The organism is Virgisporangium aliadipatigenens (assembly GCF_016863615.1).
Lineage (GTDB): Bacteria > Actinomycetota > Actinomycetes > Mycobacteriales > Micromonosporaceae > Virgisporangium > Virgisporangium aliadipatigenens.
The window spans coordinates 1-56507 of record NZ_BOPF01000005.1; the positions used below are offsets into that span (position 1 = coordinate 1).

General features: G+C 72.3%; 52 protein-coding genes and 2 pseudogenes (1 of these 54 running past the window's edge). 29 read left to right on the top strand and 25 right to left on the bottom strand.

Going from position 1 to position 56507, the window contains the following annotated elements:
* Positions 1-290 precede the first annotated feature (290 nt).
* The gene (locus Val02_RS08735) at positions 291-677 is read left to right on the top strand and encodes a hypothetical protein (protein ID WP_203898436.1); all 387 of its coding nucleotides are present in this window, start codon (positions 291-293) and stop codon (positions 675-677) included.
* A 10-nt stretch (positions 678-687) separates the two neighbouring features.
* On the opposite strand, the gene Val02_RS08740 is transcribed toward Val02_RS08735, so the two are convergent.
* A complete protein-coding gene (locus tag Val02_RS08740; RefSeq protein ID WP_203898437.1) occupies positions 688-1050 on the bottom strand; it encodes a nuclear transport factor 2 family protein in 363 nt (120 codons plus the stop codon).
* Positions 1051-1074: 24 nt separating this feature from the next.
* Here Val02_RS08740 and Val02_RS08745 point away from each other — a divergent pair, with 24 nt between their 5' ends.
* From Val02_RS08745 to Val02_RS08760, 4 genes are all read left to right on the top strand, one after another.
* Complete coding sequence (locus tag Val02_RS08745; protein WP_203898438.1) at positions 1075-1527, top strand: MarR family winged helix-turn-helix transcriptional regulator; 453 nt, start codon at positions 1075-1077, stop codon at positions 1525-1527.
* A 477-nt stretch (positions 1528-2004) separates the two neighbouring features.
* Positions 2005-2592, top strand: a complete 588-nt coding sequence (locus Val02_RS08750; protein ID WP_203898439.1) for a DUF3455 domain-containing protein — start codon at positions 2005-2007, stop codon at positions 2590-2592.
* Positions 2593-2790: 198 nt separating this feature from the next.
* Positions 2791-4809, top strand: coding sequence for an Hsp70 family protein (locus Val02_RS08755; RefSeq protein WP_203898440.1), 2019 nt, complete (start codon positions 2791-2793; stop codon positions 4807-4809).
* Between the two features lie 28 nt (positions 4810-4837).
* The gene (locus Val02_RS08760) at positions 4838-5749 is read left to right on the top strand and encodes a PfkB family carbohydrate kinase (RefSeq protein ID WP_239152600.1); all 912 of its coding nucleotides are present in this window, start codon (positions 4838-4840) and stop codon (positions 5747-5749) included.
* Positions 5750-5757: 8 nt separating this feature from the next.
* On the opposite strand, the gene Val02_RS08765 is transcribed toward Val02_RS08760, so the two are convergent.
* The 3 genes from Val02_RS08765 to Val02_RS08775 are packed head-to-tail and all read right to left on the bottom strand — an operon-like array spanning position 5758 to position 7895.
* On the bottom strand, positions 5758-6216 hold the full coding sequence (locus tag Val02_RS08765) for a nuclear transport factor 2 family protein (protein WP_203898441.1): 459 nt from the start codon (positions 6214-6216) through the stop codon (positions 5758-5760).
* Positions 6200-6817, bottom strand: coding sequence for a DedA family protein (locus Val02_RS08770; RefSeq protein ID WP_203898442.1), 618 nt, complete (start codon positions 6815-6817; stop codon positions 6200-6202). Before Val02_RS08770 ends, Val02_RS08765 begins: the two co-directional genes overlap by 17 nt.
* Positions 6810-7895 carry an FAD-dependent oxidoreductase gene (locus Val02_RS08775; protein WP_203898443.1) on the bottom strand — a complete coding sequence of 362 codons (1086 nt, stop codon included), beginning with the start codon at positions 7893-7895 and terminating at the stop codon, positions 6810-6812. The genes Val02_RS08770 and Val02_RS08775 overlap by 8 nt, the downstream gene beginning before the upstream one ends.
* A gap of 63 nt (positions 7896-7958) precedes the next feature.
* Here Val02_RS08775 and Val02_RS08780 point away from each other — a divergent pair, with 63 nt between their 5' ends.
* The gene (locus Val02_RS08780) at positions 7959-8867 is read left to right on the top strand and encodes a LysR family transcriptional regulator (RefSeq protein WP_203898444.1); all 909 of its coding nucleotides are present in this window, start codon (positions 7959-7961) and stop codon (positions 8865-8867) included.
* A gap of 47 nt (positions 8868-8914) precedes the next feature.
* On the opposite strand, the gene Val02_RS08785 is transcribed toward Val02_RS08780, so the two are convergent.
* Complete coding sequence (locus Val02_RS08785; protein ID WP_203898445.1) at positions 8915-9559, bottom strand: HAD family hydrolase; 645 nt, start codon at positions 9557-9559, stop codon at positions 8915-8917.
* A 137-nt stretch (positions 9560-9696) separates the two neighbouring features.
* Here Val02_RS08785 and chvE point away from each other — a divergent pair, with 137 nt between their 5' ends.
* Positions 9697-10818 (top strand): multiple monosaccharide ABC transporter substrate-binding protein, encoded by a 1122-nt coding sequence (gene chvE / locus Val02_RS08790; RefSeq protein WP_239152602.1) that lies wholly within the window; start codon positions 9697-9699, stop codon positions 10816-10818.
* 11 nt (positions 10819-10829) lie between these two features.
* Here the strand turns inward: chvE and Val02_RS08795 are convergent, their stop codons facing one another.
* On the bottom strand, positions 10830-11918 hold the full coding sequence (locus tag Val02_RS08795) for a hypothetical protein (RefSeq protein ID WP_203898446.1): 1089 nt from the start codon (positions 11916-11918) through the stop codon (positions 10830-10832).
* On the bottom strand, positions 11918-12490 hold the full coding sequence (locus tag Val02_RS08800) for a SigE family RNA polymerase sigma factor (RefSeq protein WP_203898447.1): 573 nt from the start codon (positions 12488-12490) through the stop codon (positions 11918-11920). The genes Val02_RS08795 and Val02_RS08800 overlap by 1 nt, the downstream gene beginning before the upstream one ends.
* Positions 12491-12514: 24 nt before the next feature.
* Here Val02_RS08800 and Val02_RS08805 point away from each other — a divergent pair, with 24 nt between their 5' ends.
* Positions 12515-12910, top strand: coding sequence for an HPF/RaiA family ribosome-associated protein (locus Val02_RS08805; protein WP_203898448.1), 396 nt, complete (start codon positions 12515-12517; stop codon positions 12908-12910).
* A 14-nt stretch (positions 12911-12924) separates the two neighbouring features.
* Here the strand turns inward: Val02_RS08805 and Val02_RS08810 are convergent, their stop codons facing one another.
* Positions 12925-13731 (bottom strand): endonuclease/exonuclease/phosphatase family protein, encoded by an 807-nt coding sequence (locus tag Val02_RS08810; RefSeq protein WP_203898449.1) that lies wholly within the window; start codon positions 13729-13731, stop codon positions 12925-12927.
* Between the two features lie 221 nt (positions 13732-13952).
* Here Val02_RS08810 and Val02_RS08815 point away from each other — a divergent pair, with 221 nt between their 5' ends.
* Together Val02_RS08815 and Val02_RS08820 are read left to right on the top strand one after the other, a co-directional pair.
* Positions 13953-16469, top strand: a complete 2517-nt coding sequence (locus tag Val02_RS08815) for an alpha-L-arabinofuranosidase family protein (protein WP_239152604.1) — start codon at positions 13953-13955, stop codon at positions 16467-16469.
* Positions 16470-16475: 6 nt separating this feature from the next.
* On the top strand, positions 16476-17930 hold the full coding sequence (locus tag Val02_RS08820; protein ID WP_203898450.1) for a glycoside hydrolase family 43 protein: 1455 nt from the start codon (positions 16476-16478) through the stop codon (positions 17928-17930).
* 75 nt (positions 17931-18005) lie between these two features.
* Here Val02_RS08820 and Val02_RS48160 read toward each other — a convergent pair whose 3' ends face one another.
* Entirely contained in the window at positions 18006-19382 is a 1377-nt protein-coding gene (locus Val02_RS48160) for an SMI1/KNR4 family protein (protein ID WP_203898451.1), read from the bottom strand.
* A 231-nt stretch (positions 19383-19613) separates the two neighbouring features.
* Here Val02_RS48160 and Val02_RS08830 point away from each other — a divergent pair, with 231 nt between their 5' ends.
* The 5 genes from Val02_RS08830 (at position 19614) to Val02_RS08850 (ending at position 26818) form a co-directional block, all read left to right on the top strand.
* Positions 19614-21035, top strand: a complete 1422-nt coding sequence (locus tag Val02_RS08830) for a family 2B encapsulin nanocompartment shell protein (protein WP_239152606.1) — start codon at positions 19614-19616, stop codon at positions 21033-21035.
* Positions 21035-22441 (top strand): family 2B encapsulin nanocompartment shell protein, encoded by a 1407-nt coding sequence (locus tag Val02_RS08835; protein ID WP_203898452.1) that lies wholly within the window; start codon positions 21035-21037, stop codon positions 22439-22441. Before Val02_RS08830 ends, Val02_RS08835 begins: the two co-directional genes overlap by 1 nt.
* Positions 22438-23481, top strand: a complete 1044-nt coding sequence (locus Val02_RS08840) for a family 2 encapsulin nanocompartment cargo protein polyprenyl transferase (RefSeq protein ID WP_203898453.1) — start codon at positions 22438-22440, stop codon at positions 23479-23481. The genes Val02_RS08835 and Val02_RS08840 overlap by 4 nt, the downstream gene beginning before the upstream one ends.
* Before the next feature lie 188 nt (positions 23482-23669).
* Positions 23670-24632, top strand: coding sequence for a 4-hydroxy-3-methylbut-2-enyl diphosphate reductase (gene ispH, locus Val02_RS08845; RefSeq protein WP_203898543.1), 963 nt, complete (start codon positions 23670-23672; stop codon positions 24630-24632).
* Entirely contained in the window at positions 24629-26818 is a 2190-nt protein-coding gene (locus Val02_RS08850) for a terpene synthase family protein (protein WP_203898454.1), read from the top strand. Before ispH ends, Val02_RS08850 begins: the two co-directional genes overlap by 4 nt.
* A 70-nt stretch (positions 26819-26888) precedes the next feature.
* On the opposite strand, the gene Val02_RS08855 is transcribed toward Val02_RS08850, so the two are convergent.
* Entirely contained in the window at positions 26889-27287 is a 399-nt protein-coding gene (locus Val02_RS08855; RefSeq protein WP_203898455.1) for a putative quinol monooxygenase, read from the bottom strand.
* A 175-nt stretch (positions 27288-27462) separates the two neighbouring features.
* Between Val02_RS08855 and Val02_RS08860 the strand changes: the two genes are divergently transcribed.
* The 3 genes and pseudogenes from Val02_RS08860 (at position 27463) to Val02_RS08870 (ending at position 29589) form a co-directional block, all read left to right on the top strand.
* Positions 27463-28488, top strand: coding sequence for a hypothetical protein (locus Val02_RS08860; RefSeq protein WP_203898456.1), 1026 nt, complete (start codon positions 27463-27465; stop codon positions 28486-28488).
* A 4-nt stretch (positions 28489-28492) separates the two neighbouring features.
* Positions 28493-29046: pseudogene (locus tag Val02_RS08865) on the top strand (mycothiol-dependent nitroreductase Rv2466c family protein).
* A gap of 135 nt (positions 29047-29181) precedes the next feature.
* Complete coding sequence (locus tag Val02_RS08870) at positions 29182-29589, top strand: hypothetical protein (protein ID WP_203898457.1); 408 nt, start codon at positions 29182-29184, stop codon at positions 29587-29589.
* On the opposite strand, the gene Val02_RS08875 is transcribed toward Val02_RS08870, so the two are convergent.
* Positions 29554-30417, bottom strand: a complete 864-nt coding sequence (locus Val02_RS08875) for a sugar phosphate isomerase/epimerase family protein (protein WP_203898458.1) — start codon at positions 30415-30417, stop codon at positions 29554-29556. The genes Val02_RS08870 and Val02_RS08875 overlap by 36 nt on opposite strands.
* A gap of 78 nt (positions 30418-30495) precedes the next feature.
* On the opposite strand from Val02_RS08875, the gene Val02_RS08880 reads away from it, so the two are divergent.
* The 5 genes from Val02_RS08880 (at position 30496) to Val02_RS08900 (ending at position 38959) form a co-directional block, all read left to right on the top strand.
* Positions 30496-31407 (top strand): helix-turn-helix domain-containing protein, encoded by a 912-nt coding sequence (locus Val02_RS08880; protein ID WP_203898459.1) that lies wholly within the window; start codon positions 30496-30498, stop codon positions 31405-31407.
* 42 nt (positions 31408-31449) lie between these two features.
* The gene (locus Val02_RS08885; RefSeq protein WP_203898460.1) at positions 31450-32106 is read left to right on the top strand and encodes a TetR/AcrR family transcriptional regulator; all 657 of its coding nucleotides are present in this window, start codon (positions 31450-31452) and stop codon (positions 32104-32106) included.
* Positions 32100-33836 (top strand): ABC transporter ATP-binding protein, encoded by a 1737-nt coding sequence (locus Val02_RS08890; RefSeq protein WP_203898461.1) that lies wholly within the window; start codon positions 32100-32102, stop codon positions 33834-33836. The genes Val02_RS08885 and Val02_RS08890 overlap by 7 nt, the downstream gene beginning before the upstream one ends.
* Before the next feature lie 70 nt (positions 33837-33906).
* Positions 33907-35862 (top strand): ABC transporter ATP-binding protein, encoded by a 1956-nt coding sequence (locus Val02_RS08895; protein WP_203898462.1) that lies wholly within the window; start codon positions 33907-33909, stop codon positions 35860-35862.
* A 10-nt stretch (positions 35863-35872) separates the two neighbouring features.
* Complete coding sequence (locus Val02_RS08900) at positions 35873-38959, top strand: ATP-binding protein (RefSeq protein ID WP_203898463.1); 3087 nt, start codon at positions 35873-35875, stop codon at positions 38957-38959.
* Between the two features lie 126 nt (positions 38960-39085).
* Here the strand turns inward: Val02_RS08900 and Val02_RS08905 are convergent, their stop codons facing one another.
* From Val02_RS08905 to Val02_RS08930, 6 genes are all read right to left on the bottom strand, one after another.
* Complete coding sequence (locus tag Val02_RS08905; protein ID WP_203898464.1) at positions 39086-39883, bottom strand: ABC transporter permease; 798 nt, start codon at positions 39881-39883, stop codon at positions 39086-39088.
* A complete protein-coding gene (locus Val02_RS08910) occupies positions 39880-40845 on the bottom strand; it encodes an ATP-binding cassette domain-containing protein (protein WP_203898465.1) in 966 nt (321 codons plus the stop codon). Before Val02_RS08910 ends, Val02_RS08905 begins: the two co-directional genes overlap by 4 nt.
* A gap of 326 nt (positions 40846-41171) precedes the next feature.
* Complete coding sequence (locus tag Val02_RS08915) at positions 41172-41540, bottom strand: VOC family protein (RefSeq protein ID WP_203898466.1); 369 nt, start codon at positions 41538-41540, stop codon at positions 41172-41174.
* 11 nt (positions 41541-41551) lie between these two features.
* Positions 41552-41785 carry a hypothetical protein gene (locus Val02_RS08920; RefSeq protein WP_203898467.1) on the bottom strand — a complete coding sequence of 78 codons (234 nt, stop codon included), beginning with the start codon at positions 41783-41785 and terminating at the stop codon, positions 41552-41554.
* Positions 41786-41837: 52 nt separating this feature from the next.
* Entirely contained in the window at positions 41838-42410 is a 573-nt protein-coding gene (locus Val02_RS08925; protein WP_203898468.1) for a TetR family transcriptional regulator, read from the bottom strand.
* Between the two features lie 79 nt (positions 42411-42489).
* A complete protein-coding gene (locus tag Val02_RS08930; RefSeq protein WP_203898554.1) occupies positions 42490-42672 on the bottom strand; it encodes a hypothetical protein in 183 nt (60 codons plus the stop codon).
* A gap of 29 nt (positions 42673-42701) precedes the next feature.
* On the opposite strand from Val02_RS08930, the pseudogene Val02_RS08935 reads away from it, so the two are divergent.
* Positions 42702-43169 (top strand): annotated as a pseudogene (locus Val02_RS08935) (SIR2 family NAD-dependent protein deacylase); the annotation flags it as partial.
* Positions 43166-43978 carry an alpha/beta fold hydrolase gene (locus Val02_RS08940; protein WP_203898469.1) on the top strand — a complete coding sequence of 271 codons (813 nt, stop codon included), beginning with the start codon at positions 43166-43168 and terminating at the stop codon, positions 43976-43978. The pseudogene Val02_RS08935 and the gene Val02_RS08940, both read left to right, overlap by 4 nt.
* Before the next feature lie 24 nt (positions 43979-44002).
* On the opposite strand, the gene Val02_RS08945 is transcribed toward Val02_RS08940, so the two are convergent.
* The 3 genes from Val02_RS08945 to Val02_RS08955 form a co-directional block, all read right to left on the bottom strand.
* The gene (locus Val02_RS08945; protein ID WP_203898470.1) at positions 44003-45535 is read right to left on the bottom strand and encodes an RNA polymerase sigma factor; all 1533 of its coding nucleotides are present in this window, start codon (positions 45533-45535) and stop codon (positions 44003-44005) included.
* Positions 45536-45602: 67 nt separating this feature from the next.
* The gene (locus Val02_RS08950) at positions 45603-46124 is read right to left on the bottom strand and encodes a hypothetical protein (protein WP_239152608.1); all 522 of its coding nucleotides are present in this window, start codon (positions 46122-46124) and stop codon (positions 45603-45605) included.
* Positions 46121-46702, bottom strand: coding sequence for a CDP-alcohol phosphatidyltransferase family protein (locus Val02_RS08955; RefSeq protein WP_239152610.1), 582 nt, complete (start codon positions 46700-46702; stop codon positions 46121-46123). The genes Val02_RS08950 and Val02_RS08955 overlap by 4 nt, the downstream gene beginning before the upstream one ends.
* A 97-nt stretch (positions 46703-46799) precedes the next feature.
* Here Val02_RS08955 and Val02_RS08960 point away from each other — a divergent pair, with 97 nt between their 5' ends.
* Positions 46800-47300, top strand: a complete 501-nt coding sequence (locus Val02_RS08960) for a gluconokinase (RefSeq protein ID WP_203898471.1) — start codon at positions 46800-46802, stop codon at positions 47298-47300.
* Here Val02_RS08960 and Val02_RS08965 read toward each other — a convergent pair.
* A complete protein-coding gene (locus Val02_RS08965) occupies positions 47278-48588 on the bottom strand; it encodes an FAD-dependent oxidoreductase (RefSeq protein ID WP_239152612.1) in 1311 nt (436 codons plus the stop codon). The genes Val02_RS08960 and Val02_RS08965 overlap by 23 nt on opposite strands.
* Before the next feature lie 123 nt (positions 48589-48711).
* Between Val02_RS08965 and Val02_RS08970 the strand changes: the two genes are divergently transcribed.
* Positions 48712-51396 carry an ATP-binding protein gene (locus Val02_RS08970; RefSeq protein WP_203898472.1) on the top strand — a complete coding sequence of 895 codons (2685 nt, stop codon included), beginning with the start codon at positions 48712-48714 and terminating at the stop codon, positions 51394-51396.
* On the opposite strand, the gene Val02_RS08975 is transcribed toward Val02_RS08970, so the two are convergent.
* The 3 genes from Val02_RS08975 to Val02_RS08985 all read right to left on the bottom strand — a co-directional run bounded on the left by Val02_RS08975 (position 51323) and on the right by Val02_RS08985 (position 53981).
* Positions 51323-51742: a RidA family protein gene (locus tag Val02_RS08975; RefSeq protein WP_203898473.1), complete on the bottom strand. Its 420-nt coding sequence runs from the start codon at positions 51740-51742 to the stop codon at positions 51323-51325. The two genes, Val02_RS08970 and Val02_RS08975, sit on opposite strands and share 74 nt — an antisense overlap.
* An 87-nt stretch (positions 51743-51829) precedes the next feature.
* Positions 51830-53215: a GNAT family N-acetyltransferase gene (locus tag Val02_RS08980; RefSeq protein WP_203898474.1), complete on the bottom strand. Its 1386-nt coding sequence runs from the start codon at positions 53213-53215 to the stop codon at positions 51830-51832.
* Between the two features lie 16 nt (positions 53216-53231).
* Complete coding sequence (locus tag Val02_RS08985; RefSeq protein WP_203898475.1) at positions 53232-53981, bottom strand: PASTA domain-containing protein; 750 nt, start codon at positions 53979-53981, stop codon at positions 53232-53234.
* A 212-nt stretch (positions 53982-54193) separates the two neighbouring features.
* Here Val02_RS08985 and Val02_RS08990 point away from each other — a divergent pair, with 212 nt between their 5' ends.
* Positions 54194-54931, top strand: coding sequence for an SIR2 family NAD-dependent protein deacylase (locus Val02_RS08990; RefSeq protein WP_239152613.1), 738 nt, complete (start codon positions 54194-54196; stop codon positions 54929-54931).
* Here the strand turns inward: Val02_RS08990 and Val02_RS08995 are convergent.
* Positions 54900-55718: a MerR family transcriptional regulator gene (locus Val02_RS08995; RefSeq protein ID WP_203898477.1), complete on the bottom strand. Its 819-nt coding sequence runs from the start codon at positions 55716-55718 to the stop codon at positions 54900-54902. The genes Val02_RS08990 and Val02_RS08995 overlap by 32 nt on opposite strands.
* 121 nt (positions 55719-55839) lie before the next feature.
* Here Val02_RS08995 and Val02_RS09000 point away from each other — a divergent pair, with 121 nt between their 5' ends.
* A protein-coding gene (locus tag Val02_RS09000; RefSeq protein ID WP_203898478.1) for a tetratricopeptide repeat protein crosses the window boundary here: on the top strand, positions 55840-56507 show its 5' portion. The gene runs 592 nt beyond the window's last position; the window shows 668 of its 1260 coding nt (coding positions 1-668); the start codon lies at positions 55840-55842; its stop codon lies beyond the right edge, outside the window.

Sequence of the window (56507 nt, forward strand, 5' to 3'; positions counted from 1 at the left end):
GGCTGCGGCGGCCACGCCCGAGGACCACACCAGAAACCCCGAACCAGCGGCTATCGCCAGCAACGGTACGACGGCTTTCCTGAACCTCATCGTTCGACCCTGCGCATTCTGTGGGGTGGTCATCTCGGTAACCCACTGTGCAGAGGTCGGTTCAGGGTGGGCTCAAGTGCGGGTACGGGAACGCGCAAATCCGCAGGTCAGAGCCGGTGCGTGCGAACTGTGCGCTGAGGGCGCGTGCACAATGAGTGAGCTTGCTCAGGGTGGTGGCCGGGAGGCCGATACGCGTGCGTATGAACGACGTTCGGCGGCCCGCGCACGCGATCGCGGAGTATCTGCGGCTCCTGGACAGGAGCGGCCTGCCGGAACTGTATGCGGCCGAGGCGCTGCTCGACGCCCTGTGCCGGCGTGCGAACGCCTCCGGCGGTGCCCTCCTGCGGATCGACCCCGAGGGGGAGACGCTCACCGTCGCGGCGGTGCGTGGGTACGTGGATCCGTCGGTGGGCGGGCGGGCGTTCGCGTTGGCGGCGGACTCGGCGCTGGCGGCGCTGTACGTGTCGGGTGCGCCGCACGAGGTGCGCGGGGCCGCGCTCTCGCCGGAGGTGCGGGAACTGGTGCGCGACGCCGAGACGGTGCTGGCGGTGCCGGTGCGTTCGGGTCTGGTGCTGCTGGGGCCGTAGGTCGACGGGGTCAGGGGGCTATGTCGGCCGCGCGCAGTGCGTGCGCCACGTCGGCGTGGCGGGCGAAGCGGACCACGCGTCCACTGTGGACGGTGAAGTGGGATGCCACCACGGTCGCGGTCGCCGGGTCGGCCTGCCATACCGCCTCGGACTCCACCACGACCGCGCCGTTCGGGCCCTCGAAGGTGCGCAGCGCTGTCCAGATGAGGCCGGCCCGGTGCAGCCAGTCGTCCAGCGCTTGCGTGCCGTGTGCGGTGCCGCGCGGGCCGACGATCTCGATGTCGGGAGCGGAGAGGGCGCGCAGGGTTTCGGCGTCGCCGCTGCCGGCCGCGGCGTGCCAGCGCAGTGCGATCTCGACCGTGGACGTGTGCATATCGCACACGTTAACGTGTGCAATGTGCACGCATCAAGCAGAGGGGCCGGGCCGGCGCTGTTCCACCTCGTGCGGTACTGGTCGCGGCGTTGGGCTCCGGGGGTGGCGGCCGGCACCGACTCGGCCGTGCAGGACATCCTCGTCGTGGAGGCCGTGGCGGCGTCGGCCGCGGGGGCGGACATCGGCGAAAGGGCCGTCACCGTCACCGATGTGGCGGAGCAGCTCGGGCTGGACCGGTCCGGCGCGTCGCGGCTGGTCTCGGCGGCGGTCGCGCACGGGTATGTCGCACGCGCCGCCGCCGGCGGGGACGCGCGCCGGGCGGCGCTCACCGTCACGCCGGCCGGGGCCGAACTGCTCGCCGCCGCGCACGCCTGGCAGGACGGCGTCTTCGCCGAGCTCACCGCCGGCTGGAAGGCCGACGACGTCCGCCGGCTCGCCGGATACCTGCGCCGCCTCGCGGCCGCGAACCCTCCGTGAGCGCGCCGAGAACCCGCCGCCCGGGAGTGCCGACGAGCCCGACGTCCGAGTGCGCCGGCTGGGGTGCGTCGACGAGTGACCGGAGGACACGTCAGGTACGTCATCTCGGCCGAATGAGGTACCTGGTGTGTCATCCGGTCATCGGTGCCCGCCCGGCCGCCGGCCGCCAGGGAGCGGAGTGCGGACGTGGCAGCGGAGCGGCCGATCACGCGGAGCGGATCGGCCCGGAGCGGTGCGGCCCGGGAGGCAGCGGTCGCGCCCCCGACGGACGCGCGCAAAGAAGAACCTCACGGAGACAGAGCAAGGGTGACGCCACGGACGCGCGCAAAGAAGGCGTCACGGAGGGAAGCGTTACGGACGGGCGCGAACGGCGATCCGGCTGCCCTTACGCGCATGAAATCCCTGGATCCCTTATACAAACCTGAAGAAAGGGTGAAGCGCTGAACTGTCCCCCCGGGTCCGCCCGTCTGGTTGGTTATGACAGCGCGTAATCGCAAGTCCTGGACGAAGTTCGCCGTGGTGGGGGCATTCGCGGCGGCTCTCGTGGCCGGCGGGACCACCTATGCTTTTGCCGACACCGCGTCGGCGCAGACCTCGATCCCGGGTCGCTTCTCTCTTCCGGCCGGCGCGCCGACGCCCGGTGCCGGCTTCAAGATCCATTCGGCGTACAAGGTCGTCACCGGCGTGCAGATCTACACCTGCACCACGCAGGCCGACGGTACCGGCGCCTGGTCGGGCTCGTCGACGCCGGACGCGACCCTGCTCCGCTACGGCACGCCGGGCCGCATCAAGCACGGTGCCGGGCCGCGGTGGACCTACACCCGGGACGGTTCGACGCTGCTCGGCCAGCTGCCGCCGGCCCAGTCGGTGCCGAAGGAGGGCACCATCGCGTGGCTGCTGCTGAACGTCACCCACGAGTCGGCGGGGGCGCTCGACCCGGTGACCCACATCAGCCGCGTGCGCACCAGCGGCGGCGTGAAGCCGACGACCGCCTGCACCCCGGGCGTGACCAAGGACGCCCGCGTCCGCTACGGCGCCGACTACGTCTTCTGGACAGCGGCCTGAGGCACTGACGGGCCAGGGCCTGAGGTAGCGAGGGGCGTGTCCGCCGGACGGCGGGCGCGCCCCGAAGAATGCGCCCGAAGAGCCGTCACACAAACGAGTTTCATGATCGCGAATTGTTAACTGTCGCGAAACTGACGTCTTCTACCCTGCTGCGAGCATTCACACATTGACGCTCCGCAACAGGTGGGAGACCGCCCCATGGCACATTCCCTGCTGGTGGTGGATTGCGGAACCTGGGCAACAGCCGCTGCCTCGGTCCTGGACGACCGGATGAACGTCCTTCCCGATCCCTCCACCGGCGCACCCCGCTGGCCCTCCGCGGTTTATCTCGAAGAGGGGAACCTGCACGTCGGTGGCGCCGCACTCCGCCGCCGCGACCACAACCCGGCCGGCTTCGCGCCCGGCGTGCGCCCCGCGCTCGACGTGGGGGAGCCGGTGCGCTTCGGCGCCTGGCAGGTCGCCACCGACCAGGCCCTGGCGGCCTACCTCTCCACCGTCCGCGCCGAGGCCGAACGCCGTCACGGCCTCGCCATGGACCGATTGGCGCTCACCCTGCCGCCCGACTACGAGCGCGCCGACCCGCGCCGGGAGCTCGTCGTCGCCGCCGCGTCCGCCGCCGGTTTTCCCGATGTCGAACTGGTCGGGGCCGCCACGGCCGCCGTGCTGGACCCGGCGCTGGAGCCGTTCGAGGACGGGGCGCACGTGCTCGTCTGCGACCTGGGTGCCACCTGGACGGTGAGCCTCCTGCGCCTGCGCGGCGAACGGGCCGACACGCTCGCCACCGAGACCGCCGGAGCCCGCCAGGACGTCGACGAACTGCTCCTCGGCGACCTGCGCGTAGCCCTGTACGACTGGCTCGAACCCCGCATCGAGGACCCCGCCGTCCTGCACCGCGCGCGGGACTTCGTGCGGGGGCTCAAGCACCGGCTGCGCGACGCGGAGGAGGTCGTGGACCAGCTGGCGCCGGACGCGCCGCCGTTCCGGCTCACCCGCATGGACCTCGAACGCAGCGCCGACCCCGGCCTGCGCTGGCTGCTGGCCAGTGCCCGCGCGGTGGTGGCCCGCGCCGGGGCGACGCTGCCGCAGCTGGCGGGGGTCGTTCTGGTGGGTGGGGGTGCGCTGCTGCCGCACGTGGCCGCCACCCTCTACAACGGCCTCGGTGTGCGGATCCACCAGACCGCCGCCCCCGAACTGGCGATCCTGCGCGGCGCCTGCCGCTGGGCGACCGGTGCGCGCACGCTCGCCGCTGAGCCGCCCGGCTGGCGGGTCGAACCGCTCTCCTGGGCCGTTCCCGAGGAGGGCGCGCGGCTGCTGCGCTGGCTGGTCGAGGAGGGCCGCCAGTACCGGGCCGGGGACCTGCTCGCGCAGGTGCGCACCGCCGACGACCGGGTGTTCGACCTGACGGCGGCGCGCGGCGGAACGCTGGTGGAGCAGCGGTGCGGCATCGGTGCGCACGTTCGGCCGGCGACCGTGGTCGGCACCGCCCGGGCGGCCGAGGCCGACGACACCTACGCGCGGCGGCACCACCTGACGAACACCGGCGAGTGGGTGCTGACCCCGGATCACCGCTGGCTCGTCGAGTGCGTCGGCGGCGGCGCGCACGTGCGCGTGCGCACCATCGACGACGCGGCCGTCGTCCACGAACTCCAGACCGACCGGCCGCTGCACGGGCACGTCTTCTTCGACCCGGCGGGTCAGCTGCGGCTGGTGTCGTGGGATCCGGAGGGGCGCTTCTACGTGTGGGACGTGGCGTCGGGGCGGCTGCTGACGACGTTCACCGAGTCGGGGCCGCCGGTGACGGTGCTGGTCAACGAGGCCGACTGGCGGCTGCTCGCCGAGGCCGACGGCGGGGTGCGGGTGGGCCGGTACCGGCGTTCCGTGGCGACGCTGTGGGACCTCGGCACCGGCAGCAAGTTGGAGAAGGTCGTGGGGGAGGAGTGGCAGCGGCGGCACCCGGGCTACACGGGGCGCACGCGCGTCGACGGGTTCCGGACCGAGACGGTGAGCCCCGACGGGCGGCTGCGCGTCTCGACCGACCAGGTCGGCAGCCACACCGCCGCCGTGTCGCTGATCGAGGTCAAGAACGAGCGTGAGCTGTTCCGGGTCGACAGCGGCGTCGCGCAGCGGGTGCGGGCGGCGTTCAGCGCGGACGGGCGGCACCTGCTCGCCAACTGGCAGTCCGAGGGCAGCAGTTGGGTGGACGTCTGGCAGATTTGATCGCCCCCGACGCGGGTAGCACGACGGGGTGGACAGGCCTCGCGTGGTGGTGTTCGGGCAGCTCGCCCGGGATCTGGTGCTGTGCGCGCCGGAGATCCCGGACGCCGGTTCGTCGGTCGACGTGCGCGAGCGGGTGGAGGAGTTGGGCGGCAAGGGGGCCAATCAGGCCGTCGCGCTCGCCCAGCTCGGCGCCCGCCCGTCGCTCGTGGCCGTCGCCGGTGACGACGACGTCGGTGACGCGCTGCTGGCCCGCGCCGCGTCCGACGGGATCGACGTCTCCGGCGTCGTGCGCCGTCCGGGTCCGACCGGGCTGATCGTCGAGGTGCTGTTGCCGTCCGGGGACTATCGCTATTTCGAGCATCTGGGGGAACGGGTTCAGCTGCACACGAGCGACGTGACGTCGTCCGCGTCCATTGTGGAGGGTGCGGCGGCGGCGCTGGTGCAGTTGCAGCAGCCGGCCCCGGCCGTCGTGTCGGCCGCCCGGCTGGGGCGCACCGCGCGCGCCCTCGTGGTGCTCGACGGCGCGCCGCCGGACGGCACCCGCGACGACCTGCTCCTGCTCGCCGACGTGCTGCGGGCCGACGCCCGCGAGGCTCCACAGTGGACGGACGTGTCCAGTGTGGACGGTGCCGCGCTGCGGGAGGCGACGGAAGCCCTGCTGCGCCGCGGGCCGCGGGTCGTGGCGCTGGCCCTCGACGGCGGCGGCAACCTGTTCTCCTGGCGGGATGAGGAGACGGTGCACCACCTGGTCGTCCCCGACGGCCCCGAACGGGTGCGGGACACCACCGGCGGCGGCGACTCGCTCGTGGCGGCGCTGACCGTGGGGCTGCTGGCCGGCTATCCGGTCCCGGACGCCGCCCGGTGCGCGGTGGCGGCGTCCGGCCGTACCGTGACGCGGGTCGGCGGCCGCCCGGACCTCACCGGCCTGTTCCCGCGGTAGCCCACCCGTCAGCGCGAACGGGCGGCCGCGATGTCGTACACCTCGGCCGAGCCCTCGAGCGGCCCGGTGCGCACCACCGTCCACTCCCTGACCCGCCACTGCGACCCCACCGCCACCAGCCGGAACTCGCACCGCCCGCGCATCGTGCAGAAGTCCACGGTGCCCGGCCCGGTGCTGACGTGGTGGTAGGCGACCACGTAGGCGTGGCAGTGCGCCGCGTCCCCGTCGACGGTGACCAGCAGGTTGGAGAGCGCGTGGTGCGTGGTGTCGAACCCGTCGAGCGACCGGCGCGCCAGCGCGGTGAACTCCGCCGCACTCAGCTCGACCGCGGGACCGCCCCGGTGCCGGGAGGCGTCGTAGCGGACGCGGTCGGCGACCAGGGCCCGTAGGCCGGCCCAGTCCTTCCCGTCGCAGGCGTAGGCGAGCCGCACGACGGCCTCGGCGACCCGTTCACGTTCGGTCGGCATCGCCGGCTCCCCTGCGGCGGCGCGCGTGGCGAACGGCCTCCACGATCACGGTCACCACGAGCGCCAGGCCGACCCCGACGGCGATCCCGTACAGCGGGTTGTCCCGGAAGAGCGCGCCGCCCACGTATCCCGACAGGACGGTGTAGCCGCTCCAGGCGACGGCGGCGATGCCGGTGAAGAAGGCGTAGTGCCCGAACGGGTAGCCGACCATTCCGGTGGTCAACGTCGCGAGGTACCGCCCCACCGGGATGAACCTCGTGGAGACGAGCACGAAGCCGCCGCGCCGGTCGAGTTCGGCGGCGAGCCAGTCGTGGGTTCTACGGCGCTTGGTGCCGGGCGGCAGGCGCTTGAGGAGGCGTTCCTCCATGGCCCGGCCGACGCCGTAGGGGACCAGATCGCCGAGGAACGCCCCGAGCGCGGTCGCCGCGATCACCGCCACCAGCTCGGTCTCCCCGCTGGCCGCGTAGACCCCGGCGAGGATGACGACGGGTTCGCTCGGAATCAGCGGGAGAAAGGAGTCGAGCAGCGAGACGGCGATCAGGATCGCGTAGAGCCACGGCGACGAGACGAACGAACGCGTCAGTTCCAGCCAGTCAACCATCGAGCATCCAGCGGGTGAAGCGGGCGTACCGCTCGGCGAACGCGGCGGCGTCGGCGGCGGACTCCACCGCGGCGGAGAACTCCCGGACCCGATCGAAGCGCAGCATCCGCGCCTTCTCGTACTCGCGCAGCGCGAGCGACAGGTCGGGTTGCGCGCTCAGCGTGCCCGCCAGAACGCCCACGTCCTCGATCCCGAGCGTGCCGCCGGCCGAGATGTGCGGCGACAGCGCGTGGGCGGCGTCGCCGATCAGCACCGTGCGGGCACCGGTCCAGGTCGGCAGCGGCGGCACCATCATGACCTGGTTGGCGAGGATGGACTCCTCGGGCGTCGCCTCGATCATGCGGATCAGGTCGTCGTGCCAGCCGTCGTCGTTCATCCGGTGCGCGCGCTCCAGCGCCTGCTCCCGCTTGCTGCCGCTCAGCTCCCCGCAGCCGAACTGGTTCACCATCCACATGGTCGTGTCGCCGGAGATGCGGGAGTAGCCGCCCCGGGTGCGGTCGCGGCCGACGGTCAGCACGGTGCCGTCCCGCCGTTCTCCGCCGGCGGGGACCAGTGCGCGCCAGGAGTGGTGCCCGGCGTGCGGCACCGCCTCGCTGCCCGGCACCAGCTGCGCCCGAACGTCGGAGTAGACCCCGTCGGCGCCGACGAGCAGGTCGCCGGTGAGCACCTCGCCGGTCGACAGGTGCACCGCCACGTCCTCCGCGCGTTCCTCGAACCGGACGACCCGGGCCGCGAGGCGGATGTTCGACCGGCCGACGGCGTCGGCGAGCAGGTCGTTCAGGGGTGCGCGCGGCACCAGCGTGAACCGGTGGTGCGCGTCGGTGAACCCCTCGGCGCGCACCCGACGACCGGCGGGGTCGTAGAACCAGGTGTCGACCGTCCGGCCGGTCCGGGCGATCCGCTCGGCGGCACCGATCCCCGCGAACACCCGAAAGGCGTTGGGCCACAGGCCGATTCCGGCGCCGGCGGCGCGGATGGCCGGTGCCCGTTCGGCGACGGTCACCTCCCATCCCGCCTGGCGCAATACGGCGGCCGCGGTCAGCCCGGTCAGTCCGCCACCCGCTACGACAACTCGCATGCGCCGATCCTGACCGGCTCAGGACATGACTTCAAATGCATAGAAGATATGGTTCGCATTACCATGGTGCATATCGACCTGAACCTGCTCCGGGCCCTGGACGTCCTGCTGGAAGAGGGCAGCGTCGGCGCCGCCGCCGATCGCCTGCACCTGTCGCAGCCGGCCATGAGCCGCACGCTGGCCCGCATCCGTCGGGCCACCGGCGACGAGATCCTGGTGCGCTCCGGCCGCGGCATGGTCACCACGCCCTACGCGGAGAGCATCCGCGCGGAGGTGCACGCGCTCGTGCATCGCGCGCAGTCGCTGCTGCACCGCGACGCCGACGTCGACCTGCGCACGATCGCGCGCACGTACACCCTGCAGTGCAACGACGCGCTGGCGGAGTTCCTGGCGCCGCGCCTGGCGCGCATCCTGCCGGCCGAGGCGCCGAGGCTGCGCCTGCGCTTCCTCGCCGAGCCGGCGTCGACCTCCGACGACCTGCGGCGCGGGCACGTGGACCTGCGCGTCAGCTCCGATCCGGCGGAGTCCGCCGAGATGCAGTCCTCGACGATCGCCCACGACCGGCTGGTGGCCGCCGTTCGCGCCGACCATCCGCGCCTCGACGCGCTCGGCTCCCCGGCGGGCTTCGCCGGCCTCGGGCACGTCATCGTCTCCCGCCGGGGCCGCCTGCACGACCTGGTCGACGACGTGCTGGAGGCGGCGGGCCTGCGCCGGCACGTGCTGCTCACGGCGCCCACCGTCGCCATCGCCATGCAGATCGTCGCGGCGGGCGACCTCGTCGTCTGCGTGCCCGGCGGCCTGCTCGCCGCACAGTTGGCGAGCTACGGGCTCGCGTCGCGACCGCTGCCGGTCGAGGTGCCGGCCGTTCCCGTCGTGCTGGCCTGGCACCAGCGGCACGCCCGCGATCCGGCGCACCGCTGGCTGCGGGCACACGTCCGCCGGCTCATCCTCGAGCAGACCTCGGCCGCCTAGGCGGGTCGTCGTCGACGCACCACAGTGGACAGTGCACAGTGGACGTTCTACAGGGCGGCCAGCCGTTCGACGGTCAGTTCGCGGATGTCGTGCACCGTCAGGGCGGCCAGCGCCAGCGCGTCCGGCGCCGGTGGGTACTCCGGGCGCGGCACCGCCACCACCCGCGTGCCCGCCGCGTGCGCCGAACGCAGGCCGTTGCTGGAGTCCTCGACCGCCGCGCACTCCGCCGGGGACAGGCCGAGCCGCCCGACCGCCGCCAAATACACGTCCGGGAACGGCTTGCCGCGCGCGACCTGTTCGGAGGAGACCCAGGGCACGTCGAGCCCGATCGTCGCCAGCACCACCTCGATCAGCCGCGGCGGCGACGAACTGGCGACCGCCACCGGCCAGCGTCCGGCCACGGCGTGCGCGGTCTCGGCGGCCCCGTCGATCAACGGCAGGTGCCGCGTGTACTCGTGTGCCATCGCGCTCACGACGTCCTCGGCGACCGCCTTCGGGTCCAGCCCCGCGATGTCGAACTCCGTCGCGAGGTACGCGGCCCACTCGGGCGTGCTCATGCCCATCAGCCGATGCTGCGCGTCGTCGGGCCACCGGCCGCCGTGGTCGGCGACGTAGCCGCGCCGGACCCGTTCCCAGACGACCTCTGAGTCGACGATGACGCCGTCGAGGTCGAACACCACCGCTGCGATCATGGGTCGACCGTATCGCGGAGGAACGACGCGCACGCCGCCGCTGTCGACGGCGGTGGCTGGACCGACACCGAGCGGGCCGGGCGGCCTTTTCGGCTATTTGGGCCGTGAAAGCGAAATTTTGTCATCAGAATGGTCGGGTGGACATTGCCGGCGTGCGCGTGCGGCGCAGAACTCTCTCCGCTGCACTGGCTGCCTCGGCGGTGTCGGCGGCGGCCGGCTGCGCGAGCACCGCCGACGACGTCGTCAACGCCGTCAAGCCGCCGGACCGGGGCACCGTCGGGATCTCGATGCCGACGAAGAAGCAGACGCGTTGGATCGCCGACGGCGAGAACATGGTCAAGCAGTTCACGCTGCTCGGCTACAAGACGACGCTGGAGTTCTCCGAGGACAGCGTGCAGGACCAGGTCACCAAGCTCGACGGCATGATCGGCGCGGGCGTCAAGGCGCTGCTCATCGGCGCGGTCGACGGGAGCGCGCTGACCCAGGTGCTGGCGAAGGCCGCCGCGGCGAAGATCCCCACGATCGCCTACGATCGGCTGATCCGTGACACCGGCGACCTCAGTTACTACGCGACGTTCGACAATTTCAAGGTCGGTGTGCTGCAGGCGAACGCCATCGTCGACTTCCTCGGCCTGGCCACTCCGGGCGGGCGTCCCGTCACCGTCGAGATCTTCGCCGGCTCACCGGACGACAACAACGCGACCGTCTTCTACAACGGCGCCATGAGCGTCCTCCGCCCGTACATCGCGGCCGGGCGGCTCCTGGTGCGCAGCGGCGAGACCACGTTCGACCAGGTGGCCACCAAGGGCTGGGACGGCGCCAAGGCGAAGACCCGAATGGCGCGGATCCTCGCCGCCGGCTACCCCACTGTCGTGCTGGACGGGGTGCTGGCCCCGAACGACGGCATCGCCCGGGGCATCCTGGAGGCGCTCACCGAGGCCGGCTACGGCACGCCCGCGAAGAAGCTGCCGGTGCTGACCGGTCAGGACGCCGAGCTGGAGTCGGTGAAGCTGATCGCCAAGGGCCAGCAGACGCAGACGGTCTACAAGGACACCCGGGAACTGGCGAAGGTGGCCGTGCAGATGACCAACGCGCTGCTGACCGGGGGCGAGCCGCGGATCAACGACACCACGCAGTACAACAACGGCGTGAAGACGGTGCCGACGTTCCTGCTGCAGCCGGTGAACGTGGACAAGAACAACTACCGGCGGGTGCTCGTCGACGGCGGGTACTACAAGGCGGCCGAGATCGACGGCTGAGCGCTCGTCGATCAGTGCCAGGTGCGGGCGCCGGGGAGCAGAAGCTGTTCGACCGGTGGCAGGGCGGCCGTCTCGGTGACCGTTCCGGTGGCCGGGTCGAGCAGTCCGACCCGCGTCCGGCCGTCGAACAGCGCGATGCCGCCGGGCGCGTACGCGACGGGGCGCCACGTGCCGTCGGCGGGCAGGTCGAACCGGCGCAGCAGCGCACCGGTCTCGGCGTCGACCTCGAGCACGCCGACGGTCCGGTTCGGCTGCTGCCGGATCTCGAACGCCAGGCGGCGGCCGTCCGGCGAGACGAGGGCCGGCATCGTCGCGCCGGTGAGCAGTTCCTGCCCGGCCGGCAGGGCGGCGTCCAGCGGGGCCAGCGGGCGTTCGGCACCGGTGGCCGGGTTCACCAGGCGGGGCGGCTGCGGGCCGGTCCACCCCGGGGGAGCGACCACGAGGTCGCCGTTCGGCAGGACGGTGTGCACGTCGGTGCCGTCCGGCGGCGTGTAGACGACCTCGGTGCCGTCCCGCAGGTCGACGCGGGCGAACTCGTCGGGGCCGCTGCCGCGGCGGAAGCCCCACATGAGCAGCCAGCGGCTGTCCGCCGACCAGGTCATCGGGTTCCACTCCGACGCGTGGTACTCCCGCGGCAGCGGCCGGTCGCCGGTGCCGTCGGCCGTGAGATCGCGCAGTTTGAAGACCTGACGCCACCCGTCGCCGTCGGTCAGCAGCCAGCGGCCGTCCGGTGACAGCGACGGGATGTTCCAGTTCGGGCCGCGCACGCGGTACTTGTCGCCGTCGGCCATCACGACGACGAGCTCGATGCACGGGCCGTCGCAGCGTGGCCGGTAGATCAGGCGGACCCGGCCGAGCGCGCCGTCCGGGAGGTTCTCCACCTCGACGACGTTCGGGGACCGCGCGGGTGCCGGCTGCACCAGCGGTGCGCCCCTCGGCCACCAGAGCACACCCGCCACGAGCGCGAGCACCGCCGCGACCGCGCCGACCGTGGCGGCCACCCGCCGCTGCCGCATCGCCCGGGCGGCCGCGAGCGCCCGGTCCGGATCGGTGTAGTCGGGAACGTCGCGGGCCAGCTCGTCGAGGAGTTCGCGCACCATCACGTCACCTTCCCGAGGTCGACGGCCAACTCGCGGAGCCGCGCGAGCGCGTCCGACGTCGTGCTCTTGACGGTGCCGGCGGAACAGCCCAGTTCGCGCGCCGTCTCCTCGACCGACAGGTCGGCGAAGTAGCGCAGCACCACCACCGCGCGCTGCCGGGCGGAGAGGTGGGCGAGCGCGGCCAGCAGCGTGACCCGGCGGGTGACCCGCTCGGCCTCGTCGACCCCGCTCGGCACCGCGTCGAACGTCGCCGGCAGCCCGACGTGCTCGTAGCGGCGGCGGCGCCACCAGGTCGTGCGCTCGTTGAGCATGATGCGGCGCACGTACGGCTCCGGGTCGCCGCCGGCGGCCAGCCGGCCCCAGCGCGTGGCGGCCCGCGCCAGCGCGGTCTGCACGAGATCCTCGGCCAGCTGGTGGTCGCCGGTCAGCAGGTACGCGACCCGCGACAGCGCATGCCCGCGCTGCCGCACGAACTCCCGGAACTCCACACCAGTACACACGTCGACGGGCCCGGCGAGGTTGGGTCGTCGTTCGTTTTGTCCGGTGTCACGCGGGGTACGCGAGACGATCATGCCGTCGAGTGAAAGGTCGTCCTGATGACCACACGCGCGAACCCCGCCACCGTCGACGACTGCCTGCGGATCGGTGGAGGGTTCTCCCAAGGCGACCGGAACTGGATCGCCGAGCAACTGTCCACTCTGGACAACGGCCTGGCGGGTTACGACGCCGACCGGGTGGAGTTGGAGGTCTCGGTGAAGGACCGGGCGGCCCGCGGTCAGAAGGTCACGATGGAGTGCTGGATCGCCGGCCGGCCGAAGGTCGTCGCCACCTCCTCCGAGGAAGACCTCAACAGGGCCCTGCACCAGGTGCGCGACGAACTCAAGCGGCAGCTGCACGAGGCGAGGAGCCGCAAGGAGCCGCGCCACAACCGCAATCTGCAGGACTCGCCGCGCACCGCGCCGGTGGACTCCCTGGACCCCGTCGAGGGCTGAGCACCGCGACGCGATCACACACTGAGGGTCGCCACCACGGGCAGGTGGTCCGAGGCGGCCACGGCGAGCGGGTCCGCGTGCACGCCCGCCCACCGGGCCGTCACGGCACGGGAGGTCATGACGTAGTCGACCCGTGCGGCCGGCGCGTCCCCGGGGTAGCTGTGGCCGGAGCCCTCGCCGCAGGCGCCCCACGCGTCGGAGAGCGACGCGGTCAGCGTGGTGATCTCCGCGGCGCCGGCCGTCACGTTCAGGTCGCCGAGGAGCACGAGAGCGCCGCGCCGCCGGGCCAGCTGGTCGCGGACCGCCTGTGCCTGGGTGAGGCGTTCGGTGGCGTCGTCGTGCTGGAGATGCGTGGTGTAGAGCTGGACGGGCACCCCGCCGAGGCCGATCCGGGCCCGCAACAGGCCCCGCTGCTCGTGCACGCCGGTGCGCGGCAGCGGGGTGTTGTCGGAGTCCAGGATCGGGTAGCGGGACAGGATCGCCGTGCCGTACTGGCGCCGGGGCCAGCCCGGGGCGGCCGGTTCCAGGTCGAGGTTGGCGGCGAACGCGACGTCCATGCCGAGCTTCGCGGCCAGCACCGTGGCCTGGTCGACGAAGCCGCTGCGCGAATGGAAGTGGCGGTCGACCTCCTGCAGCCCGATCACGTCCGCGCCGGTGCGGCGCAGGACCGTGGCGATCCGGTCGAGATCGACCAGGCCGTCCGCGCCGACGCCGTGATGGATGTTGAACGTCGCCACGCGCAGCACCCGTTCGAGATCGTCCGCGACGGGTGCGGGCGCGGGCGCCAACAGAGCGGCGACCACGGCCAGGACTGCCCACATGGGCACAGATCATGACCGATCGCCGGCCGGAGCGACACCCCTGCCGGTATTGACGAGCGTCGGTGAATCCATCGATACTCGGGGTCGCTCGTTAACGTTCACATACCCGTCGCCCCCAGTACTTGACCTTGCCGGTCAGCTCCGGATGTGTGCGTTAACACCCCCAGCCCTGGATTCAGGAGGAGTGCGTGGCCGCTACACGCATCCGACTCCGCACAGGTGTGGCAGTTCTGGCGGTCGCCTCGCTCGTCGCGACGGCACCCGCCCAGGCCGGCCCGCCCGCGGAGCCACCGGAGTACACGATCACCGTCAACCCGGCCGGGCGTGGTGCCGCCCTCGGCCCCCAGCAGTACGGCGTCTTCTTCGAGGACATCAACTACGCCGCCGACGGCGGCCTCTACGCGGAACTGCTGCGCAACCGCTCCTTCGAGTTCCTGCCGGTGGACAACCGGGCGTTCACCGGGCTGACCGGGTGGACTCCGGTCGCCGGCGACGGCGGCGCGGGCAACGCGTCCACTGTGGACGACGACGCGCGGCTCAACGAGCGCAACCGCACCTACCTGAAACTCTCGGCGAACAGCCCGGCCGGCGGCTGGACCGGCGTGACGAACGCCGGCTTCGACACGGGAGTCCCGCTGAAGGCGGGCGCGGCCTACGACTTCTCCGTCTTCGCGCGCACCGACGCGGTCGCCGGCACGCCGCTCGAAGTGGTGCTGCACGACGCCGCCGGCAACCCCCTCGCGGCGCCGCTGCGCCGCACCGTTCAGGGCGACGGGTGGGCCGCCTACGGCGGGACGCTGACCCCGAGCGCCACCTCCGACGTCGGGCGGCTCACCGTGCGGGCGTTCGGCACGGGCACGGTGCGGCTGGACATGGTGTCGCTGTTCCCGCGGGACACGTTCAAGGGGCGGCGGAACGGGCTGCGCAAGGACCTCGCCCAGAAGGTGGCCGACCTGCACCCGGGCTTCGTGCGCTTCCCGGGCGGATGCCTGGTCAACACCGGCAGCATGTACGGCTACGACGCCGCGGCGAACTACCCGCGGGCGCGGGCGTTCCAGTGGAAGGACACCGTCGGGCCGGTCGAGAGCCGCGCCACGAACGCGAACTTCTGGGGCTACAACCAGTCCTACGGGCTCGGATACTACGAGTACTTCCAGTTCGCCGAGGACATCGGCGCGATGGCGCTGCCCGTGGTGCCGGCTCTGGTGACGGGCTGCGGGCAGAATCGGGCCACCGGCGACGAGGCCCTGCTGCGGCGGCACATCCAGGACACGCTGGACCTGATCGAGTTCGCGAACGGGCCGGTCACCTCGACCTGGGGCGGGCTGCGGGCCGACATGGGGCACCCGAAGCCGTTCGGGCTGACGCACGTGGCGGTCGGCAACGAGGAGAACCTGCCGAACGAGTACTTCGCCAACTTCCTGCGCTTCCGTGCGGCGATCGCCCAGCGGTATCCGGAGATCGTCGTCGTCAGCAACTCCGGACCCGACGACGCGGGCGGCACCTTCGACGACCTGTGGGCCAAGAACAAGGCGGCCGGCGTGCAGATGGTCGACGAGCACTACTACAACAACCCGGCCTGGTTCCTGCAGAACAACCGGCGCTACGACGCCTACGACCGCAACGGGCCCAAGGTGTTCCTCGGCGAGTACGCCTCCCGCGACGCGAAGTGGTTCAACTCGCTCGCCGAGGGCGCCTACATGACCGGCCTGGAACGCAACGCCGACGTCGTGCGGATGGCCTCCTACGCGCCGCTGTTCGCCAACATCGACAACACGCAGTGGCGGCCGGACCTCATCTGGTTCGACAACGACGAGTCCTGGGGCACCACCAGCTACCAGATGCAGAAGCTGTTCATGAACAACGTCGGCGACCGCGTGCTGCCGAGCACGTTCACCGGGCCGCCCGGTTCCACCGACCCGAAGCCGATCACCGGCGGCATCGGCCTGTCCACCTGGGGAACCGCCTCCACCTACGACGACGTGAAGGTCACCGGCACCGACGGCACCGTGCTGTTCAGCGACGACTTCAATGGCGGCAACGCCGATCGGTGGACCCCGGTGGAGCCGCGCGGCACCTGGTCCGTCGTGAACGGCGCCTACGCGCAGTCCGACGCCGTCGCCGAGGACACGCTCGTCAAGGCCGGCAACATCACGGCCACCGACTACGACCTGACCCTCAAGGCCACCAAGCAGTCCGGGCGGGAGGGGTTCCTCATCGCGTTCGGGGTGCAGCCGAACAACGAGCTCTACTGGTGGAACATCGGCGGCTGGAACAACACCCAGGGCGCGATCCAGAAGGGCGAGGGCGGCGGCAAGGAGGTCATCTACGCCAAGCCGCAGACCATCGAGTCGGGCCACACGTACGACGTGCGAATCTCGGTGCGGGGCACCAGGATGACGCTCTTCCTGGACGGCGTCGAGTGGGGCTCCTACGACGACAACCAGGCGCCGGGGCAGCCGTTCGCGCAGGTCGTCACCCAGGACGACGGCACCGGCGAGATGATCGTGAAGGTCGTCAACGCCCAGGACAAGCCGGCCGCCACGAAGCTCGACCTCGGGCGGCGGGTCAAGGGCACCGCCACGATGACCGTCCTGACGGGCGACCCCGGCGAGCAGAACACCCGCACCGCCGAGCCGATCCTGCCGGTCACCACCACGCTCAGGGGCGTCAAGCAGCGCTTCATGCACACGTTCCCGGCGAACTCCGTCACGTTCCTCCGGATCAGGACCAGGTAGGCGGCCATGGGCTTCGACATCAGCCGACGCACGCTCCTGCGGGGCGGAATCGGTCTGGCAGCGGTGGGCGCGGTTGCCGGTTCGACCGCATCGTCCGTCGCCGACGCGGCGCCCGAGCCGCGGACGGACGCCGAGATCTACGGCGTCACGACCAAAGATCCCTTGGTCGAACGTCGTGCCGACCCGTTCGTCACCCATCGGATCAGCGGCATGTACTACTTCACGGGCTCGGTACCCGAGTACGACCGGGTGGTGGTGCGGGGCGCCCCGACGCTGGCCGGGCTGGGCGACGCGGCCGAGACGGTCGTGTGGCGCCGGCCGGCGAGCGGCACCATGGGCGGCCACATCTGGGCCCCGGAACTGCACCGCATCGACAACCGTTGGTACATCTACTTCGCGGCCGGCGACTCGGACGACGTCTTCCGGGTGCGGATGTACGTGCTCGAATCGGCCCTCGCCGACCCGCGGGACGCCTCCGGATGGCGGCTCCTCGGGAAGATCCGGACGGAGTGGGACAGCTTCTCGCTGGACGCGACCACCTTCGCGCACCGCGGCAAGCGGTACCTGGTGTGGGCGCAGGGCGAACCGGAGATCGCCGTCAACAGCAGCCTGTACATCGCGGAGATGGCCTCGCCGTGGACGTTGGCCACCAAGCCGACCCGGATCACGACGCCCACGCGCAGCTGGGAGATCCTGGGCTACAGGGTGAACGAGGGCCCCGCGGTGCTGATCCGCAACGGCCGTATTTTTCTTACCTTTTCGGCGAGTGCCACGGACTCCCGGTACTGCATGGGCCTGCTCACGGCCGACGCCCGCGCGAACCTGCTCGACCGCGCGTCCTGGGTGAAGACGCCGGACCCGATCTTCGTCACCGACCCGCGAACACGGCGGTACGGGCCCGGCCACAACAGTTTCACCGTCGCCGAGGACGGCGAGACGGACGTGCTCGTCTACCACGCGCGCGACTACCGCGACATCGCCGGCGACCCGCTCTACGACCCGAACCGGCACGCCCGCGTCCAGAAGCTCTACTGGCACCGGGACGGCACACCGCTGTTCGGCGTGCCGGTCGGGTCGGGCGGGCCGATCGTGCGGCTGACGCCGGGGGATTCGCCGTACGGGTTCGTGCGGCACCTCGACTTCGCGCTGCGGGTCGACACCGACCTGCGGGAGTTGGCGGACAGCCAGTACCGCTTCGGGCCGTCCGCGCTCGGCGGGTCTTTCGAGACGATCACCTCGGTGAACCACCCGGACCGGGTGGTGTGCGTGGTCGACGGGTCGCTGCGGCTCGTGCCGTCGTCGACGGCTGATCCGGGTGCCGCGAGCTTCACGCGGGTGCCGGTGCGGGGCGGGGTGGCGCTGCGGCTCGCCTCCGACGCGGCGCGCTGTGTGCGTCACGAACGCGGGAAGCTGGTGATCGGCCGTCAGTCCGGCGCGGCCTCGGTGTTCCGCCTCAGCTGAACGGCCGGGTGATCTTGATGGGCGGTAGCGTATACAGGTCAACTTCGCATGTTGACCTATATGAGCGACCGCCCGTCAAGATCCCCAGGTGAGGGTGCCGTTCGGGCCGAGTGCGGGGCGGTCGCCGTGATGGGGCTCGCCGGTCTCCAGGGACTTCGCGACGCCCTCGAGCAATGCGACCAGCGAGCCGTCGCGCTGGGTGTGCGGCGGGCCGGCTTCCGGGTCGTAGACGAACAGGCTCGGGTTGGCGTCGGGTCCCCGGCCGGCGATGACGAAGAGGCAGGTGGCGTCGGGGCCGGTGGCGATCGGCAGGTAGTGGCGTTGCCAGTTCGGATCGTCCAACGCGCAGTACTGCCCCCAGACATCCGTCATGCCGGTCGTGTCCAGCAGGTCGAAGTACGGCGGCAGGAAGGTGGAAGCGGCCGGCGAGACGCCGTTGTGGCGCAACAGCGAGGCCACCACGTCGGCCGGCAGCGCGCTTCCCACGCGGTTCTCCACGGCGGCCACCTCGGCCGGGGTCGCCGGCGGCCGCAGCGCGCCGAACGCCGAGGGTGCGATCGCGTGGAGCCGGCTCTCGATGCGGGCCCAGGCGGCGTTCACGCGGTCGGTGGTCGCCGTGTCCGGGGTGGTGTGCGTGGCGGGATATCCCGTCGGAGCGCAATTGCGGGCGGCGGTCGGCCGCATCGGCTCCGGCTCGAGGTCGGACTCGTCGTAGTTGATGCTCCCGGAGTGGGAGGCGTCGTCCTCGGTGAAGGGGCCGACGTCGCAGTAGTCGGCCACCATGCACAACGCCACGACGATCGCGATCACCACAGCGAGCACGGTCGGGCCGTGCGGCCGCGAGGCGGGGGTCGGTCCGGTGGCGGTCGGCGTGGGAGTGGGCGGGGGTGCGCCGCCGAGGGAAGGGGAGAGCCAGGTGGGGGCCGCCGCGGCGATGCGGCCGGGCTCCAGGGGCGGGCGGTGCGGGATGCGGGCGACCGGCCGGGCGACGAGACGTTCCAGCGAATCACCGGGACCTACCGCGGCGAGCGACAGCGGCACGGACAGCACCGCCGACGCGAGGGCGGCGTGCCTGGCCCCGTCCGGGGAGTCCTCGACGACCAGGAGGACCCGCGCGCCGGCCAGCGCGGCCACCTCGGACAGGGTGGCCGAGCCGGGGCCGGATGATACGAGCAGGGCCTCGTCGCCGCAGATCAACACGAGGTCGTGCGTGTCGGAAAGCCGACGCACGTGGGCGGCGACCCGGGCGGCCGGCAGCGGGTCCCGGGCGGTGGCGCGCAGCTCCAGGTAGGTCTCCGCCGCGCGGCGCAACGGATCCCCGGCGGGAAGCGAACGGCCGCCGCTCAGGTACACCACCGCGGTGCGCCCACGGAGTGTGGCGAGCGCCGTGGCGGCGACGGTCCAGGGCAGCTGCGACGACGCCGCAGTCACCACGAATGCGGCCTCGTTCATCGATCCCCCCGTGAAGTCCGGCGGCAAGCGTAGGTGCCGGGCAGACGCGCTCGTGACGGGTGAACAGTTCGAAGGAACGAGGCCGGCACTGGCCGAACGGGTGATAGCTTCGCTGCGGACAGTGACTCCCGGGACGGGAGCCGTTCCGAAATCCGATCCCATTCGCGCGCCGCCCACACGGCGCGAGTTCATGCTGCCCGCACGTCATCAAAATGAACGGGGAAAAGCACCGTGACGGTAGTTGACGCCGGCCGTGACACACCGGCCGGTCGGGACGCCGAAGAGCGCCTCAGCCTCAGTACCGCCGCCGCCCGCAACCTGGCGACCACCACCAAGTCCGTTCCGCAGATGCAGGAGATCACCTCCCGCTGGCTGCTCAAGCTGCTGCCGTGGGTGGAGACGAAGGGCGGCGCCTTCCGGGTCAACCGCCGCCTCAGCTACACCGTCGGGGACGGGCGGATCACCTTCACCAGCACCGGCGCGCAGATCCGCGTCATTCCCGAGGAACTGCGCGAGCTGCCGGTGCTGCGGGAGTTCGACGACCTGACGGCGCTGCGCTCGCTGGCCGACAGGTTCAGCCAGCAGGAGTTCTCGGCCGGCGAGGTCATCGTGCGCCAGGGGCAGGAGGCCGATCGGCTCTTCCTCCTCGCCCACGGCAAGGTGAGCAAGGTCGGCCAGGGCCAGTACGGCGACGACACCGTGCTCGGTGTGCTCGCCGACGGGGAGTACTTCGGCGACCAGGTGCTGGCCGACGGGAACGCCCATTGGGAGTTCACCGTCAAGGCACTGACGAAGTGCACCGTGCTGGTGCTGCCGAGGCGCGCCTACGACCAGATGAACGGCGACGGCGGCTCCCTGCGCGCCCACATCAGCCGGCTCCTCAGCCGGCAGCGCAAGCCGCAGAACGCGCACGGCGAGGCCGAGATCGCGATGTCGGCCGGCCACGCGGGCGAACCGCGGCTGCCCGGCACCTACGTGGCGTACGAGGAGAGCCCGCGCGAGTACGAACTGAGCGTCGCGCAGACCGTCCTGCGCGTGCACACCCGCGTCGCGGACCTCTTCAACGAGCCGATGAACCAGGTCGAGCAGCAGCTGCGGCTGACCGTCGAGGCCCTGCGCGAGAAGCAGGAGCACGAACTGGTCAACAACCGCGAGTTCGGGTTGCTGCACAACGCCGACCTGCGCCAGCGCACCTCCACCCGGGCCGGCGCACCGACGCCGGACGACCTGGACGAACTTCTTTCGATGGTGTGGAAGGAGCCGGCCTTCTTCCTGGCGCACCCGCGGGCGATCGCGGCGTTCGGGCGGGAGTGCAGCAAGCGCGGCGTCTACCCGCAGAACGTCGACTTCCACGGCCACCGCGTGCCGGCCTGGCGGGGCGTGCCGATCTTCCCGTGCAACAAGATCCCGGTCACCGACACCCGCACCACGTCGGTGCTGCTGATGCGCACCGGCCAGGAGAACCAGGGCGTCGTCGGCCTGCACCAGACCGGCCTGCCGGACGAGTACCAGCCGGGCCTCAACGTGCGCTTCATGGGCATCAACGAGCAGGCGATCATGTCCTACCTGGTGAGCGCCTACTACTCGGCCGCGGTGCTGGTGCCGGACGCGCTGGCCGTGCTCGATAACGTCGAACTCGGGCTGGAGGGCTGATGACCGTCGTCGAGGAGCGCCGGGCGATCGAGGCCGGGCCCACGCAGGAGCCGACGTCCCTCAGCACCAGGGCCGCCCGGAATCTGGCCTCCACCACCAAGTCCGTTCCGCAGATGCAGGAGATCACCTCCCGCTGGCTGCTGAAGGTGCTGCCGTGGGTGGAGACCAAGGGCGGCGCCTTCCGGGTGAACCGCCGGCTGACGTACACGGTCGGCGACGGGCGTATCGAGTTCACCAACACCGGTGCCGACGTGCGGGTCATCCCGAACGAGCTGCAGGAACTGCCGAGCCTGCGCGGCTTCACCGACACCGGCGTGCTCACCGCGCTCGCGGGCCGGTTCGAGCAGCAGGAGTTCAACCCGGGCGACGTGCTCGCCGAACAGGGCCGGCCGGTCGACCGGGTGATTCTGGTGGCGCACGGCAAGCTGCAGGTGCTGCGCGACGGGGAGTTCGGCAACCCGTCCGTCATCGGGGTGCTGGCCGACGGCGACCACCTGGGCGACGAGGCGATCGCCGGCGACGAGGTCCTCTGGGACAGCACCGTCAAGGCGCTCACCAGGACGACGGTGCTGATCGCGCGGCGGCAGGTGTTCGAGCAGTTCGGCGCGATCCACCAGCACGCCGAGCGGGTGCGCGAACGGAGGGCGAAGCCGCAGAACAAGCACGGCGAGAAGGAGATCGCCCTGGCCGCCGGCCACGAGGGCGAGCCGGTGCTGCCGGGGACGTTCGTCGACTACGAGGCGGCCCCGCGCGAGTACGAACTGAGCGTCGCGCAGACCGTCCTGCGGGTGCACAGCCGGGTGGCGGACCTGTTCAACCACCCGATGGACCAGACGGAGCAGCAGCTGCGCCTGACCGTCCACGCGCTGCGCGAGAAGCAGGAGCACGAGCTGCTCAACAACCGCGAGTTCGGCCTGCTGCACAACGCCGACCTGCGCCAGCGCATCCACACCCGGTCCGGCCCGCCGACCCCGGACGACCTGGACGACCTGCTGTCGCGGCGGCGCAAGACGGAGTACTTCCTGGCGCACCCGCGGGCGATCGCGGCGTTCGGCCGGGAGTGCAGCAGCCGCGGTCTCTACCCGGGGCACGTCGAGCTGGACGGGCACCGGCTCGCCGCGTGGCGGGGCGTGCCGATGTTGCCGTGCGACAAGATTCCGGTGTCGGAGGCGGGCACGACGTCGATCGTCGCGATGCGCACCGGCGCGGAGGAGCAGGGCGTCGTCGGGCTGCGCCAGACCGGCCTGCCGGACGAGTACGAGCCCGGCCTGAACGTGCGCTTCATGGGCATCGACGAGCGCGGCATCATCTCCTACCTGGTCAGCACCTACCACGCGGCGGCCGTTCTGGTGCCGGACGCGCTCGGGGTGCTGGACAACGTCGAGCTGGGGATCGTCGAGCGATGACCGCTCTGGAGACGACTCCGGTCGCGGCCGGCCGTCCGGCGGGGGAGGTGCTCGCCTGGAGCCGGACGGCGCTCGACCCGGCGCTGCGCGCCGCGGTGGACTCGCTGCCCGGCTCGATGCGGCGGGTGTGCGCCTACCACTTCGGCTGGACCGACGAGCACGGCCGCCCGATCGCGGCCGACGCGGGCAAGGCCTTGCGGCCGGCGCTGGCGCTGCTGTCGGCCGCGGCCGTCGGCGGGCTGCCGGACCGCGCGGTGCCGGCCGCCGTCGCCGTCGAGCTGGTGCACAACTTCTCGTTGTTGCACGACGACGTCATGGACGGGGACGTGACCCGCCGGCACCGGCCGACGGCGTGGACCGTGTTCGGCCGCGACGAGGCGATCCTGGCCGGGGATTCCTTGCTGGCACTGGCTTTCCAGGTGCTCGCGGAGGCGGGTCCGCCCGGTCCCGGGGCGCCGTACGGGATCGGCATCTGCATGGTGAACGCCACCGTGCAGCGGCTGCTCGACGGGCAGAGCGCCGATCTGGCGTTCGAGTCGCGGGAGAGCGTGGGGCTCGCCGAGGTGCGCGCCATGGCGGAGAACAAGACGGGTGCGCTGCTCGGCTGCGCGTGCGCGCTCGGGGCGTGGTTCGGGCACGGGTCGCCGGCTCAGGTGGCGGCGCTGCGCGCGTTCGGGGAACTGCTGGGACTGGCGTTCCAACAGGTGGACGACCTGCTCGGGATCTGGGGCGACCCGGCCGTCACGGGCAAGCCGGTGCACTCGGACCTGGCCAGCCGCAAGAAGTCCTTCCCGGTCGTGGCGGCCATGTCCTCGGGCACCCCGGCCGGCGACGAACTGTCCCTCAAGTACGGGCACGAGGACGACCTGGCGGTGCTGGCCGGGCTCATCGAGACGGCCGGCGGGCGGGCGTTCGGGCAGAGCGCCGCGGACGATCTGCTGGGCCGCGCGCTGGGTCACCTCGACACCGCGCGGCCGCACGGCCCGGCGGCGGCCGAACTGCGGGCCCTGGCCGCCTTCGCCACCCGCAGGGAGAAGTGAGGGTCGCGACGACACTCGACCGGGACGGCGCGCCCCCGGTCGAGTGTCCCGCGGCGCCGCTGCTCGCCGGTTCGCTTGTGCGGCAAGGGATTCCGGTGACGCTGGGGCCGCTCGACGAGGACGGGACGACCACGGCGTTCCTGCCCGGCGGGGTGGGGCTGGGCGTGGAGCACGCCGGGGCGCCGGCGCTGCACGAGTGGCTGGCCGTCTCCGGTCCGCGCACGGTGCTGCTGGCCGCGCCGAGGTCGTTCTGCGCGGGGGTGGAGCGGGCCATCGAGATCGTGGACCGGGCGCTCGCGGTCCACGGCGCCCCGGTCTACGTCCGCAAACAGATCGTCCACAACAGCCACGTCGTCGACGCGCTCTCCGCCCGGGGCGCCGTTTTCGTGGCGGAACTGGACGAGGTGCCGCCGCACTCGACGGTGGTCTTCTCGGCGCACGGCGTCTCGCCGGCGGTGCGCACCGAGGCGGCCTCGCGGGGGTTGGACGTGATCGACGCGACCTGCCCACTGGTCGCCAAGGTGCACGCCGGTGCGCGCCGCGCGGCGGCCCGCGGGGACACGATCGTCCTCATCGGACACTCGGGTCACGAGGAGGTCGACGGGACCCTCGGCGAGGCGCCGGAGCGCACCGTCCTGGTGCAGTCTCCGTCCGATGTGGACGGTCTCGACGTCGCGGACCCCACGCGGGTCACCTACCTGGCGCAGACCACGCTCGCCCTGGACGAGACCCGCGACGTGGTGGAACGCCTCGTGCGCCGCTTCCCGGAGGCGCGCGGCAGCGCGGCGGAGGACATCTGCTACGCCACCACCAACCGGCAGGAGGCGGTCAGCGCGCTGGCCGGCGACGCCGACCTGGTGCTGGTGGTCGGCTCCGGCAACTCGTCGAACTCGCGCCGCCTGGTGGAGGTGGCGCGCCGGCACGGCACCCGGGCGCACCTGATCGACGGCGTGCGCGACGTCAGGCCCGAGTGGCTGGACGGCGTCAAGGTCGTCGGCCTGACCGCGGGCGCCTCCGCGCCGTCCCATCTCGTGGACGAGGTGACCGCCGCGCTGGGCGGCCTCGGCCCCGTGACGGTCGTCGAACGGCGCACCGCCGAGGAGACCGTCACGTTCGCGCTCCCACCCATACCTGCGAAGGAAGTGTTGTGACACAGCCTTTCCGGCTCCCGGAGTTCTACCAGCCGCACCCGGCCCGGCTGAGCCCGCACCTGGCACGGGCCCGCGTGCACTCGAAGCGATGGGCGCGGGAGATGGACATGATCGAGGGCTCCGGCATCTGGGACGAGGCGGACTTCGACAACCACGACTACGCGCTGCTGTGCGCCTACACGCACCCGGACGCCACCGCCGAGGGGCTCGACCTCGTGACGGACTGGTACGTGTGGGTCTTCTTCTTCGACGACCACTTCCTGGAGCTGTACAAGAAGACCGGCGACGCCAGGGGCGCGAAGGAGTACCTGGACCGGCTGCCGCTGTACATGCCGGTCGAGGACGGGACGCCCGTTCCCGCACCGACCAACGCGGTGGAGAAGGGGCTCGACGACCTGTGGCGGCGCACCGTGCCGTTCCGGTCGACGGGCTGGCGCAGGCGGTTCCACGTGAGCACGGTGCACCTGCTCGCCGAGTCGCTGTGGGAGCTGTCGAACATCAACGACAAGCGCGTGCCGAACCCGGTCGAGTACGTCGAGATGCGCCGCCGGGTGGGCGGTGCGCCGTGGTCGGCGGATCTGGTCGAACACGCGCTCGACGCGGAGGTGCCGGACGTCATCGCCGCCACCCGGCCGATGCGCGTCCTGAAGGACGCCTTCTCCGACGGGGTGCACCTGCGCAACGACATCTTCTCCTACCAGCGCGAGACCGAACGCGAGGGCGAACTCAACAACGGCGTGCTGGTCGTGGAGGGGTTCCTCGGCTGCACCCCGCAGGAGGCCGCCGACCGGGTGAACGACCTGGTGACCTCGCGGCTGCAGCAGTTCGAGAACACGGCGCTGACCGAACTGGTGCCGCTGTTCGTGGAGCACGGCGTCGACCCCGCCGGAGCCGGCGACGTCGCGCGGTACGTGCAGGGGTTGCAGGACTGGCAGTCCGGCGGCCAGGAGTGGCACATGCGCTCCAGCCGCTACATGAACAAGGCGCCGCGTTCCGGGCCGACCGGGCTGGGCACGGCGGCCGCGCGCCTGTTCGGGGCGGGCGTGCGGGTGCGCAGCCAGCGGCACGTGCCGTTCACCCGGGTCGGGCCGACCGCGCTGCCGGAGTTCTACCTGCCGTTCGAGGCGCGGACCAGCCCGCACCTGGAGGAGGCGCGGCGCTTCGGGGTGGCCTGGCCGCGCGCCATGGGCATGACGGTGCCGTGGCCGGGACAGCCCGGTTCCGGGCTGTGGAGCGAGGAGATGGTGCGCGGGCTGGACCTGGCGCTGTGTGCGGCGGCCATCGACCGGCACGCGTCGGCCGAACAGTTGAACACCAGCACCGGCTGGCTGACGTGGGGTACGTACGCGGACGACCACTTCCCGATCCTGTTCGGGCGTTCGCGCAACCTGCCGGCGGCGACGGCGTTCGTGCGCGGGCTGCGGGACTTCATGCCGCTCGCCGGTGAACCGGTCCGGACCCCGGTCGATCCGGTGGAGGTCGGGCTCGCCGACATGTGGCGCCGCACGGTGTCCACATTGGACGGTGCGCAGCGGGTGGAGTTCCGCCGGGCGATCGTCGAGATGATCGACAGTTGGCCGTGGGAGCTGCAGAACATGATGCAGAACCGCATCCCCGACCCGATCGACTACCTGGAGATGCGGCGCCACACGTTCGGCTCCGAGCTGACGATGAGCCTGGCGCGACTGGCCCGGGCTCATGCCGTTCCCCCGGAAGTTTTCGGGTCTCGGCAGGTCCGGAGCCTGGAGAACGCGGCGATGGACTACGCCTGCCTGATGAACGACCTCTTCTCCTACCAGAAGGAGGTGGAGTTCGAGGGCGAGCTGAACAACGGCGTCCTGGTCTTCCAGCACTTCCTGGACGTCGACCGGCCGGCGGCGGTGCGGGTCGTGAACGACGTGATGACGGCGCGGATGAAACAGTTCGAACGGCAGGTCGCCACCGAACTGGCGCCGCTCTACGACGAGCACGACCTGTCCGACGGGGCGCGTGCGGCGATGGAGTCCTATGTGGACCAGCTGCGCGACTGGATGGCCGGCATCCTGCTGTGGCACCGCGCGACGGTCCGCTACGGCGAGGCCGAACTGCGCGCCGGCGGCGCGGGACACCGCGCCCCGCTCACCAACAGCGGCGCCGGGCACCTCTTCGCGCCGCGCGGCCTGGGGACGTCGGCACTACGCGTGTAGCAGGCCCGACCGTGTCACACGCTCGCGTTGTGGGGGATGGGACGCCGTCCGGCCCGTCGACCGGGCGGCGTCACACCGTGCGGGCTGTGAAGACCTGCTTGCTCATCAGAACGTCAACCTTCTGGACGTGGGCCGGTGCGGCCAGGATGTCGTTCATACGCTCGATGTCGCGGAAGATGTCTCCGCCACCGCCGGCAACATGGGCGCGCCGCCCGGCGATATCGGGGAACACCTCGAAGATGGCGAACGTGGTCGGGGAATGCTGCACCGCGTACCACGGGCCGGTGGCCGGCTCGTCCTGGACGCAACGCAGGATGTCGGCGAGCATCGTGCGCACCTCGGCGGTCTTGCCCGGCAGCGCCTCGATGAGGATGTAGAACGCCTTGACCCCGTCGTCGCCGTCGTGACCCGTCATCACGACGCCGCTGTGCGGCCGTTCGGACGTCGGCACCTCAGCGGGCTGTGTCATGGAGAACTCCGTCCACTGTCTTGGCCGGTCCCCGACGGGACGACCGAGTAGTCGGGAACTGGGCCGCGCCGGTGGGACGCCCCGACCGGCGTGCACCGGCGCGGCTTGCCCGGCAGGCTAGCCATCAACGGCCGGGACCACAACCTCTCCGCACACCCCCGCGTAGAGTCTTGACGTGCCGATCTCGGACCACGTCGACGCCGTGCTCGCCGCCGCCGACCGGCGCGACCTCGACGCCCTCAGCAGTGCCCTGCGGCGCGTCGGCGACGGGGCGGACTCGGCCTCCCCCGAGGAGGTGCAGGACGCACTGGCACGCCTGTGTGGCCTGCTCCTCACGACGGGCTTCGGGGTCGGCGAGGACCTGGTGGGTCTCGTCGGCCTCCTCGCGCCGTTCGGCACGGACCCGACGGCCGCGGTGCCGGCGCTCGTCGAGCGTGCCGCCGAGGTGATGGAGATGGCCGGAACGTTCGGCCGGACGTACCGGAAGGCGTTCGGCCCGCTGCCGCCCGCCGACGACCCCGAGCGCATCGGGCCGACCCTCGCGCGCGTGCCCGGGGCGCAGCGGGCGGTGGCGGCGTGGTTCTGCCTCGACGGGTGGGTGCGGCCGGTGGTGTACCTGAGCCAGCACGCGGCGGTGCGCGCGATGCTGCCGCAGCGGGAGCGGCTCGCCGCCGCGATCCCGCCGGTGCGCGACACGCACGCGACGCCGCGCCGCCTGGAGGGCCTGCTGCGCGTCCTCGACGACGAACGCCTCGTCGTCCTGGACCGCGACTTCGCCGGTACCGGCACCGGCTTCCACGTCACGATCGGTGGCATCGCCGACAACGCCCAGTTGTACACGCTGCTCGCGGCCGCGCTGATCGGCGAGCCCGCCGACGGCCTGCTGCCCGGCCGGCGCCCCACCCCGGCGGAGATCGCCGCCGTGACCGAGCCGGACGCGCCCCGGCCGCCCGGTGGCACCCACGCCGGCTGGGCCCTCCGCGACGCCGCGGGCGGACGGATCGGGAACGACGGGACGCCGGCCGACATCCCGCGCGTGGAGGACGTGCGGGTGGTGGTGCTCGACGCGGAGCCGAACGCCCGTTCGTGGCCCGCCGGCAAGGCCTATCCGCTGATGACGCCGGCGGCCCGGGTGGAGCGCCGGCTCACCCCAGAGGAGGCGGCGCAGTGGTGGGGACGGGTCAAGCCCGCGGCAGACTGAACCGGTGGACGTCGACTTCTGGTTCGACCCGAGCTGCCCGCTGACCTGGCGCACCTCCCGCTGGCTGGTCGAGGTGACGCGGGTGCGCGACGTGTCGGTGCGCTGGCGTTTGATGAGCCTCTCCGTGCTCAACGAGGGCCGCGACGACGACCCGGAGAACGACCCCGAGGGCTGGCTGTGGGGCCCGGTGCGCATCTTCGCGGCCGCCGGGGAGGCCGCGACGGAACGCCTCTACGCCGCCTGGGGAACGCACGTCGTGGAGCCCGACGACTGGACCGGCGGCCCGCGCGCGCTGGCCGCGGCCGGCCTACCGGCGGCGCTGCTGGACGAGGCCGGCAACCCCGGGTGGGACGGGGCGGTGCGGGCCTCGCACGCGGCGGGCGTCGGGCTGATCGGCGACCACGTGGGCACGCCGATCGTCCGGGCCGGCGGTGCCGTCTTCTTCGGGCCGGTGCTCGCCCGCGTGCCACCGGCGCCGAGGCGGGCCGGCTGTGGGACGGTGTGCTGCTGGTGGCCGGGACGGCCGGCTTCCACGAGTTGAAGGGCGGGCCGCTGTGACCTTTGAGTGTGTGCATGGCACGGCGCCTGGACCGGAGCGCAGCGGAGGGAAGCCGCCGTGGGGCGGAGCCGTGCACTGAACGGGAAACAGAGCATTGGACGGACGAGGGCACGCGCTGGTCCAGGGCCGCGGGTATGTTGCGCCCCGGCGGCGGTCTCGCACTCTTCTGGAACGCCGACGACCTGGCCGATCCCGTTGCGCGGCAACGCTTCCAGGAGGTGCACGAGCGGCACAAGCCCGGTTTCCTGGAGGAGTACGTACCGCTGAGCGACGAGTGGGTGCGCGACTGGGAGGCGTACCGGGACCTGGCCGGCGCGCCCGGGTTCGAGGAGCCGGAGTGGCGGATCTACCGCGCCGGCCGAGAGATGTCCACTGTGGACTATGTGGCGTTCCTCGACACGGTCTCCCGGTACCGGCTGCTGGACGACGCCGTGCGTGCGGCGCTCTACGCGGACCTGTGCGACGCGCTGGGCGAACGCGTCACGCTCGACGTCGACACGGTGCTGCTACTGGCCCGCCGCTCGGGTGACGAGGGCCCGTAGGGCGGCCACCGAGCGTTCGGCGTTCTCCTTGGGCGAGAGCGTGCGCAGCTCGGTGTTGAGCACCTCCAGGGAGACCGGCATCCGGACGCCCTTCGCCCACAGCAGGCGCGCGAAGCGCACGAGGTCGAGTTCGCCCTCGCCGGGCAGCAGCCGGTGGTTGAGGCAGTCGTCCTGGATGTTCTCGCCTTGCGGGACGGCGTGCGCGTCGCAGATCTCCACGGAGACGATGTGCCGCCCGTCGACGGCCTCCAGGGTGGACAGCCCGGTCGGGTCGCGGAACACGTGCCACGCGTCGAGGACGAGGCCGCCGTTCGGGCGGTCGGCGAGGCGCACGACCTCGGCCGCGTCGGCGTGGGTGAACGTCGGGTCCAGCCCGACCGGCTCCAGGCCGATGGTGAGCCCGCGCTCGGCCGCCCGGTCGCACAGCGCCGCGAACCGTTCGACCGCCTGCTCCGGCGTCGGGCTCTCGGCCGGCGGAATGATGTTGGCGACGGTCTTCACCCGGGTGGCGCCGAGCCTCTCCGCGTGGTCGAAGACGGCCGCCTCGGTGCCGAAGCCGAGGTCGTCGCCGGAGACGTACCAGCCGAGCGCCAGTTCGACCTCGCCGATCGGGAGGCCGTGGTGCTCGGCGACGGCGCGCAGGTCGGCGTGCGTGCGGGTGGCCAGCAGCGCGGTCAGCTCGTAGGAGTTCACGCCCGTCCCGACGGCTCCCACCGAGGCCGCGGCGGCGACCCGTTCCTCGAACGACACCGTGGGCTGCTCCGGCCAGATGCGGTCGGCGAGGTGTAGCGCGGAGAAGAAGACGGGGGGTTGTTCCGTTGCACTCATGGCATGACACCGTAGGGAGCGATCCGCGGTGCGCCGTAGAACGCCCGCGCCACGACCTGGAACGACGGTGCCGAATCCATGGGTTTCCTTGCTCTCGACGTCGCCCATGGGTTCGACGCGTTCCGCGACGGCTGGGCGGCACAGATCGGCGCGGGCTTTCCGCTGCCGACGTTCAGCCCGGTGTCGACGGGTGACTTCCGGGTGCGGCTGCGCGCCGTGAAGGTGCACGACGCCGTCGTCATGCACGGGCACAGCGACCGGCCGATCCGCACGACGGGCGCCCTCGACGGCAACGACGACCAGGTGCGGGTCTGGGTGATGCGGCGCGGCGGGTGGACGTTCGACGACGGGCGAACGGTGCCGGCCGGCGGTTTCCTGGTGCGCTACGTCGGCCGGCCCGCGCACTTCCGGATGGCGTCCGGGACGGTGGCCACGCTGATGGTGCTCCCGTCGGCGGCGCTGCGGCCGCTGATCGGCGACCGGCCGGTGACGGGTGCGGCCGACTCGGCGGAACTGCGGGTGCTCACCGCCCACGCGCGCGTGCTGAGCGAGACGCTGCCGGAGCTGACCCCGGCCGGTTCCCGCGCCGCCCGCAACGCCCTGGTCGAACTGGTGGCGGGTGTGCTGCGCCGGCACGTCGACGGCGCGGAGCCGGCACTGGCCCCGGCGCTGGCGCGCGCCGCACAGGGGCTCGCCGACGAACGCCTCACCGACCCCGAACTGTCACCGGCCACGCTCGCCCGTTCGCTGAACGTCTCGGTGCGCACGCTGCACCGGGCGTTCGCGGCGGTGGGGGAGCCGGTCGGCGCGTACGTCCGGCGCCGCCGGTTGGAGCAGGCGAGGCTCGCCCTGGAGTCCTCCGGCGCCCGGCCGAGCGTGTCGGAGATCGCCGCACGCTGGCAGTTCTCCGACAGCAGCCACTTCGTGCGGGCGTTCAAGCAGCGGTTCGGCGTGACGCCGGCGGAGTACGCGCGGGCACTTCTCCGATAATTCGCTTGGCTGAGTGAGCGCTCACTCATTACAGTTGCGGCCGTGCCAGCAGACACCCCGGCGGCCGGCCGCCGCCAACGCGTCCCGGCGCTCTCACCCGACGAGCGGCGGGCGGCGCTCGTGGCGGCGACCATCCCGCTGCTCCAGGCGCACGGGCCGACGGTGAGCACCCGGCAGATCGCGCGGGCGGCCGGGGTCGCCGAGGGCACCATCTTCGGCGTCTTCTCGGACAAGGCCGCCCTGCTCGCCGCGACCGTGCTGAGCGCGTTCGACCCGGAGACGACGCTCGTCTCGCTGCGCGCGATCGCCACCGAGGCGCCCCTGCGGGAGCGGCTCACCGAGGCGACCCGCGTGCTCACCGAACGCCTCAGCGCCCGCATGAACCTCATGGTCACCGTGCACACCCACCCGACCGCGTTCGGCGATCACAAGGAGCTGATGTCGCAGCTCAACGCCGGCCGCGAACGGGTGACGGCAGCCGTCGTGGAGCTGCTGGAGCCCGACCGGCACCGCCTGCGGCGCAGCCCCGACAGCATCGCGCAGTTGCTGATGTGGCTGGTGACCGTGGCGGTGCGCACCGAGGAGTTCGGCAAGAACGACGTCAACACGCTCGACCGGGACGACATCGTGCCGCTGCTTCTGGACGGCGTGCTGCTGCGCCCGTCCTGCCACCACGGGGAGGAAACCACCGGATGTTGATCTCACTGTTGCGCAGTCATCTGCGCCCGTATCGCGGCGCGATAGTCATGATCGTGGCGTTCCAGTTCCTCCAGACGCTCGTGATGCTCTATCTGCCGACGCTCAACGCGGACATCATCGACCACGGCGTCGTCAAGGGCGACACGGGCTACATCGTCCGCATCGGCGGCGTCATGCTCGGGGTCTCGGTCGCGCAGGTCATCTGCCAGATCGTGGCGCTGTACTACGGTGCCCGCACGGCGATGGCGCTGGGCCGGGACGTCCGCGCGTCGCTCTTCCACCGGGTGCAGCGCTTCAGCGCCCAGGAGGTCTCGCACATCGGCGCGCCGTCGCTGATCACCCGCACCACCAACGACGTCCAGCAGGTCCAGATGGTCGTGCTGATGGGGTTCACGATGATGGTGGCGGCGCCGATCATGTGCGTCGGCGGCATCGTCATGGCGCTGAGTCTCGACGTGCCGCTCTCCGGGCTGCTGGTGCTCGTGCTGCCGCTGCTGCTCGCCGTGATCGCCACGCTGGTCTTCTTCCTGCGGCCGCTGTTCCGGCTCGCGCAGGAACGCATCGACGGGGTCAACCGCGTGCTGCGCGAGCAGATCAGCGGCATCCGGGTGATCCGGGCGTTCGTCCGCGAACGGCACGAGGAGCAGCGCTTCCGGGACGCCAACGAGCAGCTGACCGACGTCGGCATCCGGCTCGGCAAGCTCATGTCGATCATGTTCCCGACGGTGATGCTGATCGTGAACATCACCAGCGTGGCCGTGCTCTGGTTCGGCGGCAAGCAGATCGACAGCGGCGCGCTGCAGGTCGGCGAGATGACGGCGTTCCTCAGCTACCTGATGCAGATCCTGATGTCGGTGATGATGGCGACGTTCATGTTCGTCATGATCCCGCGCGCGGAGGTGTGCGCCGAACGCATCGAGGAGGTGCTGCGCACCGAGCCGACCGTGCTGCCGCCGGCCACCGCGACGAAGCGGAGCGAGCCGCGTGGGCGGCTGGAGGTGCGGGACGTGGAGTTCCGCTACCCCGGCGCCGAACTGGCGGTGCTGCACGACATCTCGTTCACGGCCGGGCCGGGTGAGGTGACCGCGATCGTGGGCGGCACCGGTTCGGGCAAGTCGACGTTGATCAACCTGGTGCCGCGGCTGTTCGACACGACCGGCGGTGCCGTGCTGCTCGACGGTGTGGACGTGCGGCACCTGGACACCGACGACCTGTCCCGCGCGATCGGCATCGTGCCGCAGAAGGCGTTCCTCTTCTCCGGGACCGTCGCGTCCAACCTGCGCTACGGCCGGCCCGACGCCACCGACGAGGAACTCTGGGCCGCGCTGCGGATCGCCCAGGCGGCGGACTTCGTGTCGGCGTTCCCCGAGGGACTCGACGCCCCGATCGCCCAGGGCGGCACGAACGTCTCCGGCGGCCAGCGCCAGCGGCTCGCGATCGCCCGCGCGATCGTGCACCGGCCGCAGGTGTACCTCTTCGACGACTCGTTCTCGGCGCTGGACTACAGCACCGACGCCGCGCTCCGCGCGGCCCTGGCGGCGGAGACCCGCGACGCGACCGTGGTGATCGTCGCCCAGCGGGTCAGCACGATCCGCGACGCCGACCGCATCGTCGTCCTCGACGCGGGGCGCGTGGTCGGGATCGGCACCCACACCGAACTCTTCGAGTCCAACGACACCTACCGCGAGATCGTCCTCTCCCAGCTCACTCTCACCGAGGCTGCGGCATGAGGGCCGGCGCGAAGCGGCGCACGGCGTGCCGCACGGTCTTTTCCAGCGCACTCCCGGAGAGGCGGAGCTCATGACTGCACCTACCCAGAACCGGGCTCCGGTACCCTCGGGGCCGGCGCGCTTCATGGCCGGCGCCCTGCCGCCCGCGAAGGCGGAGAACTTCAAGGGCACCACGATGCGCCTGCTGCGCGGCATGCGCCCGGAACGCGCCCACCTCATCGGCGCGCTCGTCCTCGGCGCCGTGAGCACCGGCCTCAGCGTCGCCGGCCCGTACATTCTCGGCCGCGCCACCGACGTCATCTTCGAGGGCGTCGTCGGCAAGCAGCTCCCGGACGGCGTCACCAAGGAACAGGTCGTCGCCGGCATGCGCCAGCGCGGCGACGACACGCTCGCCGACATGGTCTCGTCGATGAACGTGATCCCCGGACAGGGCATCGACTTCACCCGCCTCTGGCACGTGCTCGCGTGGGCGGCCGCCGTGTACGTGATCGCCTGGCTCGCCGGCCTGGCGCAGGGCCGGTTCGCGACGTACATCGTGCAGCGGCTGGTGTACCGGATGCGCGAACAGATCGAGGTGAAGCTGTCGCGGCTGCCGTTGAGCTACTTCGACAAGCAGCCGCGCGGCGAGGTGCTCAGCCGCGCCACGAACGACACCGACAACCTGGCCCAGACGTTGCAGCAGACGCTCCAGCAGCTCATCGTCTCGGTGCTGATGATCATCAGTGTGCTCGCGATGATGCTGTGGATCTCGCCGCTGCTGGCCCTGATCGCACTCGTCACGCTGCCGCTGTCGGCCGTCGTGGCCAAGCAGGTGGCGCAGCGCTCCAAGCCGCAGTTCGTGGCGCAGTGGGCCACCACCGGCAAGCTCAACGGGCACATCGAGGAGATGTTCACCGGGCACACGCTGGTGAGCGCGTTCGGGCGGCACAAGGAGTCGGCGGAGACGTTCGACACGCACAACGCGGCGCTGTACGGATCGAGCTTCAAGGCACAGCTCATCTCCGGCGTGATGCAGCCGGCGATGATGTTCATCAGCAACGTCAACTACCTGCTGGTGGCGGTCGTCGGCGGGCTGCGCGTGGCGAGCGGTGCGATGTCGCTCGGGGACGTGCAGGCGTTCATCCAGTACACCCGGCAGTTCAGCCAGCCGCTGACGCAGGTGGCGAGCATGGCCAACCTGCTGCAGTCCGGCATCGCCTCCGCCGAGCGGGTGTACGAGCTGCTCGACGCGCAGGAGCAGTCGCCGGACCCGGCCGAGCCGTCCACTGTGGACGGTGGCGTGCGCGGGCGGGTGGCGTTCGAGAAGGTGTCGTTCCGCTACGTCGAGGACCGGCCGCTGATCGAGAACCTCGACCTGAACGTCGAGCCGGGCAGCACCGTCGCCATCGTCGGGCCCACCGGCGCCGGCAAGACCACGCTGGTCAACCTGCTGATGCGCTTCTACGAGGTGACCGGCGGCCGGATCACCCTGGACGGGGTCGACATCGCGAGCATGTCCCGCGACGACCTGCGCCGCCAGATCGGCGTGGTGCTGCAGGACGCCTGGCTCTTCGAGGCGAGCATCGCCGACAACATCGCCTACGGGGCCGGCGACGCGACCCGCGAGGAGATCGTGGCGGCGGCCGAGGCGGCACACGTCGACCGCTTCGTGCGCACCCTGCCGGACGGCTACGACACCGTCATCGACGAGGAGGGCGGCAACCTCAGCGCCGGCGAACGCCAGCTCATCACGATCGCGCGGGCGTTCCTCGCGGCGCCGCGGATCCTGATCCTGGACGAGGCGACATCCTCTGTGGACACCCGCACGGAGGTGTTGGTACGCAAGGCCACCGAGGCGCTGCGCACCGGCCGGACCAGTTTCGTGGTGGCGCACCGCCTGTCCACGATCCGCGACGCGGACACGATTCTCGTCATGGAGAACGGGTCCATCGTGGAGCAGGGCACGCACGACGCCCTCATCGCGGCCGGTGGTCCGTACGCGCGGCTGTACGCGGCGCAGTTCGCCCAGGCCGTGGCCGAGGCTTAGGCGGCCTGGAATGCGGGTAGACATCCTGGGGCCGCTTCGCGTGGTCCGGGACGGGGCGCCGGTCGAGGTGACCGGCGCCCGGCTGCGCGCGTTGCTGATCCGGCTGGCCCTCGCCCCGGGCCGGCCGGTCGGCCTCGACCTGCTCGCCGACGCCGTGTGGGGCGGGGCGCCGCCGCCCGAGGCGACGAACGCGTTGCAGGCACTGGTGTCCCGGCTGCGGCGGGCGCTGGGCGGCGGTGCCGTCGCGGCCGTCCCGGGCGGCTACCGGCTCGCGGTCGAGGCCGCCGACGTCGACGCGTTCCGGTTCGAGAGTGCGGTCGAGGAGGGGCGCAAAGCCCTGCAGGACAACGACTTCGCGGGTGCGTCGCGGTTGCTGGCCGACGCGTCGGGGCTGTGGCGCGGGCCGGCGCTCGCCGACGTCGCCGCGAGCGGCTGGGCCTCCGGACACGTGGCCCGCTACGAGGAGCTGCGGCTGTCCGCGTGGGAGGACCGGGTCGAGGCCGACCTGCGGATCCGCGCGCCGGTCGAGCTGATCGCCGAGCTGCGGGCCGCCGTCGCGTCACATCCTCTGCGGGAACGCCCGAACGCGCTGCTGATGCGCGCCCTGCACGCGGACGGGCGGCAGGCGGAGGCGCTCGCGGCCTACGCGGACTGCCGGCGGCGGCTTGCCGACGAGCTGGGCGTCGACCCCTCCGTCGAACTGCGCGAGGCGTACCTGACGATCCTGCGCACCGCCCCGGAACAGCGGCGGCGCACGGGAAATCTGCGGGCGGCGCTGACGACGTTCCACGGGAGGGAAGAGGAACTGCGGCGGATCGCCGAACTGGTCCGCGCGCAGCGACTGTCCACATTGGTCGGACCCGGCGGAGCCGGCAAGACGCGACTGGCGTCGACCGTCGGCGCCGCCCTCGCGGAGCGCATGCCCGGCGGCGTCTGGCTGGCCGAACTGGCACCGGTGACCGACCCAGACGACGTCGGCCCCGCGGTCCTGCGCGCCCTCGGCACCCGGGAGAGCGCACCGGGCTCCCGCCCCGAACCGCTGCCCGACCTGACCGAACGCCTCGCCACGGCGCTCTCGGCCGGCCCGACGCTGCTGATCCTCGACAACTGCGAACACGTGCTCGACGCGGTCGCCCGCCTCGCCGAGGACCTGCTGGGCCGCTGCCCCGAACTGCGGGTGCTCACCACGACCCGGGAGCCGCTGGGCGTCTTCGGCGAGACGCTCTGTCCGGTCGGCCCGCTCCCGCTGCCCACCGCGGTGCGGCTGTTCGCCGACCGGGCGGCGGCGGTGCGGCCCGGGTTCGTGGTGTCCGACGCCGACGCCCCGGCCGTGGCGGAGATCTGCCGGCGCCTCGACGGGCTGCCCCTTGCCGTCGAACTGGCCGCCGCGCGGCTGCGTTCGCTCACCGTCGAACAGGTCGCGCACCGGCTGGGGGACCGGTTCCGGCTGCTGACCGGCGGCAGCCGCACGGCCCTGCCCCGCCACCGGACCCTGCGCGCCGTCGTCGACTGGAGCTGGGACCTGCTCGACGACGCCGAACGCCACCTGATGGAACGCCTCTCCGTCTTCGCCGGCGTCATCACCGCGTCGGCGGCCCGCGGAGTGTCCACATCGGACGCTCCCGACCTGCTGCTCGCACTGACCGACAAGTCGCTGCTCCAGGTCGTGTCCACAGAGGACACCGAGCCGCGGTACCGGATGCTCGAGACGATCCGGGAGTACGCCCTCGAACGGCTCACCGGCGACGACGCCCGCGTCGCGCACGCGCGCTACTTCCTCGCCGCGGCCGAGGAGGCCAGGGACCATCTGCTCGGCGCCGAACAGGTCGAGTGGATCGCGCGGCTCACCGACGACCAGGACAACTTCCTCGCCGCGCTCGCCTTCGCGTGCGACACCGGCGACGCCGACACGGCCGTGCGGCTGGCCGCGGCGCTGTGCCAGTTCTGGACGATCGTGGGCGGCGGGGAGGAGGCCGCGGGCTGGCTGGCCCGGGCGCGCGACGTGCCCGGCGACGCCCCGCCGGACGCCCGGCTGCTGGTGCACGCCATGCACCTCATCAACTCGGCGATGTCGAACGACTTCCGCCTCATGCTGGCCGAGATCGAGGACATGCTGCCGCGCATCCGGGAGCTGGACATCGTCGAACGGCACCCGTTCCTGGTGCTGGTCGAGCCGGCGATGGTGCTCTTCTCCGGTGACCTGGACGCCGGCCTCGCCGCCGTCGACCGCGCGCTGCACCACCCGCACCCGTGGGCCCGCGCGATGGCGGTCTCCATGCGCGGCCACATGCACGAGAACGCCGGCCACCACGCCGAGATGGTCGCCGACCTGACCGAGGCGATCCGGCTCTTCCGCACGGTGGGGGAGCGCTGGGGCCTCTCCACCGCCATGGTCACGCTGGCCGACGCGCACCTGAAGGCCGGCCGGTCCGCCGAGGCGGCGGCGCTGGTCGAGGAGTCGATCGCGCTGACCCGGGAGTTGGATCCCCGCGCCGACGTGCCCTATCAGGAGGTGTGGCTGGCGTCGCTGTGGGCCGCCACCGGCGAGACCGAACGCGCGAAGGCCTGGCTCACCGAGTTCGCGCGCACCCGCAAGGCGCCGGCCGACGCGCGCAACGCCTCGTTCGCGCTGCTGGCGCTCGGGGACATCGCCCGGTGTGCGGGCGACCTCGACACGGCCGCCGTGCACTACGCGCGGGCCTGGTCGTACCAGGAGTCGGGGCGGCAGGCGGCGTCCCAGTTCCGGGCGCTGATCCGCACTTCGATGGCCCTGCTGGCCCTGGAACGAGGCGACCTCGACGCGGCCACCGAGGAGGTGCGCACCGCACTCGACCTCTCCCGCGCCTCGAACGACATGCCGGTCGTCGCCAAGGCGGCCGTCGCGTCGGCGGCCCTGGCGTGGGCCCGCGGCGACCGCGCACGCGCCGCCCTGATACTCGGTGCCTCGGAGGGCATACGCGGCACGCGAGACCTTTCCGACGCCACAGCGGTACGCCTGTCGACGGCCTGCGCCGCCGACAGAACGCTGGCCGCCGCGGTCGCGCGGGGGAGCGCGCTACCGCGGCCGGAGGCCCTGTCGATCATCGACCCGGCGTAGGCCGGGGATCCGGCCGCCGGAGGCGCCGCGAGTGGACGCGGGCGTGACAGCGTAGGCCCGCAGGGCCCAGCGGTGCGGCCCGGGAGGCAACGGTCGCGCCCCCGACGGGCCCGCGAGATGAAAGCCCTATGCCTTGCGGCGGTAGGCCGCCACCGCCAGCGGGGCGAAGACCGCGAGGATGCCGAGCGACCAGGCGATCGTCGTCAGCACCGGGCTCGCGACCGGGCCGCCGTTCATCAGGCCGCGGGCGGCCGCCATGACGTCGGCCACCGGGTTGATCTTCACCCAGGCCTGCAACCACCCCGGCAAGGTGTCCGTGGGAACCAGCATGTTGGTGCCGAACGTCAGCGGGAACATCGCCATGAACGCCACGCCCTGCACCGCACCCGGCTCGCGCATCAGCACCCCGAAGAGCACCCAGATCCAGCTCAGGCAGAACGCGAACAGCATCACCAGCAGGCAGGCGGCCAGCACCTCCAGCGGCGACGTCTTGATCCGGAACCCGATCGCGGCACCGAACCCCAGCATCACCACGATCGACACCACGAACCGCACGAGATCGCCGACGACCGACCCGATCAGCGGTGCCGCGCGACTGATCGGCAGGCTGCGGAACCGGTCGAAGACGCCCTTCTTCACGTCGGTGTTCAGGCTCGCGCCCGTGGCCACCGACGCGAACATCACCGTCTGCACGAGCAGCGCCGGCAGCAGGAACTGCAGATACGTCGTGCGCGAACCGGTGATCGCCCCGCCGAGCAGGTACACGAAGATCGCGATGAAGATGATCGGCTGCAGCGTCACGTCGAGCAGCTGCTCCGGCGTGCGCAACGTCTTGATGAGGCTGCGCCGGGCGAGCGCGAGACTGTGCCGGACGAGCCCCATCGGCCGCCCCTTGGCCAGCACCGGCACCGTGATCGTGGTCATGCGAGCACCTTTTCCGCCGCCTTGGCGGCCTGCGATGAGGGGTGGGTCAGGGCGAAGAACACCTCGTCGAGGCTCGGCAGGCGCAGGGCCAGTTCGGTGACCCCGATGCCGGCGTCGTCCAAGCGCCGCACCACCGCCGTGAACGCCGCGTCGCCGTCGACCGGCACCGACAGCACACCCGGGCCGGGGCGTTCGGCCGCGCGGCCGGCGACCGCCGACAGGATGGCGCGCACCTCGTCCATGCGCCCCGCGTCCGTGGGCCGGACCACCACGGTCTGCCCGCCGACGACCCGCTTCAGGTCCGACGAGGTGCCGTGCGCGATGACCCGCCCGTGGTCGATCACGGAGATCTCGTCGGCCAACGCGTCGGCCTCCTCGAGGTACTGCGTGGTCAGCAGCACCGTCACGCCCTCGGCGGTCAGGCCGCGGATCATGTGCCACACGTCGTCGCGCTTGACCGGGTCGAGGCCGGTCGTGGGCTCGTCGAGGAAGATGACGTTCGGCCGGCCGACGAGGCTCGCGGCGAGGTCGAGCCGCCGGCGCATGCCGCCCGAGTAGGTGCGCACCGGCCGCCCCGCCGCCTCCGCCAGGTCGAACTGGTGCAGCAGTTCGTGGGCGCGGTGCCGGGCCTCCCGCTTGGGCAGGTCCAGCAGTTGGCCGATCAGCACCAGGTTCTGGGTGCCGGTCAGGTCCTCGTCGACCGAGGCGTACTGGCCGGTCAGTCCGATCCGGCGGCGCACCTCGTGCGGCTTGTGCACCGCGTCGAACCCGCCCACGACCGCCCGGCCGGCGTCGGGGCGCAGCAGCGTGGCGAGGATGCGCACGCTGGTCGTCTTGCCCGCGCCGTTCGGCCCGAGGACGCCGAGCACCGAACCCGGCCGGGCCGCGAGATCCACCCCGTCGAGCGCGGTCGTGCTCCCGAATCTCTTCACCAGACCCTCGGCCTGGAACGCGTAATCCATGATCCGAGGATGCGCGGGCGCGCTGACAGGACGCGCACATCTCGCTGATACGCCGCGGCGCCGCCCGCTCAGCCGCCCGCGGGCGCCTCGGCGGGTGGGTGCTCGGGCAAGTGGTGGGGCATTGTGCGGGTCAAAACCGCCGGATGAGCTGCGTAAGCCCCCACTACTTGGGCGGCGACGCGCGAGCCAGGCGGTCCGGATCCGGCCTCGGCGACATCGACCTGGGCTTCGACACCGGCCGCTTCGCCTGGTACCTGCTCGTCTCCGGGTCGCGGGAGTGGCCGTGGCTTGTACCGATCCGGACCTGTGCCGCCTGAGCGGCCGCCTCAGGCGACGCAGAACTCGTTCCCTTCGGGGTCGAGCATGACGACGTGCCCGAACGCGTCGCCGTAGTGCTCCTCGCGCACCACCGTCGCCCCGAACGACACCAGCTCGGCCACCTTCGCGCGCACCGCCTGTTCGCGTGGTGCGTCGGCGGCGACGCGGACGTCGATGTGCATGCGGTTCTTGGCGGTCTTGGGTTCGGGCACGCGCAGGAAGCCGATCGCCGGCCCCACCCCGTCGGGGTCGACGATGGAGGCGTTGTCGGGGCCGTCGAAACCGGGCTCGGGCACGTAGTCGAGCGCCCGGGCCCAGAACCGCGCGATCCGCTGCGGGTCGGTGGCGTCGCAGCCGAGCGTCCAGTGGGTCGCCATGAACGCCGACGTTACCCGGCGACGGAGGCGTTGCGGCGGCGGCGCCACTTCGCCGCGTACGGGACGGCGAACAGGAACAGCCCGCTGAACAGCAGCACGAACAGCGGCGGCAGCGGCGTGTAGGAGATCCACACGATCGGATCCTCCTGCGCCAGCGCGACGAACGTGACGACCACGGTCAGCGTGAAGACGACGGCCGTCCAGCGGTGCAGTTGACGGATTCCCTTGTGCCAGTTGAGGTTCATGCGGAAACGGTAGGTCCGGGTGGGGCGGGGTCGCTTCTCGAAAACTGACCGGTCAGTGCGACACCGCGGCGACGATGGCCGTCAGGCGGCCGAGCGCGTCGCGGGTGAGCTCGGGCAGCCCCGGGCCGGAACGCGCACCGACCCACTGCTCGAACGCCACCCGCACCGCCACCATCCCGGTCTCGGCGGCCAGAGCGGCGTCCGGGTCGGGTACCCCGCGCTTGCGCAGCCCGTCGGCGAGCGCGGCGGACAGGAACGCCATCTTGATCAGCCCGCGTTCGCGTAGCTCGGCGTGGGCCATGATGATCGACTGGCGGCGCCGCGACTGCTCCCGGTGCTGCCCGAGGTACTCCGCACCGGCCTGAACGGCGGCGCCGACGGCCACCATCGTGGGAACGTCGGCGGGGGCGGCCTCGAGCGCGTCGACGATGCGGTCGCGCAGGGCGTTCGTGCCGGAGAAGAGCACCTCGCGCTTGTCGGCGAAGTGGCGGAAGAACGTGCGCGCGGTGAGGCCGGCCCGGCCGGCGATGTCGGCGACGGTGGTCTGCTCGAAGCCGCGTTCGACGTAGAGCTCCAGTGCGGCCGCGCGCAGCCGACCCGGGGCGTCCGCCTCCCATCTCCCCACGGGAGCGAGTCTAGTCATGTCACACCGCGACATCACTCTGGCGGACCTCGCGGCGGGACGCTGCTTCGCGGCGTGGCGCCTACGCGGGTTCCGGGACACCGCCGGGATCGCCGGGGCCGCGACCGGGCTCGTGCGGCGCCGGCGGCAACGTGTCCGGCGTGTCCGGCAGCAGTTCGCCCGGGTCGTCCGGGATCGGCTCGCCGGGGTCGATCGGTGGGTAGTCGTCGGGGACCTCAGCCGGATTGACCATGAACTTCTGCATGCCCACCCGGCGGCCCCGCCAACCCTGCCGTCACGCAGAACGTCGACGACCTCCACGAACGCGCCGGCTCGGCGGCACCGGTGCACCTGCACGGCAGCCTGTTCGCGCCGCGCTGCCTGGCCGGGCACCCCGCCGACTTCCCGACGGCCGCCGCCGAACCGGCGGAGGGGCGCCGGCTCGCACCACCCCGCTGTGTCCACTGTGGAGCGATGGTCCGGCCGGGCGTGGTGTGGTTCGGCGAGGCGCTGCCCGAGGAGGCCTTGACGGCGGCGGTCGAGGCGGCCGCCGGGTGCGACGTTCTGCTGAGCGTGGGCACGTCGGGACTGGTGTACCCGGCGGCGGAGATCCCGCGGGTGGCCGCCCGATCCGGCGCGGCCGTCATCCAGGTGAACCCGGCACCGACGCCGCTCGACCGCGGTTGCGCGGTCAACCTGCGCGGCACCGCCGCCGCGACGCTGCCGGCGCTGCTCGACGCGATGGATACGGTGGGGCGATGAGTGGATCGACGGTGGACATCGACGGACAGCCGATCGCGTACCGGGACAGCGGAGGCACCGGCCGTCCGGTGATCCTCGTGCACGGCAATTCCTCTTCCGCGGCCACCTGGACGCCGTTGCTCGACGGCGAGTTCGGGCGCCGCCATCGGGCGTTCGCGATCGACCTGCCGGGGCACGGCCAGTCGCCGCCGGCCGCCGACCCGGTGACGTACTCGATGCCCGGATACGCGGCCGTCGTCGCCGGGTTCGCGCGGGCGTTGGAACTCCGCGGCGCCGTCTACGTCGGATGGAGCCTCGGCGGGCACATCGTCATCGAGGCCGCGCCGCTGCTGCCCGAGCCGGCCGGGATCGCCGTGTTCGGCACCCCGCCGGTCGCCGGCCCCGCCGATCTCGCGACGGCGTTCCTGCCCAACCCGGCCGTGGCGATCGGGTTCAGCCCCGAGGTCGACGCGGCTCAGGCGCACGCCTACGCCACCAGCTTCCTCGCGCCCGGTGCGACGGTGGCGCCGGACGCCTTCACGGCCGACATCCTGGCGACCGACGGCGCCGCACGGGGTGGGCTGGGGGCGAGCATCGGCGAGGGCAGGTTCACCGACGAGGTGGCGATCGTCGCGGCGCTGCCCGTTCCGCTGGCGATCCTGCACGGCACCGGCGAACAGCTCGTCAGCCTCGATCACCTGCGCAAGCTGCACGCCCCGACGCTGTGGCGCGGCGAGGTGCAGCTCATCGACGGTGCCGGGCACGCACCGCACGTCGAGACCCCGGAGGCGTTCGCGGAGCTGCTCGGCGCGTTCGTCGCGGACTGCTGAGCGGCTCAGGGGGAGCGGCGACGCTCAGACTCGATCAGATCTGAGCAGCACGGCGAGGTCGGCACGTCCGACGGCGGTCAGCGCGTCACCGAGTTCGTCGAGCCGCTTGCGACGCTCGAGGTAGTGCCACAGGTCGCGAGGCTCGCGGCCGGCGGCGAAACGGTGTTGCGCGTCCACCGGCACCTCGAGGTAGTCGGCGACCTCGCGCCATTCGTCGCCCAGCGAGGAGCAGATCCGCAGCTTGACGAGGCCGATGCCGGACCGAGGGGCGGCGGGCCGCGAACCGTTGATCCTGACCGGCTCCCGTGCGGTCGCCGCGGAAAGGCGCCGCAGGAGCTGCCGGGGCTCGGTCAACAGGCTGCGGTCGGCCTCGATGGCCCCGACCTCCGCGTCGGTCAGGAACAGGACGTTGAGGACCGGAGTCGGCGCGATGTCGTAGCGGATGAAGAGCAGCTGCGGTGGGAGGAAGACGGCCGCGTCGCCGCGGATCGCGGCCAGTGCCGACAGGAACTCGTTGATCGCCTGAATGAGGTCAGGGTCGATCGGGCCGTTGCCGCGCAGGCCGAGGGAGTACATGACGTTGCGCCGTTGCCGGTGCAGGTCGTCCCGGGTCAGATCGCGCTTGAGGAGTGCCGAGGCGAGACGCCAGATCGAGCCGGTCCGGTACTCCTCGTCGAGCGGGCCGCTGAAGCCCAGCCGTTCGGCGAGAGCGTCCAGCGCACGCACCAGCCGGTCCGCCGCTTGCCGATCGTCCGTGTCCAGATAGGCATCGACGGGCAGTGACGTGCCGGCCGTCGGCGGCCTCCGGTCGACGCCGGTGCGCGGCGCGGGCCGCCCCGGAGTCCGAATGGGGGAAAGGACAGGGCGGCCGACCGGGTTTGTGCCCGGAGCGGGTTGCCTGAGGATTTGTACGTCATGACCCGCTACGCGGCCGGTCACCGGTACCTCGTATGGGGTGACCAAAGCGACCGGTTCATCGCGACGGTCGGTGGCGGGCCCGGGGACGGCCAGCAGCGCGTCGTCGTTCGCCAGCGTCGCAACCGCCGACGATCGACGAAGCTGCTCGCGCAGCCGCGTACGCGCCCGGTCGACCTCGTCTCCCGACATGCCCAGGCGCGTGCCGATGTCGGCGTCGGGGTAGCCGTCGACGATCCACCCCAGAAGTTGCCGGTTGAGGGCTGACAGGTTGTCGAATGCGACCTGCATAGCGGCATCGCGCTCTGCGGTCAGCCTCCACGGCAGGTTCGCACGACCGGCATACAACGCAACTAGGACGTTCCTCGGGGTGTGCTGCCGCCGGATCCGGTGGGCCTCGGCGCGTGCGGTGGACTTCAGCCACGACGCGAAATCGCCCCACTGTCGAGGCTCGGATCGCTGCAGGAGGAATAGGTCCCACACGAACTGCGTGACAGCCAGCGTCTCGACCCGGTCGAGCCCGATCACGCGACAGTACAGCCAGATCAGCGGCGAATAGCGGGCCACCAGCTGTTCCCAGGCGCGTTCGTCTCCCTCGGCGGCACGCCGGACCAGGGAGCCGACGTCTTGGTCGATGTTCATGGGACCGCCTCGATGCCGCGATCGGGGGTGCGGAAAGGTGGTGCTCCGACGATTGTGGCCGACGGAGCTAGCCGAGAAACAGCGTCGGCGCCACGCTGATCGCCACGAACCGCGCGGACCGCCCGACCAGGCAGGTCAGCCCGAAGACCGTTCCGCTGACCGCGGTGCGGGCCGCGTAGACCGTGGTGATCAGCAGCGGCGGCAGGCCGGTGACGGCGCTGAGCAGCACGATCGGCACGGTCAGCGCGGGCCGGTCGAGCAGGGCGAGCAGGCGCCGTCCGGCGTCGCCGACGCGGGCCAGCATCCGGCGGAACGACGTGCGTTCGCGCGCCACCTCCGGAGCCGGCACGGCGGCCCGCTTGTCCCGCCAGGCCCGCAGGCGGGAGGAGTTCAGGACGCCGCGGGCGCTCAGGAAGATGATCAGCTTGCCGGCGGACTGCCCGAGGGCCGCCGCGATCCCGAGCGGCACGGGGTGCGCGTCGGTGGTGGCCATGAGCCCCAACAGATAGGGCTCCACGGGGGTCGCCGGCAGGAACGCCGACATCGTCCCCCAAGCCACCGTGGCGAGGTACGCGGCGGCGGGATTCACCGGGACGGCCTCACGAGCAGCCGCGCGACCGCCCCGAGGGACACCACCTTGACGACCGCCACCGCCAGCACGAACGCCACGGGCCACCACGGCGACGGCGCGAACAGCACCAGGAACACCACGCCGCTGGTGTTGATCGCCTTGGCCGGCGGGGACCAGTTCCACCGGTAGACGCCGCTGTGCACGGAGCCGAAGTAGTTGGGGCTGACCAGCGGCCAGTAGAGGAACGCCAGGCTCAGCACACAGTCGATCACCATGAACTGGATCAGGAAGAGCGTCACCGGCAGGGTCATCTCCGGCTTGAGCACCAGCAGCGCGGCGGCGCACATGGCGCAGCAGGCCCGGTCGGAGATGATGTCGAACACCGCGCCGATGCGGGTCTCCCGCTTGAGCAGCCGTGCGGAGAGCCCGTCGAGGATGTCGCCGATCCAGTAGCAGAGGTAGGCGGTGACGGCGAGCTTGACGCTGGCGTGCGTGATGGCCGGCACGGCGAGGCCGATCGCGACGACGGTGCGCACAAGAGTGATCGCGTTGGGCACGTTGACCACGGGCGGCACCGCCACGGCCGGCTGCGTCACGAACACTCCCCGCGGATACTAGTGATCTGCCTATGTGCAAGGTATCCCGTGGTGACACCTAGGCTTGTGCGGGATGCCGGCCGACGAAGGGAAAAGAATGTCGAGACCCGTCGTGGTCGTGATGGGCGTGGCCGGTTCGGGCAAGACCACGATCGGCCGGCTGCTCGCCGAGCGGCTCGGTGTGCCGTACGCCGAGGCGGACGACTTCCACCCGGCGGCCAACGTGGACAAGATGACCGCGGGCGTGCCGTTGGACGACGCCGACCGGGCCCCGTGGCTCGACGCCATCGCGGAGTGGATCGGCGGCCAGCGGGACAAGGGCGGGGTGGTGACCTGTTCGGCCCTGCGCCACCCCTACCGCGAACGCCTCCGCCGGGCCGACGCCGACCTCTGGTTCCTGCACCTGGACGTGCCGAAGGACGTGATCGCCGAACGGATGGCGAAGCGGGAGGGGCACTTCATGCCGCCCTCGCTGATCGACTCGCAGTTCGCGGCGCTGGAGCCGCTGCACGAGGGGGAGGCCGGCGCGAAGGTCGACGCCACGCGTGCGCCGGAACGGATCGTCGAGGACGTGCTCAGGGCCTACCCGACGCCTTGATCACCTGCGCCATCATCTGCGGCGTGAAGAGCGCCGACGCCGGCGACACCAGGTGCTGCACGGAGTAGAACGTCCGCCGCACCTCCACCGACGTGCGGGCCGCGTCGTGCAGCCGCGCCGCGTAGCGGTTGACCAGGCCGGTGCCGCGCGGGCGGGACCCGGTCGTCTCGGGATAGTCGAAGTCGCCGCCGACCGCGAAGCGCCACGGCGTCTGCACCACGGCCGCGGCCGCCCGGTGGAACTCCCGCGCGAAGCGCGCCGTCACCGGCCCGTCCGGCTCCCGGTCCAGCACCCAGCCGAGCGCCTGCGCCTGGAGCGCGGCCGCGGTGACGCCCTGGCCGTGCACGGGATTGAAGCTGCAGTAGGCGTCGCCGACGGCCACGTAGCCGGCGGGCAGGGCGCGGAGGCGTTCGAAGTGGCGCCAGCGGCTGGACGGGAAGTGCCGCACGGCGACGTCGCTCACCGGCTCGGCGCGTTCGAGCAGGTCGGCCAGGGCCGGGTGGGGCAGCGCGCGGGCGTACGCCAGGTACTCCTCGTCGCCGGTGCCGGCGTGCTCGCCGTGCCAGCCGCCGAGCGTGACGAGCCACTGGTCGTCCTCGACCGGGAGGGCGACGCCGAGCCGCTTTTCTTCCGGCGGGCTCGGCAGGACGCACAGGGCCTGACCGGCGGGGAGATCACCGGACTTGCGGCGCAGCAGCCGGCTGGCGTAGGTGATGCCGGCCGTCACCTCGGAGACCTCCGGCGGGGTGGCGCCCAGCGCGAGGAGCCACGCGTCGGAGAGCGCGTGCCTGCCCGTGCAGTCGACGACGAGGTCGGCATCGGTGGATGTTCCCGCGGAGAAGCGGACGCCGGTGACGCGGTGACCGTCGCCGGTCAGGCCCGCGACCGCGGACCCGCCCTTGATCTCGACGTGCGGGAGGTCCGCGACCCGGCGGCGGATCGCCCGCTCCAGGAGGGGACGGGTCATGGTGATCATGTGGGAACGGACGTGCATCGGCGGCCAGGTGCGCCCGTAGCGGTGCAGGATCAGCTCGCTGCCGGTCTCCACCACGGCGGCACCGGCCTCCACCAGCTCCTTCGGCAGCCCCGGGAACAGCTCCTCGATCGCCCGCTGGCCGGCGACCAGGATCACGTGCGGCTGCGGGCCCGGCACGTCGGCGCCGGTCAGCTCGTCCCGGTCGAGCACCACCACCCGGTCGAACCGGTCGGCGAGCACCCGCGCGGCGGTCAGCCCGGCCGGTCCCGCGCCGATCACGACGGCCGTCGACCGTCCTGTGGAAGTGCTCACGGCTGTCGGCTCCCCTCGGCGGTACCGGCACCCAAAAAGTACCCGCTGAAGCTGAGAATTAATTCCCCGAAATCACGCTGAGGGATTTGTTCAGATAAGCACAGATTGTGACGATATGGCTACGTGGCTCGCGGGTACCCCTGGCGGAGAATGCGTTCGGCGGCCGCCCTGACCGTCGCCGTCACGCTGACCGGCGTCCTGGTCTCCGTCGGCATCGGGTTCGTCCTCGAACGCCGTGAACGCGCCTCCGCCGCCGAACAGCTCGACCGGCGCGCCGCGATCGTCGCCGAGACCGTGGCCGCCGAAGCCGGCCGCTATGTCGACACCCTGGACACCCTCGCCGGGGCGATCGGGGCGTTCGAGCTGAGCGCCGACGCGTTCAAGCAGGTGACGGCTCCGCTGGAACGGATGGGGCTGGCCGGTGCCAGTTCGATCGCGTACCTGGTGCCGGGCACCGACGCCGACGTGCCGCGCATCCAGCAGTACTGGCGCGGCCGCGGCGCCACCGACCTGCAGTTGCGCCCCCAGAACGGGCACGGCGAGCACATCTTCTCGATCTTCAGCCGTTCGCTGGACGGCCAGGCCATGCCGCCCGTCGGCGGGGACATCGTCGCGATCGCCGCCCCCACGCAGGCCCTCCTCGAAGCGCGCCGCGGCGCCCGGGTGACCGTCTCGGACACCTACCGGCTGGTGCGGGACAACAACGTGCCCGAGTCGGCCCGGCAGATGTCGTTCGTGCTCACCGCACCCGTCTTCGGGCGGACCGACGCGGCGGGGCAGCGGCCGTTCCTCGGCTGGGTGCTGATGGGCCTGCGCGGACAGGACTTCATCGGCACCACCCTCGAACGCGCCTCCCGCGGTTTGCTCAACGTCACCCTGCGGGCGCGCGACTCCGACGACGCCCTCGCCCGCGTCGCCACCCTGCGCACCACCGGCGCCGTCGGGAACCTGCGCCGCGAGATCGAGGTGAGCGTGGCGCAACGGCGCTGGTACCTGGACGTCGACACCGACGCCGCCACGCTGCCCGGCGGCACCAGCCGGGTGCCGTGGGCCGCCGCGCTCGCCGGCGCCGCGCTCAGCGCCCTCGTCGGCGCGCTGGTGTTCATCCTCGCCACCCGGCGGGCCCGGGCCGAGCAGCGCGTCCGGGCCGCCACCGCCCGCATCGCCGACGGCGAGGCGCAGGCCCGGGAGCAGGCCGCCCTCCTGCAGGCCGTCCTCGACAGCATCAGCGACGGCGTGGGAGTCGTCGACGCCGACGGCGAACTCATGCTCGTCAACCCGGCCGCCGAACGCATCCTCGGGCGGATCATCGACGCCGAGGGCCCCGACGCGTGGCAGTCCCACTTCGGGCTGCGGACCCGGGAGGGCGAACCGTTCCCGGCGGCGGCGCTGCCGCTGTTCCGCGCGCTGCACGGCGAATCCGTCGACAACGTCGAGGTGCTCCTCGGCAACCACGCCGCCCCGGACGAGATCCACGTCAGCGTCTCCGCCCGGCCGCTGCACCCCGACGCCGGACGGCAGGGCGCCGTGGCCGTCATCCGCGACGTCACCGAACGAAAACGGCAGGACCTGGTGCTCGCCTCCGCCGCCACCCGGCTCGGCAACGAGCTGTCCCGGCGGGCCATGACCGAGGCACAACTGCGCCAGACCCGCGACGAACTGGCCGGCCGGGAGGCCTACCTCGCCGACGTCATCGACGCGGTCGACGTGGCGATCGTGCTCTACGACGCGCGCGGCCGGATCGTGCGCACCAACCGGACCGCCCGCGAGATGGCCGGGGACGTGTCGCACACGCCCGACCCGGCCGAGGCCGCACGCCTCGTCAACGCCACCACGCTCGACGGCCGGCCGCTGCCCGCGTCGGACACCGCGCAGGTGCGCATCGCGCTCGCCGGCGGGCAGGCCGACGACCTGGAGGTGGTGATCTCCCCGCCGGGTTACCCGCGGCGCGTGCTGCAGGTCTCCACCCGGCCGCTGCGCGGCGCCGACGGGGCCGTCATCGGGGCGGTCAGCAGCTGCTCCGACGTCACGGCGCTGCGCGACCAGCAGGCCGAACTGGCGGCGTTCGCCGGCGTGGTCGCGCACGACCTCAAGGCGCCGCTGGCCGGCGTGGGCGGCTACGCCGAACTGATCGACGAGGAACTGCAGTCCGGCGAGGCCGACCCGGCCGTGCTCCAGCCGCTGCTGAAGCGCGTCTGCACCGGCGTCGCACGCATGGGCGGGCTGATCGACGACCTGCTCGACTACGCCACCGCCCGCGACGCCAGCATCAACGCCACCGCGGTCGACCTGCGTTCGGTGCTCGACGAGGTGGTGCCGGTGGTGCTCGCCGGCAGCCGCACCGACGACCGGCCGGACATCTACATCGGGCCGCTGCCGCCCGTGCACGCGGATCCGGCGATGCTCCGCCAGCTCATGCACAACCTGCTGGGGAACGCCGTCAAGTACACCCCGCCCGGCCGCACCGCCCGGGTCGACATCACCGCCGGGCCGGACGAGGGCGACGGGATGGTGCACCTGCGCGTCGCCGACCGGGGGATCGGCATCCCCGAGGGGCAGCACGAGGCGATCTTCCACACCTTCCACCGGGCGCACCGCGACGCGGCGTTCCCCGGCACGGGGCTGGGCCTGGCGATCTGCCAGCGGATCGTGCACCGCCACGGCGGCACCATCGCCGCCTCCGACAACCCGGGCGGCGGCGCCCGCTTCGAACTGACCCTGCCGGCCGCGCTCGCTACGGCGCCCGGTCGGGAAGTGCGACCGTCAGATCCAGCTCGACCAGCTGACCGTCGAACCCCAACCGGCTGACGCCGAGCAGCGTGCTCGCCGAGGTGAACGCCGGCCCCAGCATCGAGCCGGTGAACACCTCCCACACCAGGGAGAGATCCTCGCGGGCCTCGCTGACCACGTAGATCACCGCCCGCACCACGCGCCCCGGCGTGGCGCCGACGGCGTCCAGCGCGATCATCGCGTTGACCGCCACCTGATCGGCCTGCGCCGCGTAGTTGCCCGGCCCGACCAGGTTGCCGTCCTCGTCGAGCGGGCACTGGCCGGCGAGGTAGGCGGTGCGGCCCGCCGCCACCACCGTCACGTGGTGGTAGCCGGGCGGCAGGTGCAGGCCGGCCGGGTTCCGCCGCACGATCTCGTCGCTCATGCCGTCGACTCGCTTCGCTCCCCGACGGCACGAGGCTCCATCGCACAGTGCCCCATGATTCGCTCGCTGCGCTCGCTCATCGTTAGATCATGTCAGGTCCGTCGACCGCATTTGCGCCCATTCGTCCCTGGTCATCGCGTACTCGAGGCTTTCCTCGGGGAACGTGCGCACCAGGCGCAGCCCGGCCTTCTCCAGCACCCGCCGGGAGGCCGTGTTGGCGGTCATCGTGCCGGCGTGCACGCGGCGCGCCCCCAGTTCGACAAAGGCCAGCTCGACCAGCGCGCGGGCCCCCTCGGTCGCGAACCCCTTGCCCCAGGCGGACCTGCGCAGCCGGTAACCCAGCTCGGCGTCCACGAAGTCGGCGCCCTCCGGCGGCCGCAGGTGGAACCAGCCGAGGAACTCCCCGCTCGCCCGCTCCTGCGCCGCGAAGAAGCCGAAGCCCCGGTACACCTCGTAGTAGGCCAGGTAGCGCGGCAGCAGCTCCGCCTCGACCTCCGCGCGGGGCGTGGCGCGCCCGTCCGGCACGTGGCGCAGCACCTCCGGGTCCGCGTCCAGCTCGACGAGCAGGTCCACGTCGTCCGCCGTGAACCGCCGCAGCACCAGCCGCTCGGTCGTCAGCAGAACCGTCCGGGGCCTCCTGGTGAGCGCCGCCCGGACCTCGTCCGGCACGGGCGTGGGATCGGCCGTGCCCGGCGCCACGCTCACGTAGTGCAGCACCGCCTCGAACACCGGCCGCGCCCCCACCGACCCCTCCACCGTCACGTCGAACGACGTGCGCCCCCAGCGGTTCACCCGCGGCCGCAGCGTCAGCGTCTCGCCGTGCCGCGCCGACGACGCCCACTCCACGGTCGCCTTGCGCACCATGCAGTCGAACCCGGGCGCCAGCGCCGCCGTGAACCACGCGTCGACCGCGTCGTCGGCGTAGGTCAGGTAGTGCCCGTTGAAGACGACGCCCTGCTGATCGCAGTCCGCGTAGCGCACCCGCACCTCGTGCGCGAACCCCGGATCCGGCGCCAGCAGCCCGGCCACCCCGAGCGCGTGCCGGGCGTACGACGTCAGCTCCAGCCCGGCCAGTTCGTCCCGCCGGAACCAGCGCACCTCGGCGATCTCGTCGCCGTCCGGCCGGGGCGTCCCACCCACGGCCACGCCGTGGAAGATCGTGCTGACGTAGGCGACCCGGTCGCCGTTGGCGTACTGCACCTCGTACCCCGGGCCGCCGACCGCGTCGACGATGCCGTGCAGCCGCACGTCGACACCCGTCTCCTCGGCCACCTCCCGGACCGCCCCGGCGGCCGGTGTCTCGCCGATCTCCAGGCACCCGCCCGGGATGCCCCACCGGTGCGCGTCACCGGCGTGGCGCACCAGCAGCAGCCGGCCGGCACCGTCCCGGACCAGGGCGGTGGCGGCCGGCATGATGAGCAGTTCCGTACCGACGAACTCGCGCAGCCGCGCGATGTGTTGGGGTGTGGCCACCCGGAGACGATACGGGTCAGCCGTTGCTGTGCTCGTTGCCCTGCGCGGCCGGCGACGCCGTCGACGTCGGGGCGGTCGCGACCGTGATCGTGACGGTGCTGCCGTGCTTGACGCAGGAACCGGCCGACGGGTTCTGCGCCGTGACGGTCCCCGGCGACACGCTCGACGTCGGCTTGTTCGACGAACTGGCGCCGAAGCCGGCCTCGCTGATCAACGAGACCGCGTAGTCCTTGGGCTGGCCCACCACGTTGGGCACCTTCAGCCCGCGCACGCTCAACGTCACCGTCTTGCCGGCGGCGAGGCTGGTGCCGCTCGACGGGTCCTGCGCGGTGACCTTGCCCGGCTCGCCGCCGCCGTCGTCGCAGACGTAGGTCACCTTCGGGTTGAGCCCGGCGTTGGAGACCTTCGACTTCGCGCCCGACTCGTCCAGCCCCACCACGTGCGGCACGCTCTTGTAGCTGGTCTGGTTGCCGCCGCAGTTGGCGGTGCACTCGCCGCCACCGTCCGTCGTCGACGGCGACTCCGAGGCGGCGGCGCTCGGCTCCGCGCTCACCGTCACGGTGACCGTGGGCGCCACGCTGGGCCCGGCGGCGTCGTTGTCGCCCGGCGTGCCGCCGCCCGCCAACCCGAACGCGGTGCCGACCATCGCGCCCAGGCAGGCGAGCACGACGGCGGCAATGATCACATTGCGGCGCAGTGCGGTGCCGGGCCGGTCGTCGTCGGCGTGCTCGGTCAGTAAGTCGTGGCCGTCGGTCGGGTCGCTCACGGTCGTGTCCTTTGCGTTCCAAGGGGGGACGGCCAGCGTGGGCGACGAGTGCCACCGGTGCCGCGTGTCTGTCGGGGATCCGTCCTCCCCCTCGATAGTGCACACCTGCGCAAACGTCCCGGAAGAGCCGGACGGGTGCGGAATTGTGTCGCCCGGACGGACGTCGATGCCTACCATTCGTCGCCATGACGTGGGCGGACGGTGTGACTCGTGTGGCGGTACTGACGGGCGCCGGGATCTCCACCGACTCCGGCATCCCGGACTACCGCGGCCCGGACGGGGTGTGGACCCGCGACCCGGCCAAGGAGGCGATGTTCCGGATCGAGACGTTCCTCGCCGACCGGACGGCGCGGGAGCGGTTCTGGCTGACCTACGCCGGGCACGCCGCGTGGTCGGCGCAGCCCAATGCCGCCCATCGCGCGCTGGCCGATCTGGAACGGCGGGTCGGCGGCATGCGCGTCCTCACCCAGAACATCGACGGGCTGCACCAGAAGGCGGGCTCGACCGAACGCAAGGTGCTGGAGCTGCACGGAAGCATGCGCCAGGTGGTGTGCGTGAAGTGCAAGCGGCGCACGCCGAGCGCGGAGACCATCGCCCGCGTGGACGCGGGGGAGACCGACCCGCGCTGCCTCACCTGCGGCGGCATCCTCAAGCTCGGCGTGGTGCTCTTCGGCGAGAACCTGGACCCGACCGTCCTGGACCAGGCCGTGCGGGTGGCGCGTTCGTGCCAGGTGATGCTGGCGATCGGCACCACCCTGCAGGTCGAACCGGTCGCGTCGCTGTGCGCGCTCGCCGTGCAGGCCGGGGCGAAACTGGTCGTGGTCAACCGGGACCCGACGCCCTACGACGCCCTCGCCACCGAGGTGGTCCGGGAGCCGATCGGCACCGCCGTGCCCCGGCTGACCGGCCTGTTCGCGACTACTTCGCGATCGGCAGCTGGAACTCCGTGATCCACTCGGCCGGGTCGCCGGTGCCGGCGTTCAGGTAGACCTCGCGGGCGGCTCCGGCCATGCGGTAGCCCTGCGCGGCGGCCCACGCCTGCAGCGACTGCCAGCTGCGGTCGGCCGTGTCGAGCGACCCCCGGTGCACGAACGCGGCGACCCGTTCGGCGCCGGGCAGGTCGGCCACGGCGAGCCCGCTGCCGCTCGCCGGCTCACCCGTCACCGGCACCCCGGCGTGGATGACGACCCGTTCGTCCGCGGTCTCCTCGTAGTAGGCGACGGCCGGGCCGGCGGGGGCCAGCCCGGCGGCGGTCAGCTTGCCGAACAGTTCGCCGAAGAGCGGCCGGATCGCCGGCCCGATCTCGGCGCTGTCGTAGCCGCTGACCGTGGTGGTCAGTTCGGCCAGCCGAACGGGTGCGACGGGCTTGATCACGATGTCCTGAGTCTCCATGCGACCCTCACTTTCGATCAACCGGAGTCGTGTCTCCACCTGGGTCAGGCGCGCGGTGTCGGCCGCTATCTGCTCCTCCAGCTGGGCGCGCCGCAGGCGCAGCATGCCCCGCAGCTCGTCCGGCCCGACGTTCTCGTCGAGGATGTCCCGGACCTGCTGGAGGCCGAACCCCAGCTCCTTCAGCGCGACCAGCCGGTTGAGCCGGGCGAGCTGGTCCACGCCGTAGAAGCGGTACCCGCTCGACGGGTCGACGCGGGCTGGGCGGAGCAGGCCGATGGCGTCGTAGTGGCGCAGCATGCGCACCGACACCCGGCCCAACCTGGCGAAATCTCCGATACTGAACATGACCCGTCCGACTCTGGGACCTGACACGGTGTCAAGGTCAAGCCGTCTCCCATGGGACCACGGCCGCGGTCGGCGGAATGGGCGCGCGTGGTGGGCGCGTCGCGGGCTAGGCTCGGCGGCCGTGACCGATCTGCACACCGTCGACGAACGGCTCGACGCGGGCGATCTGTACGGGGCCGTGCGCGCGCTGCGGGGGCTCGCCGACGGCGCGCCGCTCGTGGACCTGCTGGCACCGCTGCGCCGGGCGGCCGAGGCGGCCGGGTTCGACGACCTGGCGGGCGCCGCCACCGCCGTGCGCGAACGGCCGCAGGACCCGCAGGCGCTGTACGACCTCGGGTACGCGTGCATCGAACGCAACATCGCCCCGCTCGCCGTCGCGGCGCTGACCGAGGCCGACCGGCGGGCCCCCGGCCAACGCACGATCATCGTCGAACTGGTCGCCGCCCTCGAACGCTGCGACCGCTACGCCGAGGCCGTGGCGGTGCTGGTGGGCAACGACGGCGTGCTGGCGGACTGGCCGGACCGTTACCTGGTGGCCGTCAACGCGGTCCAGGCCGGCGACCTCGACACCGCGCGGCGGTACGCGTCCGCACTGTCCACACCGGACGGTGACTGGGCGCACGCCGCCCGGCGGGTGCAGGGGATGCTCGCCCGCGCCGCGGCATTGCAGGGGCAGCCGGGCCGGCTGGACGGGCGGGACCTGCGCGGCTGGCACTTCGTGCTCAACGGCGCGATCCTGGCGACCGTCTCCCCGTACGGGTTCGACGAGGGGATGACGGGGCGGTACGC

What these genes read in the sequence shown, in the direction of transcription:
- Val02_RS08855 (WP_203898455.1), bottom strand. Translation starts at nt 27,287, where the DNA reads ATGACACAGCCCGCTGAGGTGCCGACGTCCGAACGGCCGCACAGCGGC.
- Val02_RS08920 (WP_203898467.1), bottom strand. Translation starts at nt 41,785, where the DNA reads ATGAACCTCAACTGGCACAAGGGAATCCGTCAACTGCACCGCTGGACG.
- Val02_RS08840 (WP_203898453.1), top strand. Translation starts at nt 22,438, where the DNA reads ATGACCGCTCTGGAGACGACTCCGGTCGCGGCCGGCCGTCCGGCGGGG.
- Val02_RS08835 (WP_203898452.1), top strand. Translation starts at nt 21,035, where the DNA reads ATGACCGTCGTCGAGGAGCGCCGGGCGATCGAGGCCGGGCCCACGCAG.
- Val02_RS08940 (WP_203898469.1), top strand. Translation starts at nt 43,166, where the DNA reads ATGAGTGGATCGACGGTGGACATCGACGGACAGCCGATCGCGTACCGG.
- Val02_RS08770 (WP_203898442.1), bottom strand. Translation starts at nt 6,817, where the DNA reads ATGGTTGACTGGCTGGAACTGACGCGTTCGTTCGTCTCGTCGCCGTGG.
- Val02_RS48160 (WP_203898451.1), bottom strand. Translation starts at nt 19,382, where the DNA reads ATGAACGAGGCCGCATTCGTGGTGACTGCGGCGTCGTCGCAGCTGCCC.
- Val02_RS08975 (WP_203898473.1), bottom strand. Translation starts at nt 51,742, where the DNA reads ATGAGCGACGAGATCGTGCGGCGGAACCCGGCCGGCCTGCACCTGCCG.
- Val02_RS08740 (WP_203898437.1), bottom strand. Translation starts at nt 1,050, where the DNA reads ATGCACACGTCCACGGTCGAGATCGCACTGCGCTGGCACGCCGCGGCC.
- Val02_RS08750 (WP_203898439.1), top strand. Translation starts at nt 2,005, where the DNA reads ATGACAGCGCGTAATCGCAAGTCCTGGACGAAGTTCGCCGTGGTGGGG.
- Val02_RS08945 (WP_203898470.1), bottom strand. Translation starts at nt 45,535, where the DNA reads ATGAACATCGACCAAGACGTCGGCTCCCTGGTCCGGCGTGCCGCCGAG.
- Val02_RS08795 (WP_203898446.1), bottom strand. Translation starts at nt 11,918, where the DNA reads ATGGTGCGCGAACTCCTCGACGAGCTGGCCCGCGACGTTCCCGACTAC.
- Val02_RS08755 (WP_203898440.1), top strand. Translation starts at nt 2,791, where the DNA reads ATGGCACATTCCCTGCTGGTGGTGGATTGCGGAACCTGGGCAACAGCC.
- Val02_RS08875 (WP_203898458.1), bottom strand. Translation starts at nt 30,417, where the DNA reads ATGAGTGCAACGGAACAACCCCCCGTCTTCTTCTCCGCGCTACACCTC.
- Val02_RS08960 (WP_203898471.1), top strand. Translation starts at nt 46,800, where the DNA reads ATGTCGAGACCCGTCGTGGTCGTGATGGGCGTGGCCGGTTCGGGCAAG.
- Val02_RS08910 (WP_203898465.1), bottom strand. Translation starts at nt 40,845, where the DNA reads ATGGATTACGCGTTCCAGGCCGAGGGTCTGGTGAAGAGATTCGGGAGC.
- Val02_RS08930 (WP_203898554.1), bottom strand. Translation starts at nt 42,672, where the DNA reads ATGCAGAAGTTCATGGTCAATCCGGCTGAGGTCCCCGACGACTACCCA.
- Val02_RS08900 (WP_203898463.1), top strand. Translation starts at nt 35,873, where the DNA reads ATGCGGGTAGACATCCTGGGGCCGCTTCGCGTGGTCCGGGACGGGGCG.
- Val02_RS08905 (WP_203898464.1), bottom strand. Translation starts at nt 39,883, where the DNA reads ATGACCACGATCACGGTGCCGGTGCTGGCCAAGGGGCGGCCGATGGGG.
- Val02_RS08810 (WP_203898449.1), bottom strand. Translation starts at nt 13,731, where the DNA reads ATGTGGGCAGTCCTGGCCGTGGTCGCCGCTCTGTTGGCGCCCGCGCCC.
- Val02_RS08780 (WP_203898444.1), top strand. Translation starts at nt 7,959, where the DNA reads ATGGTGCATATCGACCTGAACCTGCTCCGGGCCCTGGACGTCCTGCTG.
- Val02_RS08785 (WP_203898445.1), bottom strand. Translation starts at nt 9,559, where the DNA reads ATGATCGCAGCGGTGGTGTTCGACCTCGACGGCGTCATCGTCGACTCA.
- Val02_RS08775 (WP_203898443.1), bottom strand. Translation starts at nt 7,895, where the DNA reads ATGCGAGTTGTCGTAGCGGGTGGCGGACTGACCGGGCTGACCGCGGCC.
- Val02_RS08890 (WP_203898461.1), top strand. Translation starts at nt 32,100, where the DNA reads ATGTTGATCTCACTGTTGCGCAGTCATCTGCGCCCGTATCGCGGCGCG.
- Val02_RS08880 (WP_203898459.1), top strand. Translation starts at nt 30,496, where the DNA reads ATGGGTTTCCTTGCTCTCGACGTCGCCCATGGGTTCGACGCGTTCCGC.
- Val02_RS08800 (WP_203898447.1), bottom strand. Translation starts at nt 12,490, where the DNA reads ATGATCGTCTCGCGTACCCCGCGTGACACCGGACAAAACGAACGACGA.
- Val02_RS08895 (WP_203898462.1), top strand. Translation starts at nt 33,907, where the DNA reads ATGACTGCACCTACCCAGAACCGGGCTCCGGTACCCTCGGGGCCGGCG.
- Val02_RS08805 (WP_203898448.1), top strand. Translation starts at nt 12,515, where the DNA reads ATGACCACACGCGCGAACCCCGCCACCGTCGACGACTGCCTGCGGATC.
- Val02_RS08915 (WP_203898466.1), bottom strand. Translation starts at nt 41,540, where the DNA reads ATGGCGACCCACTGGACGCTCGGCTGCGACGCCACCGACCCGCAGCGG.
- Val02_RS08735 (WP_203898436.1), top strand. Translation starts at nt 291, where the DNA reads ATGAACGACGTTCGGCGGCCCGCGCACGCGATCGCGGAGTATCTGCGG.
- Val02_RS08870 (WP_203898457.1), top strand. Translation starts at nt 29,182, where the DNA reads ATGTTGCGCCCCGGCGGCGGTCTCGCACTCTTCTGGAACGCCGACGAC.
- Val02_RS08820 (WP_203898450.1), top strand. Translation starts at nt 16,476, where the DNA reads ATGGGCTTCGACATCAGCCGACGCACGCTCCTGCGGGGCGGAATCGGT.
- Val02_RS08765 (WP_203898441.1), bottom strand. Translation starts at nt 6,216, where the DNA reads ATGCCGACCGAACGTGAACGGGTCGCCGAGGCCGTCGTGCGGCTCGCC.
- Val02_RS08995 (WP_203898477.1), bottom strand. Translation starts at nt 55,718, where the DNA reads ATGTTCAGTATCGGAGATTTCGCCAGGTTGGGCCGGGTGTCGGTGCGC.